This is a genomic window from Methanobacterium sp. SMA-27 (genome assembly GCF_000744455.1).
Classification (GTDB): domain Archaea; phylum Methanobacteriota; class Methanobacteria; order Methanobacteriales; family Methanobacteriaceae; genus Methanobacterium_B.
The window spans coordinates 461,119-518,789 of record NZ_JQLY01000001.1; the positions used below are offsets into that span (position 1 = coordinate 461,119).

The 57,671-nt window shown below is 31.8% G+C and carries 59 protein-coding genes, 2 tRNA genes and 1 pseudogene (1 of these 62 running past the window's edge); 39 read left to right on the forward strand and 23 right to left on the reverse strand.

Features of this window, described 5'->3' with window-relative positions:
* The first annotated feature begins 310 nt into the window (after positions 1-310).
* From DL91_RS13030 to DL91_RS02350, 3 genes are read left to right on the forward strand one after another with little or no spacing between them, the layout of a single operon-like run.
* The gene (locus tag DL91_RS13030) at positions 311-1,351 is read left to right on the forward strand and encodes a PAS domain S-box protein (protein WP_081882570.1); all 1,041 of its coding nucleotides are present in this window, start codon (positions 311-313) and stop codon (positions 1,349-1,351) included.
* A gap of 47 nt (positions 1,352-1,398) precedes the next feature.
* Positions 1,399-1,506 carry a hypothetical protein gene (locus tag DL91_RS14465; RefSeq protein ID WP_369792062.1) on the forward strand — a complete coding sequence of 36 codons (108 nt, stop codon included), beginning with the start codon at positions 1,399-1,401 and terminating at the stop codon, positions 1,504-1,506.
* Between the two features lie 3 nt (positions 1,507-1,509).
* Positions 1,510-2,499: a histidine kinase dimerization/phosphoacceptor domain -containing protein gene (locus DL91_RS02350; protein ID WP_255343954.1), complete on the forward strand. Its 990-nt coding sequence runs from the start codon at positions 1,510-1,512 to the stop codon at positions 2,497-2,499.
* 7 nt (positions 2,500-2,506) lie between these two features.
* Here DL91_RS02350 and DL91_RS02355 read toward each other — a convergent pair whose 3' ends face one another.
* Positions 2,507-3,142: a DUF998 domain-containing protein gene (locus DL91_RS02355; RefSeq protein WP_048190087.1), complete on the reverse strand. Its 636-nt coding sequence runs from the start codon at positions 3,140-3,142 to the stop codon at positions 2,507-2,509.
* Positions 3,143-3,231: 89 nt separating this feature from the next.
* Complete coding sequence (locus tag DL91_RS02360) at positions 3,232-5,217, reverse strand: FUSC family protein (RefSeq protein ID WP_048190088.1); 1,986 nt, start codon at positions 5,215-5,217, stop codon at positions 3,232-3,234.
* A 339-nt stretch (positions 5,218-5,556) separates the two neighbouring features.
* Between DL91_RS02360 and DL91_RS02365 the strand changes: the two genes are divergently transcribed.
* The gene (locus tag DL91_RS02365; protein WP_048190089.1) at positions 5,557-6,372 is read left to right on the forward strand and encodes an ATP-binding protein; all 816 of its coding nucleotides are present in this window, start codon (positions 5,557-5,559) and stop codon (positions 6,370-6,372) included.
* Between the two features lie 113 nt (positions 6,373-6,485).
* Here DL91_RS02365 and DL91_RS02370 read toward each other — a convergent pair whose 3' ends face one another.
* Both DL91_RS02370 and DL91_RS13280 read right to left on the reverse strand, forming a co-directional pair.
* Positions 6,486-8,180, reverse strand: coding sequence for an ABC transporter ATP-binding protein (locus tag DL91_RS02370; RefSeq protein ID WP_048190090.1), 1,695 nt, complete (start codon positions 8,178-8,180; stop codon positions 6,486-6,488).
* Positions 8,181-8,337: 157 nt separating this feature from the next.
* Positions 8,338-8,502 carry a hypothetical protein gene (locus DL91_RS13280; RefSeq protein WP_156095888.1) on the reverse strand — a complete coding sequence of 55 codons (165 nt, stop codon included), beginning with the start codon at positions 8,500-8,502 and terminating at the stop codon, positions 8,338-8,340.
* Positions 8,503-8,996: 494 nt separating this feature from the next.
* On the opposite strand from DL91_RS13280, the gene DL91_RS02375 reads away from it, so the two are divergent.
* From DL91_RS02375 to DL91_RS02385, 3 genes are all read left to right on the forward strand, one after another.
* The gene (locus DL91_RS02375) at positions 8,997-9,875 is read left to right on the forward strand and encodes a CBS domain-containing protein (RefSeq protein WP_048190091.1); all 879 of its coding nucleotides are present in this window, start codon (positions 8,997-8,999) and stop codon (positions 9,873-9,875) included.
* A 259-nt stretch (positions 9,876-10,134) separates the two neighbouring features.
* A complete protein-coding gene (locus DL91_RS02380; protein ID WP_048190092.1) occupies positions 10,135-11,040 on the forward strand; it encodes a deoxyhypusine synthase in 906 nt (301 codons plus the stop codon).
* A 99-nt stretch (positions 11,041-11,139) separates the two neighbouring features.
* On the forward strand, positions 11,140-11,745 hold the full coding sequence (locus tag DL91_RS02385; RefSeq protein ID WP_048190093.1) for a hypothetical protein: 606 nt from the start codon (positions 11,140-11,142) through the stop codon (positions 11,743-11,745).
* On the opposite strand, the gene pyrF is transcribed toward DL91_RS02385, so the two are convergent.
* On the reverse strand, positions 11,680-12,330 hold the full coding sequence (gene pyrF / locus DL91_RS02390; protein ID WP_048190094.1) for an orotidine-5'-phosphate decarboxylase: 651 nt from the start codon (positions 12,328-12,330) through the stop codon (positions 11,680-11,682). The genes DL91_RS02385 and pyrF overlap by 66 nt on opposite strands.
* Before the next feature lie 192 nt (positions 12,331-12,522).
* On the opposite strand from pyrF, the gene DL91_RS02395 reads away from it, so the two are divergent.
* Complete coding sequence (locus DL91_RS02395) at positions 12,523-12,771, forward strand: hypothetical protein (protein ID WP_048190095.1); 249 nt, start codon at positions 12,523-12,525, stop codon at positions 12,769-12,771.
* A gap of 54 nt (positions 12,772-12,825) precedes the next feature.
* On the opposite strand, the gene DL91_RS02400 is transcribed toward DL91_RS02395, so the two are convergent.
* Together DL91_RS02400 and DL91_RS02405 are read right to left on the reverse strand one after the other, a co-directional pair.
* Positions 12,826-13,104, reverse strand: coding sequence for an ATP cone domain-containing protein (locus tag DL91_RS02400; RefSeq protein WP_048190096.1), 279 nt, complete (start codon positions 13,102-13,104; stop codon positions 12,826-12,828).
* Positions 13,105-13,213: 109 nt separating this feature from the next.
* Positions 13,214-13,975, reverse strand: coding sequence for a nitroreductase family protein (locus tag DL91_RS02405; RefSeq protein ID WP_048190097.1), 762 nt, complete (start codon positions 13,973-13,975; stop codon positions 13,214-13,216).
* A gap of 332 nt (positions 13,976-14,307) precedes the next feature.
* Between DL91_RS02405 and cbiM the strand changes: the two genes are divergently transcribed.
* The 5 genes from cbiM to DL91_RS02430 all read left to right on the forward strand — a co-directional run bounded on the left by cbiM (position 14,308) and on the right by DL91_RS02430 (position 18,242).
* Positions 14,308-14,985, forward strand: a complete 678-nt coding sequence (gene cbiM / locus DL91_RS02410) for a cobalt ECF transporter S component CbiM (RefSeq protein ID WP_048190098.1) — start codon at positions 14,308-14,310, stop codon at positions 14,983-14,985.
* Positions 14,986-15,267, forward strand: coding sequence for an energy-coupling factor ABC transporter substrate-binding protein (locus DL91_RS02415; protein WP_048190099.1), 282 nt, complete (start codon positions 14,986-14,988; stop codon positions 15,265-15,267).
* Positions 15,268-15,322: 55 nt separating this feature from the next.
* Positions 15,323-16,099: a cobalt ECF transporter T component CbiQ gene (cbiQ, locus tag DL91_RS02420; RefSeq protein WP_048190100.1), complete on the forward strand. Its 777-nt coding sequence runs from the start codon at positions 15,323-15,325 to the stop codon at positions 16,097-16,099.
* A gap of 55 nt (positions 16,100-16,154) precedes the next feature.
* Entirely contained in the window at positions 16,155-16,994 is an 840-nt protein-coding gene (locus DL91_RS02425; protein WP_048190101.1) for an ATP-binding cassette domain-containing protein, read from the forward strand.
* A 102-nt stretch (positions 16,995-17,096) separates the two neighbouring features.
* A complete protein-coding gene (locus tag DL91_RS02430) occupies positions 17,097-18,242 on the forward strand; it encodes a DUF362 domain-containing protein (RefSeq protein WP_048190102.1) in 1,146 nt (381 codons plus the stop codon).
* Between the two features lie 62 nt (positions 18,243-18,304).
* Here the strand turns inward: DL91_RS02430 and DL91_RS02435 are convergent, their stop codons facing one another.
* Complete coding sequence (locus DL91_RS02435) at positions 18,305-18,691, reverse strand: 4Fe-4S binding protein (protein WP_048190103.1); 387 nt, start codon at positions 18,689-18,691, stop codon at positions 18,305-18,307.
* Position 18,692: 1 nt separating this feature from the next.
* Positions 18,693-20,237: a homocysteine biosynthesis protein gene (locus tag DL91_RS02440; RefSeq protein ID WP_048190104.1), complete on the reverse strand. Its 1,545-nt coding sequence runs from the start codon at positions 20,235-20,237 to the stop codon at positions 18,693-18,695.
* A gap of 476 nt (positions 20,238-20,713) precedes the next feature.
* Between DL91_RS02440 and DL91_RS02445 the strand changes: the two genes are divergently transcribed.
* From DL91_RS02445 to DL91_RS02460, 4 genes are all read left to right on the forward strand, one after another.
* Positions 20,714-22,099 carry a TldD/PmbA family protein gene (locus DL91_RS02445; protein ID WP_197050578.1) on the forward strand — a complete coding sequence of 462 codons (1,386 nt, stop codon included), beginning with the start codon at positions 20,714-20,716 and terminating at the stop codon, positions 22,097-22,099.
* 46 nt (positions 22,100-22,145) lie between these two features.
* Complete coding sequence (locus tag DL91_RS02450; protein WP_048190105.1) at positions 22,146-22,706, forward strand: TIGR00296 family protein; 561 nt, start codon at positions 22,146-22,148, stop codon at positions 22,704-22,706.
* A 229-nt stretch (positions 22,707-22,935) separates the two neighbouring features.
* On the forward strand, positions 22,936-23,934 hold the full coding sequence (locus DL91_RS02455; protein ID WP_048190106.1) for an NOG1 family protein: 999 nt from the start codon (positions 22,936-22,938) through the stop codon (positions 23,932-23,934).
* On the forward strand, positions 23,912-24,343 hold the full coding sequence (locus DL91_RS02460; RefSeq protein WP_048190107.1) for an Hsp20/alpha crystallin family protein: 432 nt from the start codon (positions 23,912-23,914) through the stop codon (positions 24,341-24,343). The genes DL91_RS02455 and DL91_RS02460 overlap by 23 nt, the downstream gene beginning before the upstream one ends.
* 97 nt (positions 24,344-24,440) lie before the next feature.
* Here DL91_RS02460 and DL91_RS02465 read toward each other — a convergent pair whose 3' ends face one another.
* The 3 genes from DL91_RS02465 to DL91_RS02475 all read right to left on the reverse strand — a co-directional run bounded on the left by DL91_RS02465 (position 24,441) and on the right by DL91_RS02475 (position 27,230).
* Entirely contained in the window at positions 24,441-25,445 is a 1,005-nt protein-coding gene (locus tag DL91_RS02465; RefSeq protein WP_048190108.1) for an SIS domain-containing protein, read from the reverse strand.
* A gap of 4 nt (positions 25,446-25,449) precedes the next feature.
* On the reverse strand, positions 25,450-26,547 hold the full coding sequence (locus DL91_RS02470) for a thiamine-phosphate synthase family protein (RefSeq protein WP_231551357.1): 1,098 nt from the start codon (positions 26,545-26,547) through the stop codon (positions 25,450-25,452).
* A gap of 239 nt (positions 26,548-26,786) precedes the next feature.
* On the reverse strand, positions 26,787-27,230 hold the full coding sequence (locus tag DL91_RS02475) for an adenylyltransferase/cytidyltransferase family protein (protein WP_048190109.1): 444 nt from the start codon (positions 27,228-27,230) through the stop codon (positions 26,787-26,789).
* 324 nt (positions 27,231-27,554) lie between these two features.
* Here DL91_RS02475 and DL91_RS02480 point away from each other — a divergent pair, with 324 nt between their 5' ends.
* Positions 27,555-29,114, forward strand: a complete 1,560-nt coding sequence (locus tag DL91_RS02480; RefSeq protein WP_048190110.1) for a flippase — start codon at positions 27,555-27,557, stop codon at positions 29,112-29,114.
* On the opposite strand, the gene DL91_RS02485 is transcribed toward DL91_RS02480, so the two are convergent.
* Positions 29,094-30,533, reverse strand: coding sequence for a Mur ligase family protein (locus tag DL91_RS02485; protein WP_048190111.1), 1,440 nt, complete (start codon positions 30,531-30,533; stop codon positions 29,094-29,096). The genes DL91_RS02480 and DL91_RS02485 overlap by 21 nt on opposite strands.
* 195 nt (positions 30,534-30,728) lie before the next feature.
* Here DL91_RS02485 and DL91_RS13040 point away from each other — a divergent pair, with 195 nt between their 5' ends.
* Entirely contained in the window at positions 30,729-30,971 is a 243-nt protein-coding gene (locus DL91_RS13040) for a PEP-utilizing enzyme (RefSeq protein ID WP_231551358.1), read from the forward strand.
* A 167-nt stretch (positions 30,972-31,138) separates the two neighbouring features.
* Here the strand turns inward: DL91_RS13040 and hisA are convergent, their stop codons facing one another.
* A complete protein-coding gene (gene hisA / locus DL91_RS02495) occupies positions 31,139-31,861 on the reverse strand; it encodes a 1-(5-phosphoribosyl)-5-[(5-phosphoribosylamino)methylideneamino]imidazole-4-carboxamide isomerase (protein ID WP_048190113.1) in 723 nt (240 codons plus the stop codon).
* 305 nt (positions 31,862-32,166) lie between these two features.
* Here hisA and DL91_RS02500 point away from each other — a divergent pair, with 305 nt between their 5' ends.
* The 7 genes from DL91_RS02500 to DL91_RS02530 all read left to right on the forward strand — a co-directional run bounded on the left by DL91_RS02500 (position 32,167) and on the right by DL91_RS02530 (position 40,198).
* Complete coding sequence (locus tag DL91_RS02500; RefSeq protein ID WP_048190114.1) at positions 32,167-33,357, forward strand: Xaa-Pro peptidase family protein; 1,191 nt, start codon at positions 32,167-32,169, stop codon at positions 33,355-33,357.
* Positions 33,358-33,507: 150 nt separating this feature from the next.
* Positions 33,508-34,326 (forward strand): tRNA pseudouridine(38-40) synthase TruA, encoded by an 819-nt coding sequence (truA, locus tag DL91_RS02505; RefSeq protein WP_048190115.1) that lies wholly within the window; start codon positions 33,508-33,510, stop codon positions 34,324-34,326.
* A gap of 98 nt (positions 34,327-34,424) precedes the next feature.
* Positions 34,425-35,867, forward strand: coding sequence for a DUF460 domain-containing protein (locus tag DL91_RS02510; RefSeq protein ID WP_052374032.1), 1,443 nt, complete (start codon positions 34,425-34,427; stop codon positions 35,865-35,867).
* A 108-nt stretch (positions 35,868-35,975) separates the two neighbouring features.
* Complete coding sequence (gene wecB, locus DL91_RS02515; RefSeq protein ID WP_048190116.1) at positions 35,976-37,292, forward strand: non-hydrolyzing UDP-N-acetylglucosamine 2-epimerase; 1,317 nt, start codon at positions 35,976-35,978, stop codon at positions 37,290-37,292.
* A 122-nt stretch (positions 37,293-37,414) separates the two neighbouring features.
* Positions 37,415-38,458 carry an ATP-grasp domain-containing protein gene (locus tag DL91_RS02520; RefSeq protein ID WP_048190117.1) on the forward strand — a complete coding sequence of 348 codons (1,044 nt, stop codon included), beginning with the start codon at positions 37,415-37,417 and terminating at the stop codon, positions 38,456-38,458.
* Complete coding sequence (locus tag DL91_RS02525; protein WP_048190118.1) at positions 38,455-39,474, forward strand: hydantoinase/oxoprolinase family protein; 1,020 nt, start codon at positions 38,455-38,457, stop codon at positions 39,472-39,474. Before DL91_RS02520 ends, DL91_RS02525 begins: the two co-directional genes overlap by 4 nt.
* A 37-nt stretch (positions 39,475-39,511) precedes the next feature.
* Positions 39,512-40,198, forward strand: a complete 687-nt coding sequence (locus DL91_RS02530; protein ID WP_048190119.1) for a hypothetical protein — start codon at positions 39,512-39,514, stop codon at positions 40,196-40,198.
* A gap of 227 nt (positions 40,199-40,425) precedes the next feature.
* Here DL91_RS02530 and DL91_RS02535 read toward each other — a convergent pair whose 3' ends face one another.
* On the reverse strand, positions 40,426-40,944 hold the full coding sequence (locus DL91_RS02535) for a CDP-2,3-bis-(O-geranylgeranyl)-sn-glycerol synthase (RefSeq protein ID WP_048190120.1): 519 nt from the start codon (positions 40,942-40,944) through the stop codon (positions 40,426-40,428).
* A gap of 67 nt (positions 40,945-41,011) precedes the next feature.
* On the opposite strand from DL91_RS02535, the gene tes reads away from it, so the two are divergent.
* The 6 genes from tes (at position 41,012) to DL91_RS02565 (ending at position 46,997) form a co-directional block, all read left to right on the forward strand.
* On the forward strand, positions 41,012-42,499 hold the full coding sequence (tes, locus tag DL91_RS02540) for a tetraether lipid synthase Tes (protein ID WP_048190121.1): 1,488 nt from the start codon (positions 41,012-41,014) through the stop codon (positions 42,497-42,499).
* Between the two features lie 28 nt (positions 42,500-42,527).
* Positions 42,528-43,520, forward strand: coding sequence for a beta-ribofuranosylaminobenzene 5'-phosphate synthase (locus DL91_RS02545; RefSeq protein ID WP_048190122.1), 993 nt, complete (start codon positions 42,528-42,530; stop codon positions 43,518-43,520).
* 20 nt (positions 43,521-43,540) lie between these two features.
* Positions 43,541-44,029 (forward strand): homoaconitase small subunit, encoded by a 489-nt coding sequence (gene hacB, locus DL91_RS02550; RefSeq protein WP_048190123.1) that lies wholly within the window; start codon positions 43,541-43,543, stop codon positions 44,027-44,029.
* A 226-nt stretch (positions 44,030-44,255) separates the two neighbouring features.
* Positions 44,256-44,888, forward strand: coding sequence for an HVO_0476 family zinc finger protein (locus DL91_RS02555; RefSeq protein WP_048190124.1), 633 nt, complete (start codon positions 44,256-44,258; stop codon positions 44,886-44,888).
* On the forward strand, positions 44,875-45,528 hold the full coding sequence (locus tag DL91_RS02560) for a protein-L-isoaspartate O-methyltransferase (protein ID WP_048190125.1): 654 nt from the start codon (positions 44,875-44,877) through the stop codon (positions 45,526-45,528). Before DL91_RS02555 ends, DL91_RS02560 begins: the two co-directional genes overlap by 14 nt.
* 191 nt (positions 45,529-45,719) lie before the next feature.
* Positions 45,720-46,997, forward strand: coding sequence for a tRNA (N(6)-L-threonylcarbamoyladenosine(37)-C(2))-methylthiotransferase (locus DL91_RS02565; RefSeq protein WP_048190126.1), 1,278 nt, complete (start codon positions 45,720-45,722; stop codon positions 46,995-46,997).
* Between the two features lie 132 nt (positions 46,998-47,129).
* Here the strand turns inward: DL91_RS02565 and DL91_RS02570 are convergent, their stop codons facing one another.
* Both DL91_RS02570 and DL91_RS02575 read right to left on the reverse strand, forming a co-directional pair.
* The gene (locus tag DL91_RS02570) at positions 47,130-49,076 is read right to left on the reverse strand and encodes a cation-translocating P-type ATPase (RefSeq protein ID WP_048190127.1); all 1,947 of its coding nucleotides are present in this window, start codon (positions 49,074-49,076) and stop codon (positions 47,130-47,132) included.
* Positions 49,063-49,440: a metalloregulator ArsR/SmtB family transcription factor gene (locus DL91_RS02575; protein ID WP_156095892.1), complete on the reverse strand. Its 378-nt coding sequence runs from the start codon at positions 49,438-49,440 to the stop codon at positions 49,063-49,065. Before DL91_RS02575 ends, DL91_RS02570 begins: the two co-directional genes overlap by 14 nt.
* Positions 49,441-49,823: 383 nt before the next feature.
* Here DL91_RS02575 and DL91_RS02580 point away from each other — a divergent pair, with 383 nt between their 5' ends.
* Entirely contained in the window at positions 49,824-50,453 is a 630-nt protein-coding gene (locus DL91_RS02580; protein ID WP_048190129.1) for a YrzE family protein, read from the forward strand.
* Between the two features lie 395 nt (positions 50,454-50,848).
* Here the strand turns inward: DL91_RS02580 and DL91_RS02585 are convergent, their stop codons facing one another.
* From DL91_RS02585 to DL91_RS02600, 4 genes are all read right to left on the reverse strand, one after another.
* On the reverse strand, positions 50,849-51,043 hold the full coding sequence (locus DL91_RS02585; RefSeq protein WP_048190130.1) for a hypothetical protein: 195 nt from the start codon (positions 51,041-51,043) through the stop codon (positions 50,849-50,851).
* A gap of 303 nt (positions 51,044-51,346) precedes the next feature.
* A tRNA-Phe gene (locus tag DL91_RS02590) sits at positions 51,347-51,419 on the reverse strand.
* Between the two features lie 3 nt (positions 51,420-51,422).
* Positions 51,423-51,494, reverse strand: a tRNA-Val gene (locus DL91_RS02595).
* Between the two features lie 107 nt (positions 51,495-51,601).
* A complete protein-coding gene (locus tag DL91_RS02600) occupies positions 51,602-51,940 on the reverse strand; it encodes a hypothetical protein (RefSeq protein ID WP_048190131.1) in 339 nt (112 codons plus the stop codon).
* Between the two features lie 356 nt (positions 51,941-52,296).
* Here DL91_RS02600 and DL91_RS12615 point away from each other — a divergent pair.
* Positions 52,297-52,521, forward strand: a pseudogene (locus tag DL91_RS12615) (response regulator); the annotation flags it as partial.
* Between the two features lie 29 nt (positions 52,522-52,550).
* On the opposite strand, the gene DL91_RS02610 reads toward DL91_RS12615, so the two are convergent.
* Positions 52,551-52,895: a hypothetical protein gene (locus tag DL91_RS02610; RefSeq protein ID WP_048190132.1), complete on the reverse strand. Its 345-nt coding sequence runs from the start codon at positions 52,893-52,895 to the stop codon at positions 52,551-52,553.
* A 278-nt stretch (positions 52,896-53,173) separates the two neighbouring features.
* Between DL91_RS02610 and DL91_RS02615 the strand changes: the two genes are divergently transcribed.
* On the forward strand, positions 53,174-53,578 hold the full coding sequence (locus DL91_RS02615) for a response regulator (protein WP_048190133.1): 405 nt from the start codon (positions 53,174-53,176) through the stop codon (positions 53,576-53,578).
* Between the two features lie 22 nt (positions 53,579-53,600).
* On the opposite strand, the gene DL91_RS02620 is transcribed toward DL91_RS02615, so the two are convergent.
* The gene (locus DL91_RS02620) at positions 53,601-53,846 is read right to left on the reverse strand and encodes a hypothetical protein (RefSeq protein WP_048190134.1); all 246 of its coding nucleotides are present in this window, start codon (positions 53,844-53,846) and stop codon (positions 53,601-53,603) included.
* A 1,026-nt stretch (positions 53,847-54,872) separates the two neighbouring features.
* On the opposite strand from DL91_RS02620, the gene DL91_RS12620 reads away from it, so the two are divergent.
* The 4 genes from DL91_RS12620 to DL91_RS02640 form a co-directional block, all read left to right on the forward strand.
* Complete coding sequence (locus DL91_RS12620) at positions 54,873-55,502, forward strand: peptidoglycan-binding protein (protein ID WP_052374034.1); 630 nt, start codon at positions 54,873-54,875, stop codon at positions 55,500-55,502.
* Positions 55,503-55,540: 38 nt separating this feature from the next.
* Entirely contained in the window at positions 55,541-56,011 is a 471-nt protein-coding gene (locus tag DL91_RS02630) for a hypothetical protein (protein WP_048190135.1), read from the forward strand.
* Between the two features lie 274 nt (positions 56,012-56,285).
* Positions 56,286-57,617 carry an ATP-binding protein gene (locus DL91_RS02635; RefSeq protein WP_048190136.1) on the forward strand — a complete coding sequence of 444 codons (1,332 nt, stop codon included), beginning with the start codon at positions 56,286-56,288 and terminating at the stop codon, positions 57,615-57,617.
* Positions 57,618-57,657: 40 nt separating this feature from the next.
* A protein-coding gene (locus DL91_RS02640; RefSeq protein WP_048190137.1) for a hypothetical protein crosses the window boundary here: on the forward strand, positions 57,658-57,671 show its 5' end (the start). The gene runs 199 nt beyond the window's last position; 14 of the gene's 213 nt are visible here — the first part of the coding sequence; the start codon lies at positions 57,658-57,660; the stop codon falls past the right edge of the window.

Consider the following 57,671-nt stretch of genomic DNA (forward strand, 5'->3'; position numbering starts at 1 on the left):
CTTGCAAAATTCGATTTACAACATTTCTGTTGCGGTCCTAAAGGGTGCGAACTAGAAATTGTTTACGGTGAAATGATAGATGCTGAAGAATAAGTTTACTTATTCTCCTTTTTATTTTTTTTTAGAGTTTTTTTATACATTAAATCAAATAACAATACCAATGAAATATTTATTATGAGCTAATTTAAGAATTGGATGCTTTTAAAGTTATATCTACATTGGGAAATATTATTTTTTTGGACACTGAATTATTGTTTTGTAAAAATAAAAATTAATAGATTAAATTACATAATAATTAATGTGAATAGTTATGTCCAAAGGAAAAATTCTAATTGTTGAAGATGAGAGCATAGAAGCATTAGATATTAAGCATGCTTTAGAATCATTTGGATACGAAGTTCCCAATATAGCAACCAGTGGCGAAGATGCTGTAGAACTAGCATTGGATATTAAGCCAGATCTGATTTTAATGGACATAATATTGAAAGGAAATACCGATGGCATAGCTGCTGCAGCCAAGATTAAAGAATTAAATATCCCTGTAATTTACTTGACAGCATATTCTGAAGAATCTAAAGTTAATAGGGCCCTCCTTACCGAGCCTTATGGATATATTATAAAACCCTTCGATCGAAACGAACTTAAATATACGATTGAACTGGCAATCTACAAGAATAAAATGGAAATGGAATTGAAGATCAGCGAAGAAAAATATAGAAGGCTAGCTGAAAATTCAAAGGATATGATTTACGTAATGTCGATACCCGATGGAAATTATCAGTATGTAAATCCAGCCGTTGAAAAAATAACAGAATTCTCTCCTGAAGAATTTTATAAATCAACTCGGCTATTAAAGAGTTATATTCATCCTGATCATAAAAATTACTACAAGAAAACATGGAAAAAACTCTTAAATGGCGAAACACAGTCTGCATATGAATATAAAATAGTTACCAAATCTGGCAAAGAAAAATGGTTAAACCAACGTAACACTATTATAACAGATAATGAAGGTAACCCTATAGCCATTGAGGGAACTGTAACAGACATTACTAAACGAAAAGAAATAGAGGAAGGTTTAAAAAAGAGAGAAATGGATTTTAACATCGAAAACAAGAAACTTCTCCGTGCTCAAAGAGTTGCTAAAATTGGTATTTGGGAAAATGATTTATCAACCAATGATCTTCTATGGTCTGAAGAAATGTATAGAATCATGGGTTTTGAACCGAATACACCTGTAAATTTAGTTGATGTTACTAAATTATTCCCTACAAAGGAATTTAAACGTTTCCAACAAGCTGTAGATGCTGCAATAAATAAAAACTCACCATACAGTATTGATTCAAAATAAACAAGAAAGATGGAACATTAATTTATATTCATGACGAAGGAGAAATTATCCGTAACCTTGAGGGCAAGCCTATATCAATGTTTGGAACAACTCAAGATATTACTGAACGCAAACTAGCTGAAAAATCTTTAAAGGAAAGTGAATCTAAATTCTGAAACCTGGTTGAGACAACTCCCGATATGATATGGGAAATTGATACACAAGGGATCTTCACATACATAAGTCCTCAATCTAATTCTATTTTAGGATGGTCACCACAGCAGGTTATTGGAAAAAGTATTTTTTCAATGATAAGACAGGAACATATACAAAAAATCAAAAAGTCATTCCAGACCCATATTGAAGGGACAAAGAAATTTAATGTACTTGAAGTTCCTGCAGAACATAGAAACGGTAGACATATTGTTATAGAAATCCATTCTGCAAAAGTTACAGATGATAATGGAAAGATTAAAGGATTTCAGGGAATCGCTAGGGATATAACAGAAAAAACAATTGCAACAAATAAATTGAAAACATCTATTAAAGAGAAAGACATTCTACTTCAAGAAATACATCATAGAGTAAAAAATAATATGCAGATCATATCTAGTCTTTTGAATCTTCAGATTAAATATATTAAAGATGATGAAGCTATAGATGTGCTTAAAGAAAGTCAGAATAGAGTTAAATCAATGGCCATGATACATGAAAAACTCTATCAGTCAAATGATTTTACAAGGATTAATCTAACAGAATATATTGAAAGTTTGGTTAAAGGATTGTTTTATTCATATTCTATTGACCAAGAAGAAATATCCTCAATTATTAATGTAGATAATGTAAGGTTAAATATTGAAACAGCAGTACCATGTGGTCTCATAATAAATGAACTTGTATCAAATAGTCTTAAACATGGATTTTCCAATGGGGAGAATGAAGAAGTCTACATTTCATTAAAGTTCATTGATGATAAATATGAGTTAATTATTGGAGATAATGGGATTGGGTTTCCTTCAAACATTGATTTTAAAAAAACAGATTCTTTAGGCTTGCAACTAGTGAATAATCTAGTAGGTCAAATTGATGGAGAAATTGAGTTAGATAACAGAAACGGAACAGAATTCAAAATAGTTTTCAACGAACTAAAATATAAATCAAGAATATAAAAAAAAATCATTGAATTTTAACACCATCTAATATGATTTTGTTATTATAAAGGATATATGATAGTGTTATAACCCATATCATGAATAAAAAGATGGTAATTCTCTCAAATAACCCTCCAAAGCCATTATTACTTGCAAGTGAAATAGCACCAGCTCCTCCTGAAAGTAAAATCAATATAGATGTTGCATAAGAATACCAGGTAAATATTTTCATTTTAGAATATTTTTTAAAACTTAATCCAATAAGTAATATTGATATTATTGTTAATGCAGCTGTTATTCCCGATAATAGTATGTGAAGAGTACCATATAATGTAGCGGGAGTACCTCTCGGATCTTGTGTAAAAACAAGTACCAATAACCCAAGAATTCCTATAATGACCAGCATGATTGTGGCACTATTATATTTTTTACTATTAATGTTGCTATCAAGATATGCTCCTGAACCAAAGATTAAGAGAGATATGTTATAAAAGCCAAAGAGAATGTCTAGTAAAATTTTATTTGGAGCATTGGCCATTGTAAGTTCGCTTATAGCATTATAAAGGGCACTATAATCATGTCTAATTGCCCCACCAATAAAAACTGCTATTATATACACTAACGGTCCAATAATTCCAAATAGTGGATAAATTTTTTTCATTGTATACTCCATTTGATGATGTTAAGAATTTGTTTATAGTTAAAGTATTAATTTAATATATTTTTAGTTAGATATAAAACATTTAAATATTAGGTTAATTTACGATATCTTTGGAGTGCTCCTGTTTCATTAGCTATTTCTAATCCCTTTTGTATTAACTGTAGATCAGATATTATCCAGTTAATAATTTGATCTAGGTCAGTAACTTCAATATTGCCATATCCCTTTGAAAAATTATTTAAAGATATCTTTAAAGGTTTTAAATCGCCATTTAAAAAATTTTCAATGTTATGGAGCATATTTTTTATTTCAACAAACTTAGATTCAAAATTTGCTGATACATCCTCATTTTTATTAAATATTGCAGATAAAGCAAGTAAATCTGCAGCCAATTTATTATTTGAAGCTATAATCTCCTGATATAACTCTAGATCGTCGTTTATATCTTTATAGGAATCTTCTAATTTTTTAACTGCTGCTTCTAAATTATTTTCCTCTTTCATATAATTATTAAAGCATTTAGAGACTTTCTTATTATTAATTTTCTTTTTAAATGCCATTAAAATTTGATTAGCAGTATTTATATTGAACTGAATTGTACGAAACAATTGATTTGGTAGATTTACATTAACTCTGCTGGGTAAAATAATGTATGCACATATAAATGCAATAATCCCGCCTAAAGCAATATCTACTAATCTTGATATTGCATTATCGAATACAGTTCCAGTTGGCCATATTAAAACTATGAACACAGTAATCGCCATCACAGAAAATCCCATATAATTAGGATAGAAAGCTCTAAATAAAAATAGCATAATAAAAGCTAGCCAAATTAATAAATTATGTGGAAATATGAATGAAAAAATTATAGCCAATATTATGGCAAATAAATTAAATCCAACCCTTGAAATTAAATTATCAACTGTACTCGAGATATCGGGTTTTAAAATGATCAAAACGCCCATTGTTATCCAAACTGCGCTTCTTTCTCGGGTTAAATATACAAAAATTAGTGAAATAGTAATTGCTATAGTAAACCGGATTGCATGGCGAATATATAGATTGTTTAAATGAAAATTAGCATCCAAAACTTCTCTAAGAGATTTTTTATATGCTTTTATTACTTTCTTCTCCCTTCCCCAGTCCCCAGATAGTATTGTATTGCTTTCAAAAAGGATATCCCGGATACCATGAGAAATATCCATTACAGTTTCACTATTGTCACTATTTTTTACAAATTGTGATTCAAGAGTTAAAAGTTCGGTATCTATAGCACTCAAATTGACTGGACCTTTATCATTATTGAAATGATCTCCAATTTTAAAAGCAAATTCATCTGAATGATTTAAAAAGTTATTGAAGTATTTATGTTGTTTAGGAGTTAATCTTGCAACAATAAGATTGCTGTATTTCCTTAAAATTTTAAAGTAACTTCCAAATTTAAAAATATTAATATAATCCATACGAAGCGGAATATCAGATAAAATATTTTTTACAGAAAAAATATTTTGAATATTTGTCTCAGGATTGAATCCTATTGTTACCATTTTACGAATTTTCTTCTTTTCAAACCATATCTTAGGAATAAAAAGCACAGATGCAACTAAATAGGATAATAATGCATATATTGTCCAATCGAAAGTATTAGATTGATTATTAACCAATAATACTGCTAAAAAATATATTAAAAAGAATGTAAAACCCAAAGAGCCTTCAACGCTTCCAAAAATGTAGAGTGAAATACCGAAAAAGGCCCAAATAACAGTAAAGAATATAAATATTCCAATATTTGAAAGAGATAACGATGCACTAACAAAAGCCAGCACAGTCATAAAAAACCCTAAAAATGTTAAAATAGCGACTTTTCTAAGTGGGAGTGAAGTTTCAATTATTATTGTAGCTATAAGAGTTACAAACATTATGGCCATTATTCCATTATCCAAACCCATAAATTTGGCAACTATGGCTGCAATGATCATTAAAAAAATAGCCCTGAAGGCTTGTCCCCATTGAGGTCTGCCTTTTGGTTTTGAAAGTCTTTTAAATCTATTCCAAAATCCTTTTTTCTTCAATTAAAATCTCCAATATCTTTTTCTGAATAGGATTTTCATTTTTATTATTATTATAACTTTCTAACAAAATTAGATGATTTTAAGGGCAGAATAATCATGATACAATTATATATCTTGTTATGAAATATATTTTATTAATTGTAAACTTTAAAATTAGCTTTGAGGGTAAATAAAATATTATATAATGATTTTTAAACTTTAAGTAAATTATATCAATTCCTTTCAATATAATATAAATTATTCATACTATCCATTATTCTAAATTGGATATGGTTAGATCTAAATTTCATAATTACCAGTTTGTTTATATTTTATCATCCATTTAGTGGAGGAAATTTTATGAAAAGAGATATTATAAAGATCAATGAAGAGAAGTGCATTGGTTGTGGGGACTGTATTCCTGGCTGTCCTGAGGGTGCTTTACAAATTATTGATGGAAAGGCAAAACTGGTTAGTGATTTATTCTGTGATGGTTTAGGAGCATGTATTGGAACATGTCCACAAGATGCCATAGAAATTGAGCAGAGAGAAGCTGAGCCATACGTTGAACGTAATGTAATGAATAATGTTATCAAAGAGGGGCCTAATGTAATAAAGGCTCATTTAAAGCACCTTAACGATCATAATCAAATTGATTATCTTAATCAGGCCATTAATTTTTTAAAAGATAAAAATATTGAAATTCCCGACTATGAAAGTGAAAAAACATTTACTTGTGGTTGTCCAGGTTCGATGGAAACAGATTTAACTAATAATCAAGCTCAAAATGATAAACGTGTTAACCTTAGAGGAGAACTTCGAAACTGGCCAGTACAACTGCAGCTTATAAATCCTAACGCTCCTTATTTAAAAAATTCTAATCTTTTAATTGCAGCAGACTGTGCACCCTTTGCTTATGCAAATTTCCATCAGAAATTTTTGAAAGATAAAATTTTGATCATACTATGCCCCAAACTGGATAAGACAATAGAACAGTATGTTGATAAGTTAGCAGAAATTTTTAGTAAACAAAATATAAAATCCATATCTATTGTACATATGGAAGTACCATGCTGTTCTGGTATTGAAGTAATTGTGCAAAGGGCACTTAAAAAAGCTCAGAAAAATATAATTATTAAGGATTACACAATTTCCATAAATGGAGAAATAATATAAAAAACAGGTTAATCATCAATAAATTGAGCGAATTAAAACTTTTGATAATGTAATACTAATTTTTAAAATAAATATTTTTTTTATTAAGAGCTTACTATAATGGAACGGGATTGTTAATTTTTTGGAGAAATATCTGCAGATGGTGAATTCAATGTATTCAATGGATCATCCAATTCCTCTTCGGGTTCTAAATAGATTATGTTACTTTCAAAATCTATTTCATTGCTGTTATGGGTAACTATTATAATGGTCTTGTCAGTTTTAAGTTCATCAATTACCTGGTTGATAGATTCCCTCGAATCTTTATCTATGGATTTTGTTACTTCATCTAAAAGTATAATTGGCGAATTTTTCAAGACGGCCCTTGCAAGTGCTATTTCCTGCTTTTCACCACTTGAAAGCATTAATCCATCTTCTCCCACTTCAGTATCATATTTATTTGGTGTACTTTCAATGAATTCATGTATTTTAACTAGTTTTGAAACCCTTATGATTTCTTCCTTTCCTGCATCTAAATTACCAATTTTAATGTTTTCATATATGGAACCATCAAACATGTATGGATCTGAAAAGATCATGGAGATATTTTTTATTAATCCATCTCTTTTAATTTCTACAATATCTTGTCCATCTACTTTAATGCTACCTTTTTCAATAGGATAAAGTAAGCAGATTAGTTTGAGTATTGTACTCTTTCCTGAGCCATTGTCTCCTACAATATAATTTAAACCATTTTTAAATGTTGCATTAAACCCTTTTAGAATGTATCTGTTATCATATGAAAACCAGACATCGTCAAATTTTATTTCTCCATTGGTAATAGTAATCTCTCTATCCAAACCTTTTTCAGGTTCCATATCCATAACTTCTTTAATCCTATCAAAGGCAGGTAATGAACTTTTATAGGAAGTCCATATACCAGATAACTGGGAAATTGGTGAGAAAAATATTGAAGTGTATGAAAGGAAAGCTGTGAATGTTCCAAGGCTAATAGACCCGTCTAGTACCATGTAACCACCAAAGGTAATTAGTAAAACTATTGGGACTCCCAGTATTAATGAACTTAATGAAGAATTTAACGAGGAAGTTTTGGTATAATTTATAGAAATTCCATAATAATTATCCATTTGATTAGTTAATCTATTTTGGGACCATTTTTCCAGATTAAATACTTTTACAAGAGGTATTATCGAAAGATTTTCCTTTAAAAAGGAATAGATTGAAGCATTAATTTCCAAAAAAGCTTTTTGTATAGCTTCCATTTTATTTCCAAATATAGTTGATGATAGTAAAAATAATGCAACCGGACTCATAACAATAAGGGCTAACTGATAGCTGAGTGTTAGCATTATCACAAAAGGAACAATTATACTAACTATGCTCATAAAAAACTGTGGTAGTATTCTAACAGGGATATTTATTGCAATCTGTGTGTTACCCATTATACGGGTTATCATATCTCCTACTTTGATGTTTTGGGTACTTTTTAGTGATGCGAATTGAACGACATTAAATGCATTTTCAGATACTTCCTTTAACAACACTAAACTTAATTTTCCAGATACATAACTGTTAAAATAACTTGAAATTGCTGATATAATATACATTCCAATGATTCCAATAATAATGTAGATGAATAGATCGAGCATTCGTGCAATAAATACTTGATCAACAAGGGCTCTTATCAGTAAAGGACTAATAAATGAGAATAATAATGTTGAAAAGCCTAGAGCAAATATGAGTACTAAAGTTAAAATATGTGGTTTCATAAATTTACTGAAGAAAAATTTGAAACTATCTTTGAACATAATTTTCACTTGTACAGACATCAATTATACTTTTTTTATTCATCTATGAAAATAAGAAAAAATTGAATGTTAATTTCAGTAATATGAAAATATAAAGAGATAGAATTAAATTCAATTTAAATTAATCATATTTGACAAAAATCTAATAAAATTAAATCTACCAACTAAATGGACACCACCATTTACCGTAGCTTGAGCAGTTAACTCTGTCGCATGCCCATCCATTTACAGTACCGGCAGATTGTGCAGACATTTTACATCCTAATGAGTTACTACCGCTTTTTAAATTTAGTGAATTACCCATTCCAATTGCATCTTCCATGTTATAATTCCCCCTTTAATAGTCTAATTATACAATGATTATAGATATATATAAATATATAAACTTTTACATATTAATTTATAAATTAATAATAATAATGTTCAAAATAATAACTACTAATCCTTTAAAACCATAAATGTAATTAAAAAAGCAAATAATTCCATTTACATATGTTTTTATATTTTAAACTTTAAATATGGATTAATATTTATTTTATGAATAGTATATTAACTAAAAGTAGTCAATTTACACTTTGAATTATTTTTGGAGGTATTGTAATTATTTAAATGTATAATAATAAAATTTATTGAGAATAATGCTTTGGATTAATGTTAATTTTTGCAAGTTGTATTTTTGAGGGTTGTTGGACCATGGTTATCAGTAATGCACAGTAATAATTGCAGATTAAAAAGTAAAACCTATATATCATGAATAAACATAACAAATAAATAATTATAATTATAAATAATAATAAATTATTAAAGGTGATTTGAATGCTCACATCCGTCCAGAAGGAAATATTACAGAGCTTGATAAATTTGTACAGGAATGCAGATGCCTCCATTAAGGGAGAAGAAATTGCAGAGATTATGAACCGTAATCCTGGCACAATAAGAAATCAGATGCAGTCTTTAAGAAGTTTAGGTCTTGTAAAAGGTGTTCCGGGCCCTAGGGGAGGTTATAAGCCTACTATTAAAGCATATCACACCTTGAATATCCAAGCATCTGATAATCAAACATTAGTTCCAATTTATAGAGATGGAAAAAAGGTTAAAGATATAACTGTCTCCCAAATTGAATTTACAAGTATAACTCACCCGGGAGAATGTGAAGCAGCAATAAAAGCTGTAGGAAACATTAAATACCTTGATCTTGGGGATGAAATCAGGATAGGTCCAACACCTGTCAACAAACTTGTTGTGGATGGTGTTGTTGTTGGAAGGGATGATATGGATAATATTCTTCTTTTAGATACTACTGCAATAAGAAGCATACCAAAAAAGACAGTTCTTGAAGTTGCTACCATAGATCTAATCAAACTTGATGGATCTGACAGTATAAAAAAGGCTGCAAAGATATTAACGGATAAAGATATTGAGGGTGCGCCTGTGATTGAAGATGGACATGTTATTGGAATTTTAACACTATCCGATATAACCAGAGGTATTGCAGAAAGTAAAGAAAATCGCACTGTTTCTAATGTAATGTCCAAACATATCATAACAGTTGAAAAGGATGTTATGATTGCAGATGCTATTGAAATGATGAATAAAAATAAAATAGGAAGACTAATTGTTGTAGACGAAGATGTGAATCCAATTGGTATAGTTACAAGAACAGATTTACTTGATCAAATAGCGGGACTCAGATAAGGATACTTAATAATTGTTATAGTACAATTTCTAAATTACTGATACATCTGAAAATATTAATTTTAAATACTCTATGTATCAAAATACTCTTATCAATCCATTTTAATAAAATTAATTTTAAATTATATTCTTATTTTATTATTCAATCAAGTTAGAATTTTTAAATTAACGATATTTAGATTAATAATATGGATGAAAAACGAAAATATTCCATATAATCACATAAAATTAAGGTTGTGAAAAACTGAAAATAGAGCAAATGGAAGTAAAGGAGAAAATGAGTGTATTAGAACTCATTGAACAGATGGGAGGATCTGGAGTTCTTGGTGCTGGAAGAATGTATCAAGCAACAAAACTCCTTTCAGAAGTTCTTGAGGATGAGGATACCGCTGTTTTCATGAGCGTTGCAGGACCCATGGTGCCTGGAGGACTTAGAAAAGTTATAAGAGACATGATTAATAATGGAATGATCGATGTTCTAATAACAAGTGGTGCAAACATAACCCACGATCTGCTTGAAGCTTTTGGAGGAAGACATTACAAGGGCATGAAAGAGGACGATGAAACACTATGTCAACAAGGGATCGGTCGGATCGGAGATATTTATACAAAATCTGAAGATTTCGAAGTGTTTGAACACGAAATCACCGAAATCTTGGCAAAAATAACAGAAAAAGATAAATATCTTAGCATAAGGGAATTCTTAACCAAAATTGGAAGTTCCATTACAGATGAAAATTCAATACTCAGGACAGCTTCAAAAAGAAATATTCCAATTTATGCTCCAGGATTAATTGATAGTATGCTTGGACTGCAGTTATGGATGTTTACACAAGATAATAAACTTCATCTGGATGCATCAGGAGATATGAGTGAATTATCTGACATAGTTTTTAGTACAAAAAAAGTTGCAACAATTATACTTGGTGGTGGACTTCCAAAACATTATGCGTTGGCATCAAATCTTTTAAAGGGTGGTGTTGATGCAGCCATACAAATCACAATGGACAGAGGAGAAACAGGAAGTTTAAGTGGAGCGCCACTTGAAGAAGCCAAGTCATGGTCCAAGGCTAAGGCCGGTTCAAATCTTGTAACTGTTATCGGCGATGCAACAATAATATTCCCATTGATGCTGGCGGGTGCACTGGAGATGAACAAAAAATAATTGGCTAAAAATTTTGACCCAAAAAAATCTTATGGGTCAACAATAAACCATTACAATACTAATTATCTTTTTTTAAGATATTATTATGGGATTTAAAAAATGAACATTGAACCAATACTTTATCCACTATCAGGATTTTTAATGAAACTTTCTGATGATGCTTATGATAAGAAAAAGAATATAACAATTGCAGTTTTTGCAGGGATATTCTGTGGTTTATTCATTGGCTATTTGGCAGTTACAAGTGCAGATGCAGCGTGTATATTCATAGCAATCCTTATTGGTACACTACTATCATTGAAGGTTGATAGTTTAAACCATATTGCAGCCTTGTTATTATTTGTTTTAATAATCGTTTACATTGGAATTCCAACTATAGGGATAGTAACACTTTTGTTTTGTTCTGTTGCAGCATTCCTAGATGAAATAGGAAACGATAATAAATGGATCAAAAATAAGAAGAAAATAAAGAAATTTTTTAAATATAGATTTAGCCTTAAGATCACAGTAATGATATTTGCTTTTTTAGGACTTCTTCAAAACATGTTTCCAGCACTAAGAATTCCAGGTGTTCAATATTTTTTATTTCAAACATTTATTTATTTCATATTATTTGATCTGTTTTATGAACTAGCAGGTTTAAAATTTGATATCATTTATAATGGACTTAATAGCTTTTTCAGGGTTATCCGAAGAGTAGATTGAACGTCCAACTATTATAGCATCTGCAAATTTTAATGTTTGATTTGGATCGCCACCTTGTACACCAACACCTGGAGATATTATGAAAGAATCTTCTCCAACAACAGATCTTATTTTCTTTAATCTATTGAGTTTGGTTGACGGTGCAACATAATTTTTCAAACCCATATCCACACCCATAGAAGCAATTTCCTCTGATGCAATCTGAAGGAACCTAGATGCTCCAGGATGGGACATTTCTGTTAATAGAAATATTTCTCTACTAAATTTTTGTGCAGAATCAACACAGGCCTTTACACTATCTTCGCCAACAAAGCCATGGACAATTATTGCATCTGCTCCAGCTTTAAACGTTAGATCTGCAATTTTAGTGTTAGTTTCAGGGATATCTGCAACTTTAAAATCTGCTATTACTTTGCAATCAAATTCTTCTTTGACAATAGATATTGATTCTAAGCCCTCTGCCAGTACAAGAGGATAACCGATCTTTATGGTGTCAATATGTTCTCTTACACATCCTGCAACTTTCATTGCTTCTTCAATTGTTTGAAGATCCAGTGCAAGTATTATCCGATTTTTTATTTCCATGAATAATAATAAGTTGAATTTGTTTAAATGGTTTTTGAATCAATCATAAATATTGATGTTAAATTGTCAGATTTGACATATATTAAATAAGTTAAATAATAAAAGACAAATACCAATAAAAAATTCAAATAAATAAAATAAACATATTCTAAATTTCAATTTAATAAAATCATAAAATTAAAGGACGATGAGATGAACCAGGAAAAATTAAAGGGCATAGTAGCAGCTATTCTAACATTTATAGTTGTAGGGCTTCTTGCTGTTCAAGCAATGTACTACCTCAAGGGATACCCACCAGGAACTGATATGTTAAAACACCAGTTTCTTGCAGCGATTGGATTTTTAATTGGTATAGTTGCTGCTTCATATGTTTACACATATGTTCAAGGGGATGATAAATCATCATGGCTATACGGTGAAGGGGAAGAAGAAAAAAAATAATTTTTTTATTTATTTTGAATTATCATTGAAAACAGTAAAATTTTTAATAACCAATTATCTTGACTTGTATTTACTATCAAATCTTCGAACTGACTTGGCTATGTAAGGCTCGCATTTGTCTAACTCTGTTAAAAGACACATTCTAATGGTTTCAGTATTGATCTCTTGTTTATCGTCTAATTTTTTATTGATATTGGAAAACACTTCATTGATAATTTCATTTTTTTCTTCTAAACTGTAACCTGCATTAATAGTTGCCTTTTGAAGAGAACCTTTAATTTTATCTGGATTAAATGGTTCTTTTGTACCTTTCCTTTTAATTACATCGGTCATTAACTCACCTTCCTTATTAATTGGGTTTTTATAACGATATATTATAAACAAAGTCCATAATACTATAAAATCCTTAATCTTATTAGAATTTGTATCTTGTTTGATTATTCTATTCCATAGAAAACTTTAATGTGGCATAGTAAGTATAACCCTTGGGAGAATCCTTTTTTTCATCTTTATCAAATATTATTTGGATTTTTTTCCCGAAATGTTCTGCAGCAACCTTCAGATGATAAATTGAAATCCCTACGTCAATGGGAATATATTTATTTACAACCATGGCCTTTAAAAAGTTTGGTTTTATAGAATAAACACTAATTGCAGTATCATTTCCTGTAAAAAACCATGGTTGACTATTTGTAGCTGAAGGCGCAAGTCTTGTTGCTTCCAACAAGTTATCCGCCCCATTTACTTTACTTATCTTTTCAATGGGCTTTCTCTTAAATTCATTCACACTGTCTCTGTATAATGGATCTAGAGGTTTTCCAAAGGCCATTAATATTATGAATTTAAGATTTGAACCGTTTAATATTTCTGCCTTGGGTATTGGAATTCCCTGCCAGCAAGATCCAATTCCATTTGACGAGAAAAAAAGATCCATCTGTTGAAGCATAAAACCAACATTAGTTAAGTATCCTTCGGAGGTGTCTGAAAATACAGCAAGATAATGTGGTGCTTTTTTCATAAATCTCTGTTTAACATCCTCTGTGGAAATGATCTTTATTTCAGTTTTTATGTTACTGAAAAGGGGAATTAAATTATCAACTTCTTCAGAAATCTCTTTTAAATTATTATTGTCAAGTGGATTGAGATCATAATTTCTAATGGACTTTCTTTTAAAAATAATTGGATAATAATCATCTTTTTTCATGTTAATTCACCATTTACCTTAAACAATATTATCTTTCAAACAAACTACTCCTCAAATTATATTATAATGATATGAAATTTATACCTCAATAAATTATTCTCTTATAAAAATAAGTTTTAAAATGATCTAACCACAAAATTAAATCAACTTTATTTTATTTTTTCTCAACCAAAATGGAAATATATATAAACTTGATTACAGTAACCTAATTTATAGACAATAATCCCCTATTAACAATCCTTTAATAAGATAATATTGATCACAGCATAGATATGTCAATAATACTTTAAAGGAGAATATTAGGGTATACATAATGATCAAGGAGACTTTAAATGCATATAATGGAAGGATTTTTACCCGGGCAATGGTGTCTTTTTTGGTATCTGCTGGCAGCTCCTGTAGTTGCCTACGGTATAAAACAGATCAAAGAAATCACAGATAAAAATCCCGAATCAAAACCACTACTGGCAGTATCAGGAGCATTCATATTTGTGCTCTCCTCTTTAAAACTACCTTCAGTAACAGGTAGTTCATCACACCCAACAGGTAATGGTTTAAGTGCAGTACTCTTTGGACCTGCAGTAACATGCGTATTAGCAGCTATTGTATTGGTTTTTCAGGCACTTCTTCTGGCCCATGGAGGTATCACAACATTGGGTGCAAATATTTTTTCAATGGGAATTATTGGGCCACTAGCAGCATGGTTAATGTATAAATCAATCATGAAAACAGGTTTGTCATCATCAATAGCAGTATTTTTTGCAGCTTTTGCAGGGGATATATTCACATATATTACAACAGCTTCACAGCTTTCCTTAGCATTTCCAATTCCAAGTTTTGGTGCTGCATTCTTCAAGTTTATGATTGTGTTTGCATATACCCAAATACCACTTTCAATTGCAGAGGCAATTCTTACAGTCGTAATATTTGAATATATTTTGAAACTCAGACCAGACATACTTAGATCACTGAAGATTATAGGGCCTAAAAAAGTTGAGGAGACAGTATAAATGGAAAAAAAGCACGTTATAATGTTATTGATTGCACTTTTAATAGTTGCAATTCCATTTTTCCTTTATAGTGGTAAAGGTGAGAGCTACTTCAGTGGATCAGATGATAAAGGAAGCTTAGCCATAGAAGAAACAGGTTATCATCCATGGTTTTCATCCATATGGGAACCGAGTAGTGAAATTGAAAGCCTACTTTTTGCACTGCAAGCTGCGATAGGTGCACTTATTATAGGTTACTTCCTGGGATACTACACGGGAAAGAGAAAAATTCAAGGAAAGTGAAGTGTGTTTGCATTTTATTAAAACACAATGATATTATGCATTTAGAGGATTGAAAATGGAAAGAACACTCGATGATTACGCCCATTCAAACGGTCTTAAAAATACTAATCCCTCATTTAAAGTATTATTTGCACTTTTGACCATGATAATATGTGTTATATCCACATCACCAGTCATTCCTCTCATTATTACATTTTTGATGATGTTCTTAATTATATTCTGGGCCAAAATACCATTTAAATTCTATTTGAAATTTATATCAATTCCATTATTTTTTGGTATTATGACCTTTTTATTCATGGCATTATTTTTTGGTATGGTAGATCCCTGGTTTAAAATAAATTTAATTAATGTAATTGTTTATAAAGACGGTTTCAATTTAGGAGCCCTGGTTTTTGCTAGGATACTGGGTGGATTTTCTTGTCTTGGTTTTCTAGCCCTTACAACTCCCATGACCGAGATATTTTCGTTACTTGAAGGATTTAAAATACCATTGGTGATACTAGAAATTGCAATGATGATGTACCGTTATATATTTGTATTCCTTGAAGAGGCAACCAACATGTATCAATCACAAAAAACACGTCTCGGATATTTAAGCTTCAAAGGAAGTTTCAAATCCCTTGGTATATTGGCTAGTAATTTATTTATAAGGACTTGGATGAGGGGAGAACAAGTTTATATATCCATGGAATCAAGATGTTATGATGGGTCCATTAAAACTTTTAAGACTCAAAATTCTATAAGCACCAAAAACATGGCATTGCTTGTTTCGTTTGAGTTTTTACTTATAATCGGGACATATTTGACAGCTGGCTTTAAAATATTATAAACAATTTATAATAATAGTTTTAATTTTAATTAATACACTTAAGAGATGTTTTTAAATGAAAGTCATTGAAACTAAGGACATTACATACGAATATCCTGATGGTACAAAAGCCCTTGAAAAGGTAAACTTCATGGCTGAAGAGGGTAAAATAGTTGCGCTTTTAGGACCTAACGGTGCAGGAAAATCAACGCTTTTCCTCCATTTCAATGGTATTCTTAGACCTTCCTCCGGAAATGTTGTTATAGATGGGGAAAATGTTAACTACAACAAAAAAGAATTGATGAAAATAAGACAGAAGGTTGGAATAGTTTTCCAAAACCCTGATGATCAATTATTTGCACCAACAGTTGTTGAAGATGTAGCATTTGGGCCAATGAACATGGGCCTTTCTAAAGATGACGTTGAATCACGAGTACAAGAAGCTTTATCCCGTGTTGGGATGGAGGGATTTGAGAAAAAACCTCCTCACCATCTAAGTGGTGGGCAGAAAAAACGTGTTGCAATTGCAGGAATTCTTGCAATGAAACCTAAAATCATGGTTCTGGATGAACCAACAAGTGGTTTAGATCCTAAAGGAGCATCACAGATACTCAGACTTTTATACCAACTTAACACAGAAGGAATGACTATTGTAATATCAACACACGATGTTGATCTTGTACCAATTTACGCTTCAAAGGTTTATATAATAAGCGAAGGTAAGATAATCAAACAGGGAACTGCATCTGAAGTGTTTGAAGATGTTAAAACAATCAGAGGAGCTAATTTAAGATTACCAAGAATAGCACATCTAATGGAAATACTTGAGAAGGAAGATAAACTCCCATTTGATAAACCATATCCTCTAACAATCGGTGGGGCAAGAAAACGAATATTAAAAGAATTTGATGAATAATCAAATATAATTTTTTTATTAATAATTTTTTTATTAATAATTTTTTTATTTAAATAAGACCCAATGAAAGTTTAACATAGTTAAATCATTGTAGTTGATAAAATGGTAAAGACTTGTGTTTCAATATCAAAATGTACATCATATCAGCTTGAAGAAGTTCAAAAAGCGGTAGCTAAATGTATGGATTCAATTGGTGGAATATCTTCCTTTATAAAGCCCGGTGATAAGGTACTTATCAAACCAAACATGCTCCAGGGAAAATCACCTGAAGAGGCCATAACAACTCATCCTGCTGTTGTGGAAGCTATTGTAAACATGGTCAAGGATGTAGGGGCATTTCCTTTTATCGGTGACAGTCCGGGTGGTCCTGCTAGGGGTATGGAAAGTTTTTGGGATATAACTGGATTTTCTGATGTAGCAGAGCGGACAGGTGCAAAGCTTGTGAATTTTGAAAAGACTGGTTCATATAAGGAAACCAGAAACAACATTGAATATCGTATAGCAAAAAAGGTTATAGACGCTGATATAATTATCAACGTGCCCAAAATAAAAACCCATGGACTCACAATATTTACCTGTGCCATAAAAAACATGTACGGAGTAGTACCGGGTTTAATTAAAACTGAATATCATAAAATGGCACCCAATCCATCTAAATTTGCAGAATTTGTTGTGGATATATATGCATTATCCAAACCACAATTGAACATAGTTGATGGGATAGTGGGAATGGATGGATCAGGTCCTTCTGCAGGGAATCCTAAAAAATTGAATATGATACTTTCATCCAGTGATGGTGTTGCAGTTGATATATTACTATGTGATATGCTTGGTAAAGACCCTTTAAAAGTACCTATCAACAGAATTGCAATTGAACAAGGTCTTGGAGAAGGTGACCTAAACAAAATTAAAGTTATTGGAGAGACTCCTATATTGGAGGATTTTAAATGGCCTCCTAATATTTCCGGGTCCCTAGATAGGGTACCTCCATCAATTGCCAGAGGATTGATGAAAATGTTTTGGTCAAGACCAGCAATAGACTCTCAATATTGCACTAACTGTAAAACCTGTGTGAAAAGTTGTCCAGTTGATGCACTAATAGAAAACACCCCAATTCCAGAGTTTGAATACGGTGAATGCATAAATTGTCTCTGTTGTATGGAAATGTGTCCAGAAAAAGCAGTTTATGAAGAAAAAAGTCCTTTGTCCCGTTTAATTTCATGGTTACCACGGAATAATGGTGAATAAACATGGAATATAATTGAAAAAGAATAATGAATGGCAGATTTTCATGCCATATTAATTTAATCTTACTCTACTACTTTTATGGCCTTTGTTGGACAAGAAAAGGTGCACAATTTACAACCAATACACTCTTTATCTTTAACATCAACTGTCCAGTCTTTTTCTATTTCTATGGCCTTAACAGGGCATAATGAAATGCAAGCTCCACAATCGATGCAAAGTTCTTCATCTTTTTTCACAACTCGCTTTACAGGGCTTACATCAATTCCTGCTTTTTTTATGTATTCAATACCCTCTTTAGCATCAGGACCAGATATCTCTATAAGCATCTTACCGCCCTTTGGATTGATATCTGCACGGAGAATATTGAAACTCACATCAAATTTTTTTATCATATGGGTGATTACAGCTTGGTTCACCATTTTAGGAGAAAATTTAAGCCAGGCTTTCATATTAAACACCTTCCTCTACATTCCTTACACACATAAGCCTTGAAATATCTTCTGCAGTTATCATACCCTTCACTCGATTATTTTTGTCTATTATTGGAAGGCCAGATATTTCATGCTTGTCAATACGTCTTGCAATAACATCAACAGGTTCATCTTCCCTTGCAATTACGACTTTTTTGGTCATAACATCCTTTAATCTATTTTCACCCTTTGCAACTGCATTGGCAATATCCCATGAGGTTACAATTCCCAATAACTTATTATCTGAATCAACTACAGGTAGATGGTTGACATTATTTTGAACCAGTCTTTTAGCAACATCAGTTATATCATCGTTAGGGCTTGCTATTATCAATGGTTTTCCTTTGATTTCATTTACCAGAACCGTTTGTCTTCTTATATTAAGAGGTCTAGGGCTTCGACCCTCAGAAGCTAACAATTTAACAGGATTTGTAAGCAAGAAATCTCCATTATCCATCCAAGATTTAAGCTCTTCAGCAATTTTCAAGGCCTTTTTATAGGAGGATAATGGTGAAGATTCAATATCAACTCCATTAATTTCAATACTACCACTTCTAAGCTCTTTATAATTGGTTTCTAATATAATTGGCTTGCTACGTTTAGCAACACCATAATCTAGAACATGACAAACGACATCTTCGTCACTAATGGCTGTTCTTTGAGCTATATCACTATTTAAAATAGGTATCGGTATACCTATACCAACATAGAGAGTTGAACCGTATTTAGGCATAGTTGCACCACGAACATATTCATGATCCATCTCTTTCATATCTCCCTTCAACATAAGCGTACCTGCTCCATCGGTTGGAACACCATTTTTTCTTTGAACTTCGGTGTTATGTTGGGTACCTTCTCCTATTACATATCCCTCTGCACCACAAAGGAATATCTTGGTACCCATACCTATTGTTTGGAAGTATGGGTCGTTTAAAAGGGGACTCAATCCACCCGCACTTGAAAAGCTTACGTTACCCATGTTGGGTAAGAGAGTGCCCATATAAGTGTAAATTGTTTCATCAGTGGAGTTCACAGCAGCAGCATAGTTCTGATAAGAATTACGTGGATTTACCATTATGGCATCGTTGAGATTTTCAATATTAACATGTGTTTTAATGTCTGTTAAAGGGTAACAATCTGTTCCATAGGAACTTGCAATCAATTCAACATCTTTGCCCATAATAAGATCCTCAATTACATGGGCCCCACCATAATCAATTCCAATCTCAGGATTTCTGCTTGGCTGGGTGGCACCAATATAAGTATCAACTGCGGCAAGTCCGGAATAAGCTTCAACTCCATTAAGATAAGTTTTGGTCATTTTTATTGGAGGATCGGTATGACCGAAGTTCAAAAAAGCTCCTGAAGAACACATGGCACCAAAAGTACCAGTTGTAACAACATCAATATCCTCTGCTGCTTTTTCAGCCCCATTTTCCCTAACAATTTGGGTCATTTCAACAGCAGTAACAACAACTGCATCTCCGTTTTTGATTCGTTCATTTATTTCTTCAATGGTCTTCATTATGAGTCACGTCCGTACCATTATAATAATTATTCAATTAACAAAAAAATATAGAAAAAGAAAATAAAAGTTGAAATTTGAACAGGAATTAAATTAACCCTCTGCATTTACCATTTAACTGTAAATAATTTCTAATTCACAACCTTTGGGGTCAACAAAAGAAGTGTTGCAGATCGAATTTAGATTGGACTTTTTCAACTAGGTTGATTTTCTTGAACTATATAACTATACCTTTATTGATTAACTAGTTTTTCTATGTAATATTATGTTTTATTATGTAAATTTGTATTTACTGAAATATGATTATCATAAAAACTTAGTATTTTAAGATAGAAATTATTTTTGGAAAAAATAATTAACAGCTTATTATAACAAAATATTTCTTTTCGTACGCAAAAATAATATAAATAATAGAAAAGATTACTCTTCATAAAAATATTACATTAATTTGGTATTTAGTTAAAGGAGTGCTAAACATGTCATCTTCAATTAAAAATAAGTTAGATCCCGATGTATTTAAAAAAACTATTGATTCCATCGATAAGATGGCAGATTATGTAGATTTAAGAGTTAATGAAAGTAAAAATACTGTTATTGTTATGAAAGATGGTAAAATACAGGAAATACGTTCTGGATCAGATTTCGGTGGATCAGTAAGGGTTCTCAAGAATGGTTCTTGGGGGTTTGCATATACCACTCAGCTATCCAAACTAAATGAAATAGCTGAATCTGCATTGAAACTTGCAAAATCAACAAAAAGTGATGTAGAATTAAACGAAGTAAATTCCTACAAAGATAATGTTAAATTCAAGGCCAAACTTTTACCTTCTAAAGTATCTTTAGAAGAAAAGAAGGAAATTGTACACGATGCAGATGCAGCAGCCAAGATCGAACAAATTGTTAGCACAACTGTAAATTATGTTGATGGGGAAGGTACTACTCTGTACTTAAACTCTGAAGGTACTTCACTCACAATGGAAGAATCAAGGGTGGCAATGTTTATAAATGCAGTTGCAGCATCTGAAGAAGGTATACAGTTTGGACATAAAAGTATTGGCGGTTCAAGAGGTTTTGAGGTTATTAAAGATCATGATATCGAGAATTTTGGTAGAACTGCTGCATTAAAAGCAGTAAGGCTCCTTAATGCAAAATCACCACCATCTGGAAGTTTTCCAGTAGTCCTTGATCCAGAATTAACAGGTGTTTTTATTCATGAAGCACTTGGACATGCCTCTGAAGCAGATCTAATACTTCAGAACGATTCGATATTAAAAAATAAGCTCGGAACCCAGATAGGTTCAAATCTAGTAACTATAATTGATGATGCAAGCATGAATGCATTCGGATATTATCCATATGATGCGGAGGGTGTTAAAACATCAGAAAACATTCTGGTAAAGAATGGTGTTCTTACATCACTTCTAAGCTCAAGGGAAACAGCATCAAAACTTGGAATTAATTCCTCTGGAAATGCTAGATCTTCGGTTGGTGAACAACCAATTGTCAGAATGAGTAATACATATTTAAAACCGGGTGATCAATCGTTTGAAGAATTATTGGAAGGTATGAAGGACGGAATATATCTCAAAGGATCAAGAGGAGGACAAGTAGATACTGGAAAGGGTGTATTCCAATTCAATGCAGCTGAATCTTTTATAATAAAGGATGGGGAGATAAAAGATCCTCTCAGGGATGTTTCACTTTCAGGCAGCATTATGGAAATTCTTAATAATGTGGATGCACTCGGATCAGACTTTAAAATGGGTGTTGGGTTCTGTGGAAAATCCGGACAAACAGTCCCTGTTGGAGACGGAGGACCTCACGTGAGAGTTTCCAAGGCTACTGTGGGTGGAGCAACATAATAATTCTTATACAAAGAATCATGAAATAAAATTTAGGAGGAAACCTATGTTAACTTCAGAAGATGGAAAATTTCTTGTTCAACTTGCAAGAAAGGCAATTGTTACATATTTGGTTGATAAAGAAATAATAAAAATTCCTGAAGATGCCGATCCCAAATTAAGGGACAATATGGGGGTTTTTGTAACATTAAACCGTGAAAATCAACTCAGAGGATGTATTGGTTACCCCGAACCAGTAATGCCTCTTATAAATGCTGTAGTTGATGCTGCAATATCTGCTGCAACAAGGGATCCAAGATTTAATCCAGTAACTCCTGGTGAACTTGATCAGATAAATGTAGAAGTAAGTGTTCTAACTAAACCTGTCCTTATTGATGTGAAAAATCCCACAGAATATATTGAAAAGATAAATATTGGTCAGGACGGGCTTATTGTTGAAAGAGGACCATACAGAGGATTATTATTGCCTCAAGTTGCTACAGACTGGGGATGGAATGTGGAAGAACTACTTTCAAATACTTGTATGAAAGCTGGACTTTCATCGGATTGCTGGCAACTCAATGATGTAAAAATTTATAAATTTTCATCCCAAATATTTGAGGAATAAAGAATTTAAATACAATAATTAATTTTTTTTATTACAATATGATTTAAACGAAGGTTAAATATCATAGAACATACTTACCTTAATACACTATCTGAGTTTCTAATTGTGCAATTAAATTTCACTAAAGTTTCAATCATTAAAACTCGTTATATCAGTTCATATCGTCATATTATCTGATATATATTAAAAAAAATAGGATAACAAATTAAATTTATAAAAAAGTGATCAAATGTTTATACCAACTATTCCAACACCAGAAGAGGTTCTGGACAAAAGTTTTAGCAGGGCTAAAAAGGCGGCTAATAAAGTCAGAAGTTCAAAAATTCCTCGTCATCAAAAATCAAAGAAGACAGAAGAGGCAAGGATCAAAACTGCTTGTCAAGTAACTGAAGAAACATTCAATAGCATACTTGAAAAGATTCCAAAGATCTCAACCTTGAATATGTTTTACCAGGACTACATAGATGTTGTGGTAGGGGTTGATCAATTTAAAAAATCCCTTGGGGCTCTTAAATGGGCAGTAGATTTAATATCAAAATTTGAAAATCAATATGTTTTCAAAATACGCAGATCAAGCTCGGAAGATGCTTCTAAGGTTAGGAAGGAAGCATTTGGAAGATTAGCATCGGTTGTATATCGTATTGAGGATGAACTAAATTTTCTGGATTTTGCAAAGCAGAAGTTAAGGAACATGCCAACTATTGATTTCAAGGCAACAACCGCGGTTATTGCAGGATTCCCCAATGTGGGAAAATCAACTCTACTTCGCCAGTTAACAACAGCAGAGCCAAAAGTAGCTGATTATCCATTCACAACTACAGGGATTCAAATTGGTCATCTTGAACATAAATGGACACATTTCCAGTTTATAGACACACCAGGACTTCTTGATAGGCCAGTACAGGATATGAACGAAATAGAATTAAATGCAATGGTTGCACTTGAACATCTTGCAGATATTGTTTTTTACATATTCGATGCATCTGAAACATCAGGATATCCATTAGAAAGTCAATTAAACCTTTACAATGAAATAAAACATGTTTTCAAAACTCCAATTCAATGTATTTTTAACAAAATGGACCTTGTAGAAAATATTGAATATGTAAATGGTTATATTAATCAATTGCAAAGTCCTCTTATGCTCTCAGCATCCGAGGGGATTGGTGTTACTGAAATAATAGCTAAAATGGAGGAATTTGACAATGAAAAGAAGAAACTCAGCTGAAGAAATGTTTAAAGATGTTATTTATACAATTAAAGAAAAACAAAACGATTTAGGGAGAACACTCAATGAATATACATCAAATTCGCCTCTAAAGCCCAATATGGACATTGTTGAAGATGAAGAACAGTTAACTGTCATGACAGATTTACCTGGTTTTAAAAGACAAGACATTACAATAGACATAACAGAGGATACAATTGAAATTACAGCTCAGTTCGATGAAGATACTGAAGCTGAAGGAAAAAATTTCCTGAAAAAGGAAAGAAATCATGTGAAAGTAAATAGAATTATAAATCTTCCCTTAAAAGTAAGAAGCACAGAATCATCAGCTAAATTAGAAAATGGCGTTCTAACGGTTATTTTACCTAAATTAGAAAAGAAAGAAACATTTGAAGTTAAAGTTGATTGAGCTTCAAGGAATTAAGATTTTTAATATCAAGAAATATTATACCCAATTCAATTTTAGTATTTCATTCTTTTTAATATTTAATTAAACAATATGAAAATTAGTATCTTACTTTCCCTATGTGCCTTGTACTTCCTGGATCTTCTCCATTGTAGAGGGACAAATAGTAAATAAACCATTCAATCGGAATTATCAGTATGAATGGTGCTAGGAGGGGATGTATGTTGGAATAATCGTTCATATTGAATGTGATAGTTTTTGCACCTATTTCATTTGAAAATTCTATTGATTTACTGGTTAGCTCATCACCAGGGAAACCTGCATCTAAAAATATTATTGGAACATTTTTCTCTGCCCTTTCTATTAAACCATGTCTAAACTCTCCTGAGTAAAGTGGACAGGCATGTTTTAGTGCTCCCTCCATTAACATGGTCATAGCAACCTTGTAGGCCAAACCAAAGTTTGGACCACTACCCATACAATAAAAGATATCTTCATCTTTATATTCTTTGGCTAAAATTCTATTTTCTTCTTCTGTACTCTTGAGCAATTCTTCTATAATGGATGGAATTTGTTTTAGATCGTTTAAAATCTTTTCAGCTTCTACTGATCCTTCAATTGAAAACAGAATTTCATATAGGCATAGAAGTTGTGTCATATAGGTTTTTGTACCTAATATTGCGGTTTCTCTCCCACAACGAGTCAGGACTGAATCATCAGATTCTTTAATCATACTGCTTTCAGGTTCGTTTGTAATTGAAATAGTATAAATACCATTTTCTTGTGCTTTCCTGAGTGCTGCTAAAGTATCTGCAGTTTCACCTGATTGTGATGTTAATATTAATACTGAATTTGATTTTTGAAGGTTTTTATGATGCACAAATTCATAGCCAGTATGAACTTCAACATTCATGTCTGATAAAAAACCAATTGCATCCCTAGCAGAGTAACAAGTGGAAAGTGAACTCCCGCAACCAACCAAATAAATTCTATCCATGCCATTTATTTTCTCTGCAATCTCTTTCATATGAGATTCTTCTTCATTTAAAGTCTTTTTCAGTGATTTAGGCTGTTCCAAAACTTCATTGTACATATCATACTTCATAGATTCATCCCTCAAAAATATCAAGCTTTTCAGCGAATTTCTTATAGGTAACATTAATATCTTCATCAATTACCCTAGTATCTGCAGTTGTCTCCATGAAACCAGATTCAACTTTAAATCTTGGCACTATGTGAATGTGGAGATGTTCTATACTTGCTCCTGCAGTTTTTCCAAGGTTTAATCCAACATTGATTCCGTCAGGTTTAATAACTTTCCTGATAAGTGATATTGATCTTTGAACAAGACAGAACAATTTTTCCAATTCTTCTGAATTCAGCTCATTTAAGTCTGTAAAGTGCTTAACAGGTACAACCTCTAGATGGCCTCTACTGTATGGAAATATATTCATTAGAACCATATTTTCTTTATCATTGTATAAGACCATTTCTTTTATATCTGGATTGCCCTCTGCTATTGCACAAAATACACAAGGTACATCATGTTTTTTATTCTTCCAGGATCTTCTTGATGGGGCAAAAATAACATCATGACAGTTATTAAGTGATTCTTCAATCTTTTCAGTTGATTTAACAACTTCATTTTTACGGATTTCAAATAATTTTGCAATACAAACAGCCATCTCAGCAACTTCGCAAGCATCTAAACCTATTAGACATATCATTGGTTCCTTTCCCCAAGCACCCTTATGATATATCACATCTGGAACTGTTCCTGATTTTTCGATTGCAGTTTCAACTCCCCATGGAATTGTACTGCCTTCAATTTCTTTAACTTTATCAGGTTCTTGAGTCCGGTTATAGGATGATACTTCCAATCCAAGTTTTCTGCATATATCAAGTATCATTGGGTTGTACTTCAAGTTTATTGCACTTCTCTTGGAAGGGTCGTGTTTAATGATAGTAAGTACTAATCTAGCCATATGGGACGAACTCATAAAATCAGGAGGCATTACGGCTTTAGGCATACCATTAACAATTGTAATCCTTCCGGGAATGCCTACGATTTGGTCAATTGTTTTAGCATCCTCAATTGCCATTACTATATTGCTGCGAACCTCAGGAATTAGTTCAGCAAATTCTGAAGAGTTTTCCAGTATTTTAACGGCCTTTTGAACCTTTTCTTTCTCCATGATATCTTCCATAGCACAATATCTTCACATGATCAGATATAAGATATTGGTTTTTTAGTGTTTATATTAAAATAAATTATTTTTTTTTGATTCTCTTAGAATAAATGACATATTATATTCTTGCCCCTAAGGACATGTAACAGGATTGGAAACATACATTTTATAATTTGAAAATTCCAGAAACAGCACATTAACTGTATAACAATATGATATTTATCTTAAATAGATTTTAATATTGCTGCTGGTTTAAATTAACATTTTTTAAAAATGTTTTCATTAAATTCCATTCCTTTAATTTTCTTTATTATTTTACAAGTACTATCGAGCTGTCCTTTTTTATATCCTTCAATCCTTACAACTTCAGAATTTATCCCTCTATCTGTTAGTTCTTTTTTTAGATTGGTTATATCATAGTTCTGATCTGAACCTATAGTAATTATATCAGGTTTAATTTCTTTCACAATCTTGAACATATCATTTTCATTTCCAAGATAGGCTTCATTAACAAATTTTATCATTTTAACAACTTCTAATCTCTGTTTTTCATCAACTACTGGTACCCTTTTCTTTGATCTTACAGTTGAATCCCTTGCAACTACTACCACAAGTTTGGAATCTTTCCCTCCAACTTTTTTTGATTCTTCAAGGTAATATCCATGACCTGGATGTATTATGTCAAATGTTCCTGTTGCCATAACTATTTTAATGTTTACACCCCTATTAAATACTATTTTAGTGAATAAATGAAAAATTAATCTTTCAATACATTTAAGTTAATTTTTTATATTGTTCATGTATTTATACTTGTCAAGACAATAAAAACTATCTCGTGCATATGCACATTAATGGTATTATTATTTTAATAAGATTCTATAAAATCTTAATTCTCCAAAATAATATTAATCTCCTATCAGTATTCCATTATCTAAAACAAGGAATAAAGAAATAAATTATTAACAGAATTACATCAAATAAATAATTAGAATATTTTTCATTTATACTCTAATGTGGTAACAGTTATGAGTTCAAAAATAGCCCAAGGAAGTATTGTAATACTAATGGGATCATTCCTATTCCGTATAGGGGGTTACATTTACAGATTTCTTATGGCTAATTTATTAGGGCCTGCAGGATATGGTATTCTTGGCCTTACACTCCCATTTCAGGGTTTTTTAATAATAATTGCAGGAGCAGGACTTCCCCCTGCCATTGCCAAGCATGTGTCTGAATATTACGCAAAAAATGATACTGAAATGGTTAAAGCGGTTATAAACATATCCACTAAGTTGATGATTGCACTTGGACTCATCTTCAGTGTTATTATATTCTTTTTAGCTGAACCTCTTGCAATGGGATTATTCGGCAAACCCGAAGCAATATTACCATTTCAGTTAATCGCTTTAATAACACCATTCAGTGTAATTGTAGGGGCGATAAGAGGAACATTCCAAGGATTCTATCAGATGACAAATATACTGATAACAAGAGCATTTGAACTTATTTTCATGGTTATATTTGCAGTGGGATTGGTTTTTGCAGGGTTTTATGTTGCAGGTGCAGTTATAGGTACTGCGGTGGGATTTATGGCAGCATTAGCAGTTGCAGTTTATCTCTTCCAGAGAGATGTGAAAGGAAAAATATCCCAACCAAAAAAATTACTTTCAAGAGCATCAAAAACTTTGACTTTTAATGATGAGCTAAAAATAGCGAAAATGTTACTTTTCTTTTCAATACCTGTAGTTATAACGGGTTTAGCAGAACTGGCACTATATGATATGGGGACATTAGTTATTGGTCATTACATGGCCAGTGAATTTGTTGGATATTACAATGCAGCAAGTCCTGTTGCAAGATTGCCGCTCATAATATCTATGGCAGTTGCTACTTCCGTGCTTCCAGCAACAGCAGAAGCTATGAGTCTTAATAATAAGGAACTTCTTAAAACATATGTTTTACAATCTTACCGTTATGTATCACTATTTGTTGTACCACTCTGTATTGGAACAATTGTATTTGCTACACCTATCATATCAATACTATTTGGACAGGCATACATACCGGGATCTGCTGCTCTCCAGATATTAGCAGCAGGAATGCTTTTTTTCACAATCTATACTGTTTCATCAAGCATAGCACAAGGATTAGGACATCCAAGATTACCTATGTACGTACTGATAATTGGAACAACTATAGATATAATATTAAGCATAGTTCTCGTACCGCCATATGGAATTAATGGTGCTGCAATAGCCACAACCATCACATCTCTATTTATTATGTCGACACTAGTATGGAAAACACTTCAACTAGCAAGAATCAGTTTACCTATAATGGATTTTGCTAAAATTACTATAGCTTCCATAATCATGGGTATTGTTTTCATTCCATTTCCACAAACTAAATCATTCTTTTTCCTGGCTTTAATAATATCTCCATTCATATATTTCGGAGTTCTAGCAGTGATTGGGGGATTAAAATTAGAAGATGTAAGAATAATGCACAAACTCGGTAATAAATTAGGGCCATTTTCGGGTATATATAAAAAATTAATAGGTATTTTAGAAAGATTCGCTGTTTGATTTAAGTTCAGATTTAAGTTCAGCCCACATATAATGCTCGGGACCACAACCTGTTACAATCATATACTTGTATTGAGATTTGTAGATTATTTCAATTATTTTCTCTCTTCTTTTGGGCATATCTTCATATGCTAAAGGATAAAACTCAGCATCAAGTACTTTGCTGATTTTGTCATAATATTCCCTAGCTGCTTCAATAGAACTTCTACCTGGAACAACATAAACCATTTTAGGTTTTGCTGAGATCAATGTATTCAAATGATCTTCAAAGATATCATCTTCTCCAGTATCAGGAGTGGTATAAATAAATCCAAGATCACCTTTAACATAATCTTCCATAAATTGGACATTTGCCTTCAGTGCATCTCCATTATCTCCTTGACCCATTCCGACAAGTTTATCCTCTATTTTCATTATTTCAAACCTTCCAGGAGGTAAAATGGATAAATCAAAAGATTTTGATACTTTTTTAACTGTATTTTCAACATTTTCAGGTGTTGGTGTAAACGATGCGTAGGTAGTAACTGCACATAATAAATTGTAGAGATTGTAAAGCCCAAAAGCAGGAGTTTTTATAGTTAAGTTGAGAGGAACAGTTTCATCGGTTGGGTAATTGAATAAATTACCTTCAATTTTTACAGTCCATTGATCAAAATCTTTTGAAAGTTCAGTTAGCATCATATCTGGTTTGGGTCTCTCAAAACCACAACTACAACTGAATACTCCTCTGTGATTTGAATATTTAATGGTATAATTAAGGACTTCTCCACATAATGGGCAATAAATATCAGTATTTGAAGATTCATCATTCATGGTAATTTCCAGACCATAATATGTCACATGAGTATCTGCTTCTTTTCTTTTCCCAATATAAGCAGTTCTTGGATCATCAGAGTTACATATAACAATTCCCCTTTTCATAGGTGCACTTAAAAGTTCTTTAGCTTTTAAATAACTATTGAATGGATTTGAAACTCCAGCTACGAGGGAATGTTCCCTTGAAACATTGGTGTAAACAACCCCTATAGGTTGCACTAGCTTACATACTTCATCTGGAATAGCATGCATAATATCGCGTATACCATACTCAAAAACACCTAAATCAATATTATCGCTAAGTAATCCTGTTGCAATAGCATTTAATGTGTTACTATCATAATTATAGGATATTGATGTGTCGTTTGCTAAAAATAAACTAATTAACTTGGTAGTGGTAGTTTTTCCATTAGTGCCAGTTATTATGATATTTCCAATACGTGGCTGCTTGGCTAACTCCATTAAACAATCATCTGATCCTATGTTTAAGAATAGATAACCTGGAAAGCTTTTTCCCATACCTTTACCTAATTTAACTACGTTTTTTGCAAATTTTCCCGATATTCTGGCGGTTTTGCATCTAATTTTTCCATATAGTCCCATGATCTGTAACGTGTGATTAAGAGGTATTTAAACTCTTCTAAAGACTACTTAAAAAACCCAAAATATTTCTAGTACAAAAAATAAAGTAATAAATGCATGATAATTCTTAAAGGGATAAGTTCGAGTATTATATGGGGGTAGGCCAAGTTAAAACTCTTGATAATTACGATTTAAGTGATTTGAAAAGAAAAATTGTTGTTGTTTCTAGAGGCATCATATGATATGCTTTCACATTTACATAATGTGGCGGGTGTTGTAACAGATTATGGTGGAATAAGCAGTTATGTGGCTATAATTTTACGAGAGATGCGCATCCCATGTGTCGTTGGCACAGAAAATGCAACACATATCCTTGAAGAGGGAATGGTGGTAACTGTTGATGGAAATACAGGTAATATTTATATGGGATTTATTGAAATTGAGGATAAACATATATGAAAGCATGCTAAATCGGATACACGGATTGTTGATAAATTGGTTGACTATGGAATATGTTCTATATCAACCAATCCCCATCAAATACTTAAGATGAGGAAGTTTGTTGATAGAAAAGAAAATGAAATTATTTTAAGAAATTCCAGTAAAATTCTCAACTAATAATCCTGTTACAATATTTTTTGATATTTGAGGGCGTCTATAAAATCTATTTTTCCTTTGTAAAGAGCAGAACCAATTACAACACCAAATGTTTTTGTTTTACTCAGATTTTCAATATCCATAATAGATGTCACCCCTCCAGAGTAAATAACTGGAATATCAACAGCATTTAAAAGTTCTAAAAGAGGATCCATGTCAAATCCACTCATCATTCCTTCAACATCAACATTAGTGAAAAGTATACCTCCAGCACCTTTTTTTTGGAGGGAAACACCGAGTTCAGATGCATTTTTTTCAGTTTTTTCCATCCATCCTTTGATTACAACCTTTGAATCCTTACTATCCAGTGCCACAAGGATTCTATTGCTTCCATATTTATTTGATAGCTCCTTTACTGTTTCGGGATTTTCGACTGCCATGGTGCCTAAAATAACCTTTTCAACACCAATATCTAATAGATCCATAGCATCTTGAACTGTACGGATTCCTCCTCCTAGTTGAACAGGTATTGACACAGTATCAAGAATCTTTTCCACAACTTCCAAGTTTTTTGATTTGTTTCCAAAGGCACCATCAAGATTAATAACGTGTAAGATCGATGCACCTTTATTTTCCCAGTCTTTTGCAACAATTTCTGGATTTTCAATGACCACTTGTTCGGTGCCAGGTATTCCCTGGACTAACTGCACACATTTACCGTTTTTTATATCCACAGCAGGTATTATAAACATTGAGTATTCCTCCTAATGAATTTTTTATAATTTTAAACCATATAAACAAGTTTTCTATTAACTCCTGGACTTTACAACATTCTTATAAAAGGTATATTCCCCATATTAAAAATCTATTCAAAGAAAATTATCTTAAATAGGTAATATTACTTGACCCACGTTTATAAAAGAAGTTTATTAGCATTATTATAAAAATTAATTAAATATTAGTATTATATTATCTCAATAAAATTTAATACCTCATTGAATAAATTCTTTTATTAAACCTCTATAAAAATGAATTAAAATCCTAAAGTGGTCAAATTATGATAAAAACTCCTGTAAAAGAATTAGAAAATCGTATGGAACGTTTTAGAACTCTTATGGATGAATTTAATCCTGAATGGGAAATAGCAGTTATATTTAGCAAGATAAACCTCTATTACTTTACAGGAACAATGCAGGATGGCATGCTAATCATACCAAGGAATAAAGAGGCTACTTTTTGGGTTAGACGGAGCTATGAAAGAGCACTTAATGAATCATTATTTCAAAAAATAGAGTCAATGAATAGTTTCCGAGATGCTGTTAAAAGTTTTCAAAGTCTTCCAGATACTGTTCATCTGGAAACTGAAGTTGTTCCACTTGCATTTTACAAACGATTTCAGAAACATTTCCCATTCAACAATTTTAAACCCCTTGATAATGTTATTTCCACAGTTAGGGCAATTAAAAGTGAATATGAATTAGCTTTCATGAGGAAAGCAGGCCAAATTCATCAACATGTATTGGAAGACATGGTGCCAGAGATGTTAAAAGAGAAAATGAGTGAAACAGATCTTGCTGCAGAACTTTTTAGGGTAATGATTAACGAAGGACATCATGGTGTTACCCGTTTTGGTATGTTTGACACCGAAATAGTTTTAGGTCAGATAGGTTTTGGTGAGAGTTCAATATATCCAAATTATTTTAATGGACCTGGTGGAAATTATGGGATGAGTCCAGCAGTTCCTGTCATTGGATGTCGTGATAGGAAATTGAAAAGTGGAGATCTTGTATTTATTGACGTTGGATGTGGTGTAGAAGGCTACAATACAGATAAAACAATGACATACATGTATGGCAAACCTTTACCAAAATATGTTTTAGAGATCCATAGTAAATGCGTTTCTATTCAAAATGAAATTGCAGAAATGTTAAAACCAGGTGCTATACCTTCAGAAATTTACAATACAATAATAAATTCTCTTGAAAAGGACTTTCTCCAAAACTTCATGGGGTTTAGAAATCGTAGAGTAAATTTCCTAGGTCATGGAATTGGATTATTAATAGATGAAACCCCTGTAATTGCAAGTGGTTTCAACGAACCTTTACAAAAAGGAATGGTATTGGCATTGGAACCTAAAAAGGGAATTAAAGATGTTGGAATGGTTGGAATTGAAAACACATTCATAGTCACTTCTAATGGTGGAGAATGTATTACAGGAAACAATCCGGGTTTAATTTCAGTTTTTTAGATTAATTAATAATTCACAAAATCTGTATTAAATATTCCAATTAATTAGATTTCCCTCTAATTTTTTAATATCTTTAAATAGGGACTTAATATCAACAACATAAATAATCAAAAACAATAAAAATATTTGTTAGAAATTTGAGGTTATTCAATGGTTAAAACTGCATTTAAAATAGCTTACATTGGGACCGATTTCTATGGGTTCCAGAGGCAGCCTGATCTACCCACAGTAGAAGGTGAACTTCTAAGGGGATTTAAAAAGGCCGGTGTTATGGATGATCCCCATAAATCAAATTATTCAATAGCAGGAAGGACAGATAGAGGAGTACATTCACTTGGCAATGTTATATCTCTCCATGCAGATTCAAATGCAACTATAAATCAAATCAACTATTATCTGCCAGCCAATATTCAAATTATTGGTAAAGCAGAAGTTCCACATGGATTTAAACCGAGGTTTGCAGAATACCGACATTACAAATATATATTCTTCACGGATCCATATAGTGAAAAAATTTTGAATTTAGAACTGATGAAAAATGCTGCAAAGATATTGGAGGGCACACACAATTTTCATAATTTTTCCAAGAGAAGTGAAAGATCCCCAATAAGAAATGTTAAAGAGTTAAATGTTAACCAAATTGGGCAATTAATAGTTATAGATGTAATTGGAGAAAGTTTCCTCTGGAATATGGTCCGTAAAATGGTACAAGTAATAACCATGGTAGGAAATGGAAAAATGGAAGACAATGAAATAAATCTCTTGTTAAATCCAGATAATCATGCCCCAATTACCCCAGTACCTCCTGAAGGTCTGATACTGATGGATATTAAGTACAAGGACATAGACTTTACATACGATAAATATGCAAGAAATAACTTCTTTAAAACACTTAAGGAAGAATATATTCATAGAAGGACAATTGCTGCAGCTGAAGAAGAGATGATGAAGGTTTTAAAAGCCCCGTAGAAATCCCAGATAACCATAAATATTATGTGCACAATAGATCCCCATAGTCATCCAATGGAGGAAATCACCTGGTATATAGGAATGATAGTTCATATGGTATGAAAGATTCAGATTTATTTTTGAAAATCGAAGGATCCCATAGGGCAGTTATAGTAGGATATGATCCTGGACTGACAGTTGGGATAGCCATACTAGACCTTAAAGGAAATTTAATTTCACTTGCTAGTTTTAAAGAGATCAGAAGGTCAGAAATAGTTAGTCACATTATAAACTATGGAAGGGCTGTTTTAATAGCTACTGATGTTTTTCCAGCACCAAAAAATGTCAAAAAAATTGCATCTACGTTAAATTCTAAAATATGGTCTCCTTATAGAAGTATGTCTGTAGAATCGAAAATCTACATTGTTGATTCTTATTTACAAAGTATTTTCACCGATAAAAACTCATTTAACTTACCTCAAAATGCACATGAGAGGGATGCACTTGCGGCAGCAGTAAAAACCTACAGAGATTATCTTAAAAAATTTCAACAGATAGAGAAACGTGCGGAAAAGACGGATTTATCTTATAATGAAATTGATAGTGTCAAAACAATGGTAATAAATGGTACCTCAATTAGCACGGCTATAGATCAGATAGTTATTGATGGAGAAATTAAAAAAAATGATTCAAATAAATTAAATAAAGAATCAAAAGATATAATAACTTATGGAAACTCTGAATCTGAGAGGGATATCCAGTTAGATGAAGGAAAATTAGATGGAAAGCTTTCAAATGATCCAAACAGGATAATTAATTCGAATCTAAATGATAATGCTTCGATTTCTAAATTGAATAATAAATTAAAATCTCAACAGAAATATATCAAAAATTTAAAGTTGAAAAATACCCTACTTGAAGATGAAATTATTGAGAATCAATCTGAAATCTCAAAACTCCGATCAAAAATCAACAAACTCCACAGGGAATATACAAAAAAAATTCTACAGAAGAAAGAACTATCATCAAAAATAGCTATGATAAAAAGACTCCAAGAACAGAATTCTAATGAAAAAGCCAAAAGAATCGAACTTGAGAAAAAATTGGAATCAAGAAAAGATATTAGTGCACTGGAACTATCTGAAAATGTAGTACCTGTGAAGATCATAGAATCTTTTACTAAGGAGGGGATAAGAGAAGCTTTTGATCGTTGGAAAATTAAAAGGGATGATGTTGTCCTGCTTAAAAATTCGGAAGGCGGCGGATCACAAACTGCTTTGATGATTGTGCAGCTTGATGTTAAAGCAGTTATAACAATGGATAAAATTTCTGATCCTGCAGAAAATATATTCAAAAAAAATTTGATTCCATTGATTCCAGCTAGTGATCTTAAAATCAATTCCATGAATGGATTTGCTACAATAAATTCTAAATCCCTAAAAAGGGAGATAGATAAATGGAACGAAAATGTAAGGGACCAGAGGAAAACTGAGGATGAAAAAAAATTAATGAATCTTGTTGAGGAGTATCGGGCCCAGAGAAGGAGATCATCTGATCAATAATTTGAATTTAAAATAAATTTAAAAGATAGAATACTAATATTATTAATATTAAAAAAATCAACATCCAAATAGAATTAACTAGATTTAAAATAATAAGGATTATCAAATATGAAAATTGTTACTATAGTAGGCACCAGACCTGAAATAATTAAAATGGCTCCAGTATTGGCTCAAATGGAAAAGAATAATATTGATAATATTTTAATCAATACAGGGCAACACTACGATTATGAGATGTCGCAACAATTTTTTTTAGATTTAGAACTCAAGAAACCAGAATACAATATTGAAGTTGGTTCAAATTCTCATGGTAAACAAACTGCTGCAATGATTGAAAAAATTGAAGATATTTTAGAGATTGAAAAACCAGATATAGTACTTGTTCAAGGAGATACCAATGCAGTGCTTGCAGGTGCCATTACAGCATCCAAGATGCATATACCAGTAGGCCATGTGGAAGCAGGGTTAAGATCATATGATAAAACCATGCCTGAAGAGATAAACAGACAGATAGCAGATGTTTGTTCAGCAATGTTCTTTGTACCAACAGAAGAATCAGCTATCAACTTGCTATTTGAAAATATTGATCCACATAAAATTTTCATTACAGGAAATACAATAGTTGATGCTTGTATTAGACATCTGAAAATTGCTGAAAGAAAATCTAACATACTATCCAAACTGGGAATAACAGGAGATTTATTAACTCTTACAATGCACAGAGCAGAGAATGTGGATGATCCAGAAAGACTCAAAAATATTGTAGATGCACTTTTGCATTTAAAAAACATTACAGTGATTTTCCCTGTACATCCAAGAACTTTAAAGAATCTAAAAAAATTTAGATTATACAACAAACTCGAAAGTGTTTCCCATATCAAACTCATTAAACCCATCGGATACTTGGACTTTCTGTTACTTCTCTCAAAGTCCAAAATAGTAATAACAGACTCTGGAGGATTACAGGAAGAGGCTATAACACTCAATGTGCCATGTATAACCTTAAGATACAATACTGAGCGTCCAGAAACAGTAACGGCTGGCGGGAACATATTAGTTGGTGCAGAAAAAGAAAAAATATTGGATGCATTCAATAAAATATGTAATGACCTTGGAATCTACAATAAAATGAAGAATGCTAAAAACCCATTTGGTGACGGTAACTCTTCGGATAATATTTTAAAATCAATATTAGTTGCTAAAAAATCAGATAAATTAAAAATTAGTATTCCAGAAAAAATAGTAGATTATGATGGTAGGGAACTTTTAAAGATTGATAACGACATATCTGTATCTCAATATGAAGAAAATAATCCTGGTTCAAAAATTTGTATGGTATTTGCAGATAATAATCCAGGATTTCCTCATTCTGAACTCAATTTGAAAAATAAAGTAATAATTGTAAACAAATTCAGGATTGAATGATAATTAATTGTTTATTTGCAATTAACCAAAATATTTATATACAAAAGTTTATCTTATTCCTATCCCAATGAAGAACAAAAGAATAAATGGAAATTTAATTATCTTTATTGGAGAATGAATCAATGAAAATACTTGTTTTTGAATTTGCCACATTAAACAAACTAGAAGATTCATCCATTACAGCTGAAGGCAGTGCAATGCTTCAAGCGCTTCTCGAAGATCTTGATGAATTTAAAACATATAACCTGATTCCAAATGGATCTGAAGCCATTAAATCCTTCAAATCCAAGTCAATCTCTATTACTGGAGATTTAAAGGACTGGATTCGTAGTAATATTAAACAATTCGATGCATGTATACCAATAGCACCTGAAGAAAATAATTTACTTTACGATCTCACACGAATCATTGAAGAACAGGATGTTGAAGTTATTGGTTCCAAGTCAGATGCTGTTAAGAAAACAACGAATAAATGTGATACGTACAATGCATTGAAGAATAAAGTTTCCATCATAAAAACTGAAAAGGTTTACTTCGAGGACAGCATTAAAAAATTCAAAGAACAAATAGATAAATTCAATACAGGTTCAGATAAACAATCTAAAGTATTAAAACCAGCTGATGGTGTTTCATGTTCTGGTGTAAATGTTATAAATTCCTTCAATGAATTTATAGCAGCAAAAGATCAAATAAAGATGCACACTCAACTTCCCTATTTTATTTTGCAGGATTATATCTCCGGAGTTAATGTAAGCGTCAGTTTGTTAAGTAATGGTGAAACTGCTATTCCGTTGAGCTTAAATCTTCAGGATGTAAGTTTGGAATCTGGTGAAATTAAATACCATGGTGGAAAGGTACCTTTTGAACATAGGCTATCAGATATTGTCATGGAAACTGCAAAAAATGCAGTTGAATCGATTGATGGTCTTAGAGGTTATGTTGGTGTCGACATGATACTTGATGATGAAAAGAATAATGTATATGTTGTTGAGATTAACTCTAGAGTTACAACTCCATATGTTGCACTTAGAAAGTTATTAAACTTCAACTTAGGTGAGGCTATAATAAATTCTGTTCATGGAGAACTTCCTACTGAAATTGAGTTAAATGGACAAGTACACTTTTATAAGGAGGGTAAAACCCTCAGGGTTAGTGTTTTAAAATGAAAATTGCAGGATTTGATATTGGAGGGGCAAATACCGATATTGCCATTGTTGATTTTGATGAATCTGGTAATATTATCTCCATAGAAACAGATTTTATGTATTTACCAATGTGGATGAAGAAGGACGAGCTAAAAGAAGCTTTGGATGATCTCATAGGGGACAATGAAATTAATGCAGTTGGAGTATCCATGACAGCTGAACTAGTTGATGCATACAAAACAAAAAAAGAAGGAGTTCTGGATATTGCACAGAAATCAGTTGATACATTCAATGTTCCAGTTGGTTTTGTAGGACTCAACGGAATAATAGAAATGTCAAATGTTATTAAAGATCCAATGAAAGTTGCAGCAGCCAACTGGATTGCAACAGCAACTCTTGCAGCTAAAATTGATCCAGACTGTATATTAATAGATACTGGAAGTACCACAACAGATATAATACCAATTAAACACGGTCAAGAACATGCAACGGGAAGATCGGATCTGGAAAGACTGAAAACTGGGGAACTGGTTTATAGCGGAACTTTACGAACAAATGTAGCTGCTCTGGTTGAAAAAGTCCCCCTTGATGGAACAATGATAAGGGTGGCATCTGAACTATTTGCAATAACTGCAGATGTCCAAATGGTACTTGGAAATATTACTGAATATGAATATTCGTGCAGTACCATGGATGGAGCCGGAAAATCCATTAAAGAGTCTATGCGAAGAATTTCAAGAGTTGTGTGTGGTGATTTAGATATCCTGAAATTCGATGAAATAATGGCTATTGCTGAATATATATACTCTGTACAGATTAATAGGATTTCTGAAGCATTATTGGAAGTATCAAAACAAAATAACCTTTCAAATGTTGTAACAACAGGTCTTGGAATGGATATTATCGGGGCGAAGGCATGTGAAAAAGCAGGGCTCAAACACACTGGAATGGATAAAATACTAAAAAAGGAAGATTGTGTAGTTGCCCCGGCAGTGGGAACCGCAATATTAATGGAACAGTATATAAACAAAGCATAATCCAATTACAATTCAAATTTTACATGAAACGATTAAAATGAATCTTAAAAAAAGATATTTTCTGGTAATAATACTCTTATTAATTGTTGGAGTTATTATATTTGTTAATTTAAGTTCACATTCCTCGATTGGTTCAGATAGTAAAGGTTATGTAACTAAGGATGTTTACTCGCATTATGGTCAATCTAATACTAAAATTGCAGTGATAACAGGTATGCATCCACGAGAGACATTATCATCCACTGTAGTTCCATATGTTATTAAGTTCTATGCATTAACCCACAATGTGGAGATCACCAACTACCAAGTTGCTGTACAGGATAATCCTACAGATTTTGATATTGGACGTGCAAATGGCCAAGCTTTAGTTGCAAAGTACATTACACCGGACATTAAGCAATCCAATGAAAGTCTAGTAATCATATGTCATGACCATGAACAGGGATATGGTGATGGATTTTACATTGCAACTCCTAGTATGGATTCTAAATCTGTTACCTTTGGAACTGCAGTTCACTCATTGCTGACAAATTTCAACTACTACCAAAGATCAACAGATGAAAAGGCTCAAAGTTCATCAATAAATCAGGTTGATATACCGATAGCATCTACAGGAGCGGGAGTTTTTGTATATGAAATTCCTGAATGGTATGGTTATTGGGACGCATTTTGGAATACATACTCCCTTTTAGACACATCTGTAAAGGTAATTCAGAGCAAATAATATTTGCAATTGATTTGCTTTTATTATTTTGAATCAAAAAAAGGAAAAAAATAAAGTTAATAAAAATATATTACCCGACAATTCTTTTTAAAATAATAAATATTATAATAATATTCATTTATTCAATTGAAAATTGAAAGTATGTGGTTATTTGAGAACAACTCGTTATAATTTTTATTATAATTAAAATCATTATAAGAATTTAATAATTTTTATCAATATTTTTATCAGTACCATACATTTTTCAAGCCCAAAAGATAGGCAATTATGTTAGCTCCAAGATGTAAAAATACACTGATCACCAATATAATAACAATCATTTCAAATGGTATAGGTATTATTAAGGATGCAAATACTAATGCTCCTACAACAAAGTCGAGTTGGTCTAAAATTGGGGCCGGTTTCCCTCTTTGAAGTTTTAAACGTCGTTTAATGAAACTTCCACAAGCATCACCTATTAACGCTCCTCCACCAAGACAAAGTCCTAATAAAATTCCTTGTATTACATTTCCAGTTATTATCCCTTGAATAAGTCCTACAGTGGTTCCAATTAATGTTCCAATTAATGTTCCTCTCCATGTTACTCCATCACCAAGTATTCTTCGACCGTCACGAAATTCATGATTAAAATCCAGCGGTTTTCCACCGCCAAATGCTAAAGCTGTAACGTTGGCAAGGTACGCTGGTAACATAAAGTATATAGCATATGCTGATAAATTTATTACACTGACTACACTTGAGTCCATAGTTTACCTCCAATTTAAAACAAGATAATAATTATGTTAGCTACTAAATAACGTTATGGGTGAGATAATGGTTATAAAAAATACCAAGAGTCTGTGTCCAGAATGTCTTACAGTATTAGATGCTGAAGTATATGAGGACAACGACAAAATAATGATAAAGAAAACGTGCAAAGAGCACGGTGAATTTAATAATACATACTGGAGCAGTTCAGATATTTATAAAAAAGCAAAAAAATATGGAAAAGTCGGTATGGGGATTGAAAATCCTCAGACAATTGCTGATTCTGAATGCCCTCAAAACTGTGGGTTATGTGACGAACACGAGAGTCACACTGTTCTAGGATTGATTGATGTTACCAATCGATGTAACTTGAAGTGCCCAGTTTGTTTTGCAAATGCAGCTGTTTCAAAAACATTATATGAGCCGTCTTATGAAGAAATAAGAACAATGCTTCAAAATTTAAGGAATAACAAACCAGTTCAAACTCCTGCAATTCAATATGCTGGTGGTGAGCCGACAGTTCGTAAAGACATTGTAGAATTAATAAAACTTGCTAAGGAAGAAGGATTTAGGCACACACAAATAGCCACAAATGGTATGAGACTTGCCAGACTTCCTTCACTTGCAGTAGATCTTAAGGAAGCAGGATTAAATACGGTTTACCTTCAATTTGATGGAATAACAGAGGAACCCTACCTCAAATTAAGAAATAGAAATATGTTAGATATCAAGCTTACAGCAATTGAAAACTGTCGTAAAGCCAATCTGGGAATCGTATTAGTGCCAACAATTTTGAAAGGCGTTAATCACGACCAAATTGGGGATATACTTCGTTTTGCAGCTAAGAATATCGATATTGTTAGGGGTGTAAACTTCCAGCCAGTATCATTTGCAGGTAGAACCCCAGCAGAAGAGGTTGAAGCTCAACGTGTAACAGTACCTGACTTTGAGAGAATGGTGGAAGAACAAACAGATGCTCAGATAAAAGTAGAAGACTTTTATCCTGCAAGCTGTGTTACACCGGTTTCAGAGTTTATTGAGGCTATAGATGGGAAGGATGCTCAGGTTACATTTACTTGCCATCCACACTGTGGTACTGCTACCTATGTTTTTGTTGATGATAGTGGAATGATTCCAATTACTCAGTTTATTGATGTTGATAGGTTTTTTAATCTTTTAAGTAACAGTACCGAAAATATGGAAGAAGGTGGATTGGTTGCAAAGGCTAAGATTGTTGCTAGGGCTACTGTTGCGCTTCCAAAAACAGTTGACATGTCAAAATCACCAGATTCCATTGATCTAAGAAGTATACTCACAGCAGTTTTCAGAGATAGATCATACAAATCTCTTGGAGATTTCCATCATAAAACTCTCCTTGTATCGTGCATGCACTTCATGGATCCATTTAATTTCGACCAAGATAGGGTTAGAAGATGTGTTATTCATTATGCTGTACCTGATGGTAGGATAATTCCTTTCTGTTCAATGAATGCAATATACAGAAAAGATATCGAGAAGAAATTTTCTAAACCTTTTAAACCAGTATCTAAATAATTTAATTACAAAATTTTTGGTTGTTTAATTGATAATTGAAACTCCATCCCGGCTCCACTTAACCCTAATAGATCTTAACGGTATCTATGGTAGGATAGACGGTGGAGTAGGAATCACTATAGAAAAACCATGCCTCAATCTTGAAGCTGAACCAACAGATGATGGAATTGAAGTGTTATTTTCTAAATCTAGTAATAAGACCTCAGATATAATTGAGGATTATACACTAAAAATTCAACAATCAACACTTAAGATTATGAATGCACTTGAAATTGAAGGTGGATACAAATTTACAATAGATGAAGCATATCCTCCCCATTCAGGTTTGGGTTCAGGTACTCAATTATCCCTTGCTGCTGCTAAACTTGTTTCCAAGATGAATAATAAGGATATAAAGGCTTTCGATCTGGCTAAAATTGTAGGAAGAGGGGGCACATCAGGGATAGGTGTGGAATCATTTGAAAATGGTGGTTTCATAGTAGATGGCGGTCATGAAAGTGTTGAAAAACCTAGTTTCCTTCCATCATCTGCTTCTAATGCTTCGCCGCCTCCAATAATAGCAAGGTATGATTTTCCAATGGATTGGAAAATAATTCTTGTGATACCCGATGTGGAGAGAGGTGTTTCAGGTGCAAAGGAAATAGATGCATTTAAAAACCATTGTCCAATACAATTGCATGAAGTTGAAAAATTATCCCATCTACTTTTAATGAAACTTATGCCTTCAGTTTTAGAATCTGACTTGGATTCATTTGGAAAATCTATAAATAATATACAGGATATAGGCTTTAAGAAAATCGAAAATAAACTCCAAAATCCATGTATTGGTCAAATAATGAAGAATTTAAGGGATGCCGGTGCTGCAGGAGCAGGTATGAGTAGTTTTGGTCCAACTGTTTATGCAGTTACAGATACAAATGAACAAGATATAGTAAGTGCAGCAAATGATGCAATTGAAAATGTTGGTGGAGAAATTATCAATACTCGTGCAAGGAATAAGGGTGCAAAACTAATTGAATAAATTTTATGAAGGGATATGTCATGGAAAAGATAGAAGGGAAGGTTTGGAAATTTAGGGATAGTATTGATACAGATGTTATAATTGCTGGCAGATATCTTAGAACATTCAGTCTTGATGATCTTGCATCGCATGTAATGGAAGCAGAAGATCCTGAATTTGCAGAAAAGGTTCAAAGAGGAGATATAATTGTTGCTGGTTGGAATTTTGGATGTGGATCGTCAAGGGAACAGGCTCCTGTTGCCCTTAAACATGCAGGTATATCCGCAATAATTGCAAAATCTTTTGCAAGGATATTTTATCGAAATGCAATAAATATAGGGCTTCCTGTAATAACAGCCGATGTTGAAGCAGAAAGTGAAGATATTATGTGTATAGACCTTGAAAATGGGATAATATTGAATAAGACCTCTGGTAAAGAATTTATAATAAAACCTTTTGATCAATTTATGCTGGACATCTTGAACAACGGAGGACTTGTAAAACATTACCTTAAAGCTAACGAAGAATAATTAATTAATATTCATATTTATAATTAGTTTATTTACAAATATTTTCTGAGTTTGGAAATAAGATAAATCAAAAAAATTAGACTATTTTTATGGAAATTTTTATTTTTTTTGTAAAGTTTTTAGTTTAATGAAATTAATATGGGAGTTATTACATATCATATTCATATGTAAAATTTAATTAATAATAATATATTTTAAATTTATTCAAATTTTGAGGAAGTAGAAAATGAAATGTACTGTTTGCGGATCTGAATCCTGCGAAATATTAAAATCCAAGGGTAAAACCTCCAAAGAACTTTTATTGAAATGTAATAAATGTGGAAACATTTTCAGAGAAACTGTAGAAGTTGAAAAACCCGTTGATGTTCGTGTTGTTGTAAGTGAATATGAATCATCCCATAAAACATTGGTGAAGTTGTATCCCGATGAATTTTTGGAGTTTGAAGGTGTTCTAGATCTTGATGGACGTCCGGCTCAGATAACCTCCATTGAAAATAAGAGAGGTGGTAGGGTAATGGTGAGTCCTGTTTCAGAGATTGACACTATATGGGCCACATATATAGATACTCCCGCTCGTGTCGGAATCTCAGTCGATTATGGTGGAAGAATACTATCTAGAAAGGTTCAAGTTGATAGGGAATTTGAATTCACAATTGGGGATGTTGTTAAATTAGGAGATGTACTTTTTAAGATAAGAGCCATGAAAACCCAGGATAGAAAGATGAGAAAGGGTTTTGCTAAGGCATTTGTGATTAAAAGAGTATATGGTCGGCCAGGAGATGATTTAAAGCGTTACCAATATGATTTAACTTCTAAAATATTTAAGTTGGATGGTGTTGAAACAGATGAGGAAAAATAGAGAACAATTAGTTTCCAACCTTTCAGATAGGGGATATATAAATTCCGAAATAGTCAAAGATGCCATGATAAAGGTTCCACGTGAAGAATTCATGACTCCTGAAACAAAGAGTTATGCATATCTTGATAGGCCAATACCTTTAAAAAATGGTCAAACAATATCTGCACCTCATATGGTTGCTATTATATGCGAAAAACTTGGCCTTCAAAAAGGTATGAAGGTTTTAGAGATAGGGACCGGTTTTGGGTATAATGCTGCTGTGGTGGCAGAGATAATTGGCCCCGAAGGACATGTTTATACTATTGAACGAATTGAAACTTTAAAAAATACTGCTGAACAGAATTTAAATCGTACAGGTTATTCTAAAAATGTTACTGTAATATTGGGTGATGGTACCAACGGATACAACGAACAGGCCCCTTACGATCGAATATACGCCACTGCAAGTGCACCAAAGATACCAGAGCCTTTAAAAAAACAGTTAAAAATTGGGGGACGATTGATAACTCCAATTGGTCGGGATACATCAGTTCAAGAGTTACTTTGTTTAACAAGGATCAATGAGAATGAATACAAGTCCCATAATCTTGGTGGTGTTGTTTTTGTTCCAATGATAGGGGAACATGGTTGGCCAGAGTAAATTAAACCTAAATTATTGCTTGGTAGTATTCCTATTTTTTATATAAAAGTTTAGGTTAATTTATTTCATTATTCAATTAAATCAAACCAAATAAAATTTCTAATTTAAATTTAACTCAAAATATTTAGATAATTCATTGATCGATTAAATAACATATGTTAAATTGACCTATAGTTAAAAGGAAGAAGAAAATGAAGATATACATTGATACATTTGGATGTACATTTAATCAAGCAGATTCTCAAATAATGGCGGGATTATTGAATGAGAATAATGGAAGTTTAACAAGTTCTATTGACGATGCTGATGTAATCATTATAAACACATGTTATGTAAAGCATCCTACTGAACAGAAGGTTATAACCAAGATTCAAAGGTTAAAGAATAGGTTTCCAGATAAAAAATTGATAATTTCAGGGTGTATGGTTGAAATAGATCCTGAAAAACTTGAAAAAGCCGCTCCAGAAGCTAGCTGGATTGGGCCTCATAAAATCCAAAATGCACCAGAAATAGTTAAATCAGTTATGGATGGAAATATTGTTAGAGCTACAGGTTATTCTAATAAATCAAAGGTTTGTCTTCCAAAAATACGTTCAAACCCTTTAATACATATTATCCAGATATGTGAGGGCTGTGATGGTGTGTGTAGTTACTGTTGCACAAGATTTGCCAGAGGAAGTCTTCAGAGTTACTCCATTGAAATGATTAAAAGAGAAGCTGAACAGGCAGTATCTGAAGGATGTAAAGAAATACAACTAACTGCACAGGACTCAGCAGCATTCGGTAAAGATAGTGGAGAATCACTTTCTAATTTGATGAAACATATTGCAGATATTGAAGGTGATTTTAAGATTAGAGTGGGTATGATGCATCCAAAAAGTATGATGGGTGATGTTGAAGGGATAATTGATGCATTTAAACGAGATAAATTCTATAAGTTTCTGCATATTCCTATTCAAAGTGGAAATAATAAAATACTTAGTGATATGAATCGTTGCCATAGTGTAGAAGAATTCAAAGCTATAGTAACAAAGTTTAAAGAAGAAATACCAGATATTTCAATTTCAACTGATATCATAGTGGGATATCCAACAGAAGATGATGATGCATTTTTAGATACTATGGAATTAATTCAAGAAATAAAACCTGATTTTCTACATATTTCTAAATATATGCACAGGCCAGGTACAACCTCTTCTGATCTTAAAGAAATAGGATATAATGCCATGAAGAAACGTTCCAAGGCACTTAAATACTTGAAAGAAAAAATTGCAATTGAAAATAATATGGAATTGATTGGAACAACACAGAAGGTTTTAGTAACAAATAAAGGTAGTAAAGGTGGATATGTTGCACGTACAAACTCATATAAAACAGTTATTATTGAAAATGCTATTATTGGAACATTTTTAGATGTTGTTATAACTGATGCAAAGCCCACGTATTTAATTGGATCAAAATTAGATTAAATGCAATATTTTTAACTGAGAATAACGCAATAAAAAAAAATAAAATTTCTACTTTGTTTATTCCTGTGTATTCGTTCTAATTTTATTGAAGTTATTCAAAAAAAATATTAGTAGATTATATAATTTTTTGTTTTAGTTTGTTCCGATTCTTATTGCATTTAAAATAACAGCCAGGGTTAGTCCCATGTCTCCAAATGCTACTGCCATCCACAATGATACGAATCCAAGTACAGCAAAAATAGCGAATGACCCCTTAACAATAATTGATAAAGAAACGTTTTGTTTAACAATGGACATTGTTCTTCTACTTAAGTCTATTAAATAATTAATTTTTGAGAAGTCATCGTGCATTAAAGCAATATCTGCAGTTTCTATAGCTACATCTGAACCCGCAGTCCCCATTGCAATACCTACATTTGATATGGCTAGTGCAGGTGCATCATTTACACCATCACCAACCATTGCAACGTGTTTATCTTTATCAATTAGTTTGTTGATAATTTCAACTTTATCTTTGGGTAATAATCCAGAATAATAATCATTTATACCTATTTCAGAAGATACTGCTCTAGCTGTTCCTTTATTATCTCCAGTAAGCATTATGGTTCTTATATTCTTTTCTTTAAGTATGGTAATGGTTTTTTTAGAAAGGGGTCTAATTTTGTCCATTAATCCTATTAACCCAATAATATGTTTGTCATCACCAATCATAACAGTTGTTTTGCCTTCGTTCTCAATTTTATTTATTATTTTATCAGGAAATTCTGGATTATTTTTAAATAAACCTTTTTTTCCTATATAAAACACTTTATTATCGATATTACCTTTAATGCCCATTCCTGTAACAGATTCAAAGTCGTAAACTTTCTTAAATTTCAAATCAATTTCTTTTTCACTGTAACTAATTATAGCTTCCGCCAGTGGATGTTTAGATTTGGCTTCCAATGAACTTGCAATTTGAAGTAATTCATTTTTTGAGTAGTTATTTAATTCTATTATGTCTGTTAACTCTAACTTACCTTCTGTAAGTGTTCCTGTTTTGTCGAACACCATAGTTTTGATATTCTGCATTTCTTCAATATATTCTCCTCCTTTTATCAACACCCCATTTTTTGTACCTGCAGTTATCCCAGAAACCATTGAAACTGGGGTTGATATTGCCAATGCACATGGGCAGGATACTACAAGTAATACTAAGGCTCTGTAAAACCAGGTGTCAAAATTTAATCCAAAAATAAATGGAGGTATGGTTGTAACCAATACTGCAAGTCCCAATACTCCTGGTGTGTAGTAATTGGAAAATTTGTCTATAAATGCTTCTGTTTTTGATTTTTTTTGTTGTGAAGCTTTAACCAGTTCTATAATTTTTGATATTACTGTTTCATCAGAGGTTTTTGTTACTTTTACTTCTAAATATCCCTCTTCATTTATTGTACCTGCAAAAACATTATTCCCCTCTTTTTTAATTACAGGTAAACTTTCACCAGTTATTGCTGATTGATTAACTGTGGAAATACCATTAATAACAATACCATCTAAGGGAATCTTATCTCCAGGTTTAACAACTACCACTTCGTTTATTTCTACTGCATGGGCGTGTAATTTAAAATTTTTTTCTCCTCTTTTGACAATGGCTGTTTGTGGAGCAAGTTTTATAAGGGATCCAATGGATTTTCTAGCTCTTTCTCCAGCGTAGTCTTCTAGGTATTCTGCTATATAGAATAAGAATATTACAGATGCTCCTTCGGCTCCTTCCCCAATTAAAAATGCCCCTATAGCAGCTATTGTAATTAACAAACTAATACTGAATTTCCCTTTAATAAGTGCTTTAATTCCATTGGGAATTATTTCATATCCTGAAATTATTGCAACCGTTAAAAATAGGATTAATGCAAAAGTTTTTTGATCAGTAAAGAAGTTTAAATATAAACCTAATATCAAGATTATAGCGGATATTCCAATGATATATATGGCTTTAAATTTGTTTTCGGGTTCTTTTTCTTCGAATATGTTTGCTGAACAATATTTACAGGATTCAACTGATTCTACTTTGCTTTTGTCCATATCACTCAGTGGCATGTTCTACTCCCATTTCTATTATTTTTACAACATGTTCGTCTGCTAGTGAATAATAGGCCATTTTGCCATCTTTTCTAAAATTAACTAGATTTTTTCCCCTTAAAATTCGTAACTGATGGGATATAGTTGATTGGTTTGCACCAAGAACAGCAGATATATCACAGACACAAAGTTCTTTTTGATACAATGCATGTAGTATCTTGATTCTTGTTAGATCACCAAATATCTTAAAGTTCTCTGATACATCTAATAGGATAGAATCATCGAGCATATTTGATTTGACTTCTTTAACTGCTTCATTGTTACTAGATTGAATTTCACAGAGATCATTATTCTTCATATGGTTAAATGTACATATGACCATATATAAACTTTATGATGATATTTATAAACTTGTTCCAAAAAAAATTTTAATCTATATTTACTCACTAAACCAATAGAATATTAAGAAAAAAAGAGATTAATGATAAAATAGAAAAATATAATCCCAATTAAAAAAAAAGGAAGCTAGATTTTTAGATACTTAATTAATTGAAGGTATAATATCTACATTTATTGTAAATGATTTATTTATCCTTTTTTTTAGATAATCCTAACTTTTAATATAATTGCAGACAACATATACTAAAAAAATTACAGAAATTTTATTTATCCAAATAATAAATCTTAATGAAATAATTCATCTATGTCTAAAAAATTGGTTATTACTCTTAAATTTATGAATTTAACCAAATAAGTGGTGATTTTATGTCTTATTTAATCTGTGAAGAATGTGGGAAATACTATGAACTAAATGAGGGTAAATCTTCCTTCAGTTATGCCAAATGCGAGTGTGGTGGAAAATTAAATTATTCATCTACATTAAATGGATCTAAAAAAAATTACATACCTTCTAATGATCAAAAAATCACCTGTTCAACCTGTGGAGTTGTAAATTCCGAAAATTCGGTTATATGTTCGGGTTGTGGCAGAGAATTAATAAATGTATCAAAAAAATCTCCAAATGTAAGTATAAGTATACTTGGTGTTGCAGTAGGATTTGGATTTTTAATCATTGCAATTGTATTATCTGTACTAGCAATATTCGGAACTAATATTCCTCAGAAAACTGAAGATATTCCCCAAAATTTTTTAATCGCCTTTGGAATATTGGCTATGTGTGTGGCAATAATTTCAGGGTTGATTTCTTCGTACATAGGTGGAAGTATCAACTTCAAAAATGGAATTATAAATGGGGGTCTTGTTGGAGTTATTTTAGGGATTATGGTTGGAATTACAAGTGGAAGTCTGGCTTTCTTTGGAGTTATAGCAATATTTGGTTCATTATCTGTTGTTGGGGGAATATTTGGAACACTTTTAAAGAGAAAAAAATTATAATAAAAATATGAATTATTTCCCTTTCATAATCTTTTTACTTAATTTTTCCATTTTTTTAGCTTGTTTGATCGGTTTTTCCAAGTTATCGTCTTCAATCGCTATATACCCAGTATATCCGCATTTTTGAACATTCCCATAATTTTGCCTGAGGATTGTATATTTTCATTTGGTTTGAACCACATTTGGGGCATGAATCGCCATTTTGACCATATCTCCATAAAATATGTTTAAAAATTCGAATTTATTTTTTTGGGATTATTTTAGGTGTTTTAATTGGAATTACAATGGAATTAGTGCTTTCAATATTTTTTACAAAAATCAGTTAATATCATGTATAAAGAATATTCTACGAATGTTTTTAAAGAAGGCTCAAAAACATCCCAAATTTTAAGCTATTATCTACCTCTGATAAGTTTTTTACTCAATTTATCCATTTTTTTGAGGCTTTTAATCTGTTTTTCAAGATTACCATCTTCCACAACAACCGAACCACTATATCCACATTTTGAACATTCCCATACGGGTGCCTGTGGATTGTGTATTTTCATTTTTTTTGAACCACATCTGGGGCATGAACTAGTTTTTGTCATTTTAATTATTCTCCTTTAAATATTATAATATTACAAATTTAATATGTAATATTAATTTAGTAAATTTGATATTTATGGTTATGTCTTTAACATCTATTTTTAAAAAAAATGTTTTCAAATTTTGTATTGTATTTAGATAACTTCTGAAAACTTAATGAATTTATTATACTCTATTTTTTTAGTTTATTTTATGGACTTATAACTTTTAAATTACTTGTATAATCTTAAATTACCCAGATAATACTTAAAAGAACTTCAAAAAAAAATTATAATACATTAATAAATGAAAATATTAAAATTAAGTGCCGTGGGCCGGACTTGAACCAGCGACATCCAGATCTTCAGTCTGGCGTTCTCCCAACTGAACTACCACGGCAAATGGGCCGGACGAGATTCGAACTCGTGATCACCTCCGTGTCAGGGAGGTATCATACCCCTAGACCACCGGCCCAAAATGAGTCCATCTTGAATATAACTCTATTCATATATAACACTTTGCATGGGTGAACTTATCATCTGCTCTCACATTAGTCCTATATTTCCCAAAAGAAATGTAGATCAACATGGAGATGTAAAATAGTATGCAATCAGATGAGGATATACTTGACTATTGGTTTGAAAAGAAAAATTTAAGTAAAAATTCAAGAGAACTATATACTCTTGCAATGAAACAATACTCAGAATTAATGGATTAAAAAACTTTAAACTCCCATTAACTTTTCTATATTCGGGTTTATTGTCTATTGTGCCATAACCATTTAGTTCTAGTTTAACCCATTCTTCAAAGTCTTTAATTTTCAATTTTTTAGCTACTAAATATGCTTTTCTAAGTAAGTTTGAAATATCGATATCTGAATCAATAGCTTCTTTTTGAAGTTCTAAAATAATAGAACTCATATTACTCCTCCTTATTTAAAACAAATTGAGAATTGCTATTACATTGAAATATAGTAAACTCCCCTAAACTTAATCAATTGAAACTAGAATTTATTATTTGCTATTTAGATTTTCATGGAAAAAATATTTGGAACATTATAAATAGATTGGGATATGTAAGAATGATCATAACGAAATGGATATAATTATTAATGGGGGTCTTTTAGAACGGAAAATTCGAAGATCTTAATCGTAGAAGATGAAAGTATAGTAGCAACAGATTTAAAACAACAAATAGAACAAATAGGCCACAAAGTAGGTGGGATAGCAAACAACGGAAAAGATGCCATAAAAAAATGTAAAGAAAAACAAATCCCGACTTAATATTCATGGATATAATGCTAAAAGGAGATCTAGATGGAATAGAAACAGCAAAAATAATAACCAAACTCTACAAAATTCCCCATATATACCTAACAGGCCACCAGGACAATACAACATGGGAAAGATCAAAAACAAGCCTACCATCAGACTACATCAACAAACCATTTGACGAAACAGAAATAACCAAAGCCATACAACAAGCACTATATCCCAAATAAATTATATCTGTATAAGAGTTTATTAATTTTTATAAAAATTGTAGATAATTAATTATATAAAATGATATTGCAACATAAACTGCCACACCAATGACTATAGCAACTAATAATCCTTGCTTTGGCAGTAGATATGCAATACAAAGTAGAAAGATTATCCATACTGGAGTTAATATCATGAGTCCTTTGACATAATCTAATACAGGTAAACTACCAGCTTCGCTGTAGATGGTTAAAATGCTCATAATGCTTACCATTGGAAATAATGCTATGAAAGCTGCTAATATCCCTTTATCCTTACTGCCAAAGTAAGTGATTAGGGTTAGGATCGAACCCCCTATGATAAAATATAGTATGAATTTTAAACCTTCACCCATTTCAACTCACCAAACAATAAAAAATAAATTTATATGATTTTTTTATTATGAAAAGTTTTTATATTATTAATATGTTATTTGATACTTTTAATAATTTTCAATAAAATAACTATTTAACCTGTAGAACATTATAACAAACCTCTTGCTAGTAATAGAATTAATTCTCTTTTTTTTGGATCCTATAAGTTTAAATTATAAGTTCTTAATATACTGTATTAAGACTTGTTAATGGATATTATGCAGTAAAATTTTACCATACAATTTTGGGGGCTGTAATAATGCTAAACATAAAAATTTTAATTGTAGAAGATGAAATCATCATGGCTAACGATTTAAAACAACAATTAGAAGAAATAGGCTATGAAGTAGTAGGTATAACCGGGAACGGGGAAGATGCAATAAAAAAAACAGGAGAAACCAAACCAGATATAATTTTAATGGACATAGTACTAAAAGGAGAAATAGATGGAATAGAAACAACACAACAAATACGAAACCTCTACAACATCCCCGTTATATATTTAACCTCCAACTATGACGATAAAATCTTAGAAAGAGCAGCAAAAACCTACCCCGCAGGTTACATAACAAAACCATATGACCATATAGGAATACACACAGCCATACAAATGGCAGCATTACAAACACCAAAATCCAGGAAAAACAAAAAAATAAATGTTTGATCAATTTTAATTCAACACTTCTTTACATATATGGGATTGGATGATCAGTTGATGGAGGTTGTATCCCCTTATTAGCAATTTCTTGTCCAAGAACACTAATTCTTCTTTGTTTAAGGCTAGTATCATTGTTTACAAGATTAATTATTTGATTTTGATCTGAATCCATCTGTGCCCACATATTATTTAGTTGAGCTTCATTAGACAGCATTACGGATCCTCCACCAAAAACACCACTTACTTTCATTTCTTGATAAGCAGCAAGCCCCATTTGTTCCCAGTACAACAAAAGAAATTAAAAAACATGTAAATGATAAGAAAAAAAAGAAACTTAAAAATTTACATACTGAATTGCCAAAAATAGATATCCAATACACAAATTATGATGATCTAAAATATATAATAAAAAATAATTGGAAATATTTCGAAAAAGTTTTTATTAAACAGGATACAATAATTCCCTCTTTAGAATTCCTTGAAACACCACGTAATAATATTGCTCATTCTAATGTACTAAGTAGAAAGATGTTTGATGATTTATATTATCATTCAAAAAAAATAATTGAGTTAATAGATAGGTTTGAATCTAAATAAATACCTTTTATAACCATCAAAATCCCTATTGTTAATTATTTTTATAAAAATAAAGGCAGAAGCAGGGAGGTATTTTCCACATGTTTTGGGGGTCCAATTCCGTGGGGGGAATTGGTAAAAAATTAGAGAAGAAAACACCATCCCATACTCCTATTTATTAGATAGAGTGGATGTTCTATTTGATAATTTGGTTTATTTTATTTATAAATTTTTTATAATTAGAAGGCAGGGACGGATTAACCAAATTTCCATGGCACCCAAAAATAAAGAGATAATTTTTTTTGGTAAAAAACTGAGGTAGACAATCCCCACCCTATTTATTATATTGGGTGAATGTTGTACTTGAAATTTTGTTTATTATTTTAATTAAAATAAGGGATAGGGGATGTAATTCTTATTTTTGAACAATTACTTTGGGGGAGGCAATATGTTAAAAAAAATGAAGTGTACATTCCCCCACCGCTATTTATTATATTTATTGGATGTTCATATGAACCCCTATCAATTCTCTTTTTAGGAGGTGTTTTTATTTAGAAGTTATACGGCTGATTTATTTATTAACTTCTTAATAATGGGAGGTTTTAATATTACGTGAAAATTCGCTTTTTAAATATGGGTTTTATTGTATTTCAGTTGCTTATATTTAGGGCTTATTTTTTTTTATTTAAATTTTTGTCTTAGTTTATTACAAGGAGGAAAAAACATGTCAATAACAGATAAAACAGTCTTAAAAATAGGAAGTACAGAAACCGAGAACATAAAAACATTACAAAAGAAATTAGGAATAAAAACAGATGGATTTTACGGTCCTGTAACACGAGACACTGTAAAAGCAAAACAAAAAGCTTTAGGGTTATATGTTGATGGAATTGCAGGTCTAGTTACATTAAGAGCTTTGGGATTGTTAAAAGCACCAACAATCACTGCCGGTCCATTACAAACTAAACTTATGGCTGTTGTGGGAGTATTTACCACATTTACAGGGTTCTATAATAAAATCTATAACTATTATAGATATGGTTACTATTTCAATGGTCAATTAACTTTACAACAGGAAATAGACCCTAAAACACCTAAAAATTGTGTAGACCTGGCACAATTACTACATGCACTAGGGCATGAGATGAAAGGGTATCTTGTCCGTTTTATAGGAATATTTTGTCCTGTTGATAAAATAAACCATGCCTATATTGAATTAATAGGGAATGAATTTAATGATTGGACTTCTGCCGATGTTGCTGCAGCTGCAAAAAATAACTATAAATTAAATAGCCATTGGTGTAGTGGTGCTAAAACTGTGAATCCTGCATGGATTCTTTCAGAGGATCTGTAAATATAAATATTCTTATTTCTTTTTTGAGGTGTACAAATATGCCAAGAACAGTATATATGAACAGTGATTTGATAAAAGACAAAGTAACTGATTTAAATTTCTTACAATCAATTGGAAAAACCTTAGACTTTTATGGAGTACCATATAAAGCATTTCCTTATGAAACAAGCCCTCACTATGTTATACTAAAAAAAGCTCCAGCTGATGCGGTTATTCTACATAATAGTCTTATGTGTGCAGGTACGATTGTCGATGTGTGTACTAAGTCCTATAAAATATTAAGGGCAAATCAGAAATTCTTATGGAACTTTAAAACAGGAACTGAGGATTATGCCTTTAATGTTGACTATTTACCAAGAGCAAAAGATGATAATTTCAGCCCAGCATCCTTCAAAGGATTAAATCAGCCTATACGATACATGGTACAAAATGGAGGATTCAATGTTTCAAGTACAACAGACCCTAGAAAAATTGGAAGACAACTTGCAATGATGGCATATATGCCATAAAGGAGGATGTTAAAACGTGCACTCCCCAATCTATAGTAACCTGTAGCAAATGTGGTGAAATCTACAATACAGAAATATTTGAATTCTGTCCAACCTGTAGCTCAACAGAAGACAGTAAACCTTCTCATTAATTAGGAGGGTACTTTTTTCATGAAAATATAAATCGAACGATTATTTTGTAAATACCTAAATATTTATATCTTTATACTAAAACCTAGAGTATACAAAAAAAAGTTTCAGATTATTTTTTTTTTCAGTTTGGAGTAGGGAACTGATGGATTCTGAAAAAATAAAAGATAATAAATATAAAAAAGCTGAAGAATCACTTCAAAATGATATTGATCCTATAGAAGATAAATCTAAAGATGAATTGATTCAAGAGTTGAGAACTCATCAGATTGAATTAGAGATGCAGAATGATGAACTCAGGGAAGCTCATACAAGATTATTAGAATCTCAGCATAAATATTTTGAACTTTACAACTTTGCACCAGTAGGATACATTACCTTAGATACAAATGGACTTATTTTAAATATTAATCTTGCAGGAGCAACACTTTTAGATATTGGTAGACTAAATCTCATTAATACTGCTTTTATTCAATATATTGATCCAGATTATCGAAACCTGTTTCATAATCATATTAAAAAAGTCCCGGAAACAGAAACTAAAGAATCAGTTGAATTAAAACTCCTAAAAAAGGATGCTGAATATTCTTATGTACATTTTGATTCTATTAATGTCAAGGATAAATATGGGAATTTAAAAGAATTTAGAATCGCTATAACAGATATTACTGTTCAAAAAGAAGTCGAAATCAAATTACAGAAATATAATTTAAATATTAACAAACTGTTAAATGTTGAAATTAATGATCTGGAAAAGGCAGAAATCAAATTAGAGAAATTAATTGAGCAATATAAAAGTTCTAATATAGAACTTGAACAATTTGCTTATATATCCTCTCATGATCTTAAGGAACCATTACGAATGATCACAAGTTTTCTTCAACTTTTACAGAAGAGGTACTCGGCTGATCTTGATGAAGATGCAAATGAGTTCATAAACTTTGCTGTAGACGGAGCAAAACGTATGAATGATATGATAAATGACCTTCTAGAATATTCAAGAATAGGGAGTACTGAAAGGAAATTTGAGTACTTAGAGAGTGAAGGAATTGTAGAAATTGTACAAAGTAATTTAAAACAATTAATAGAGGATCATGAAGCCATTATAACAAATGACCCTCTTCCATTAATCTATGCTAATAAACAAATGATGATTCAATTATTCCAGAATCTGATTGGCAATGCTATCAAATACCATAGTAAAGAAACCCCTGAGATCCACATCTCAATAAATATTGTTGATGATGAATATGTTTTTTCAGTTAGAGATAATGGAATTGGAATTGATCGAAAGCATTTGGATAGAATATTCACTATTTTCCAGAGACTACACTCACGTGAGGAATATGATGGAACAGGTATCGGTTTAGCTATTTCAAAAAGAATATTACAAAAACACCATGGAAAAATTTGGGTAGAATCTGAACTTGGAAAAGGAACCACATTTTACTTCAGCCTACCAAATCGAAATTATTAAAATCTTAGACTCATTGATTAAACTTGGGGAGTTGATATAAATGCTGGTAGATTG

What these genes read in the sequence shown, in the direction of transcription:
- DL91_RS13030 (WP_081882570.1), top strand. Translation starts at nt 311, where the DNA reads ATGTCCAAAGGAAAAATTCTAATTGTTGAAGATGAGAGCATAGAAGCA.
- DL91_RS02355 (WP_048190087.1), bottom strand. Translation starts at nt 3,142, where the DNA reads ATGAAAAAAATTTATCCACTATTTGGAATTATTGGACCGTTAGTGTAT.
- DL91_RS02365 (WP_048190089.1), top strand. Translation starts at nt 5,557, where the DNA reads ATGAAAAGAGATATTATAAAGATCAATGAAGAGAAGTGCATTGGTTGT.
- DL91_RS02370 (WP_048190090.1), bottom strand. Translation starts at nt 8,180, where the DNA reads ATGTTCAAAGATAGTTTCAAATTTTTCTTCAGTAAATTTATGAAACCA.
- DL91_RS13280 (WP_156095888.1), bottom strand. Translation starts at nt 8,502, where the DNA reads ATGGAAGATGCAATTGGAATGGGTAATTCACTAAATTTAAAAAGCGGT.
- DL91_RS02375 (WP_048190091.1), top strand. Translation starts at nt 8,997, where the DNA reads ATGCTCACATCCGTCCAGAAGGAAATATTACAGAGCTTGATAAATTTG.
- DL91_RS02380 (WP_048190092.1), top strand. Translation starts at nt 10,135, where the DNA reads ATGGAAGTAAAGGAGAAAATGAGTGTATTAGAACTCATTGAACAGATG.
- DL91_RS02385 (WP_048190093.1), top strand. Translation starts at nt 11,140, where the DNA reads ATGAACATTGAACCAATACTTTATCCACTATCAGGATTTTTAATGAAA.
- pyrF (WP_048190094.1), bottom strand. Translation starts at nt 12,330, where the DNA reads ATGGAAATAAAAAATCGGATAATACTTGCACTGGATCTTCAAACAATT.
- DL91_RS02395 (WP_048190095.1), top strand. Translation starts at nt 12,523, where the DNA reads ATGAACCAGGAAAAATTAAAGGGCATAGTAGCAGCTATTCTAACATTT.
- DL91_RS02400 (WP_048190096.1), bottom strand. Translation starts at nt 13,104, where the DNA reads ATGACCGATGTAATTAAAAGGAAAGGTACAAAAGAACCATTTAATCCA.
- DL91_RS02405 (WP_048190097.1), bottom strand. Translation starts at nt 13,975, where the DNA reads ATGAAAAAAGATGATTATTATCCAATTATTTTTAAAAGAAAGTCCATT.
- cbiM (WP_048190098.1), top strand. Translation starts at nt 14,308, where the DNA reads ATGCATATAATGGAAGGATTTTTACCCGGGCAATGGTGTCTTTTTTGG.
- DL91_RS02415 (WP_048190099.1), top strand. Translation starts at nt 14,986, where the DNA reads ATGGAAAAAAAGCACGTTATAATGTTATTGATTGCACTTTTAATAGTT.
- cbiQ (WP_048190100.1), top strand. Translation starts at nt 15,323, where the DNA reads ATGGAAAGAACACTCGATGATTACGCCCATTCAAACGGTCTTAAAAAT.
- DL91_RS02425 (WP_048190101.1), top strand. Translation starts at nt 16,155, where the DNA reads ATGAAAGTCATTGAAACTAAGGACATTACATACGAATATCCTGATGGT.
- DL91_RS02430 (WP_048190102.1), top strand. Translation starts at nt 17,097, where the DNA reads ATGGTAAAGACTTGTGTTTCAATATCAAAATGTACATCATATCAGCTT.
- DL91_RS02435 (WP_048190103.1), bottom strand. Translation starts at nt 18,691, where the DNA reads ATGAAAGCCTGGCTTAAATTTTCTCCTAAAATGGTGAACCAAGCTGTA.
- DL91_RS02440 (WP_048190104.1), bottom strand. Translation starts at nt 20,237, where the DNA reads ATGAAGACCATTGAAGAAATAAATGAACGAATCAAAAACGGAGATGCA.
- DL91_RS02445 (WP_197050578.1), top strand. Translation starts at nt 20,714, where the DNA reads ATGTCATCTTCAATTAAAAATAAGTTAGATCCCGATGTATTTAAAAAA.
- DL91_RS02450 (WP_048190105.1), top strand. Translation starts at nt 22,146, where the DNA reads ATGTTAACTTCAGAAGATGGAAAATTTCTTGTTCAACTTGCAAGAAAG.
- DL91_RS02455 (WP_048190106.1), top strand. Translation starts at nt 22,936, where the DNA reads ATGTTTATACCAACTATTCCAACACCAGAAGAGGTTCTGGACAAAAGT.
- DL91_RS02460 (WP_048190107.1), top strand. Translation starts at nt 23,912, where the DNA reads ATGAAAAGAAGAAACTCAGCTGAAGAAATGTTTAAAGATGTTATTTAT.
- DL91_RS02465 (WP_048190108.1), bottom strand. Translation starts at nt 25,445, where the DNA reads ATGAAGTATGATATGTACAATGAAGTTTTGGAACAGCCTAAATCACTG.
- DL91_RS02470 (WP_231551357.1), bottom strand. Translation starts at nt 26,547, where the DNA reads ATGGAAGATATCATGGAGAAAGAAAAGGTTCAAAAGGCCGTTAAAATA.
- DL91_RS02475 (WP_048190109.1), bottom strand. Translation starts at nt 27,230, where the DNA reads ATGGCAACAGGAACATTTGACATAATACATCCAGGTCATGGATATTAC.
- DL91_RS02480 (WP_048190110.1), top strand. Translation starts at nt 27,555, where the DNA reads ATGAGTTCAAAAATAGCCCAAGGAAGTATTGTAATACTAATGGGATCA.
- DL91_RS02485 (WP_048190111.1), bottom strand. Translation starts at nt 30,533, where the DNA reads ATGGGACTATATGGAAAAATTAGATGCAAAACCGCCAGAATATCGGGA.
- hisA (WP_048190113.1), bottom strand. Translation starts at nt 31,861, where the DNA reads ATGTTTATAATACCTGCTGTGGATATAAAAAACGGTAAATGTGTGCAG.
- DL91_RS02500 (WP_048190114.1), top strand. Translation starts at nt 32,167, where the DNA reads ATGATAAAAACTCCTGTAAAAGAATTAGAAAATCGTATGGAACGTTTT.
- truA (WP_048190115.1), top strand. Translation starts at nt 33,508, where the DNA reads ATGGTTAAAACTGCATTTAAAATAGCTTACATTGGGACCGATTTCTAT.
- DL91_RS02510 (WP_052374032.1), top strand. Translation starts at nt 34,425, where the DNA reads ATGAAAGATTCAGATTTATTTTTGAAAATCGAAGGATCCCATAGGGCA.
- wecB (WP_048190116.1), top strand. Translation starts at nt 35,976, where the DNA reads ATGAAAATTGTTACTATAGTAGGCACCAGACCTGAAATAATTAAAATG.
- DL91_RS02520 (WP_048190117.1), top strand. Translation starts at nt 37,415, where the DNA reads ATGAAAATACTTGTTTTTGAATTTGCCACATTAAACAAACTAGAAGAT.
- DL91_RS02525 (WP_048190118.1), top strand. Translation starts at nt 38,455, where the DNA reads ATGAAAATTGCAGGATTTGATATTGGAGGGGCAAATACCGATATTGCC.
- DL91_RS02530 (WP_048190119.1), top strand. Translation starts at nt 39,512, where the DNA reads ATGAATCTTAAAAAAAGATATTTTCTGGTAATAATACTCTTATTAATT.
- DL91_RS02535 (WP_048190120.1), bottom strand. Translation starts at nt 40,944, where the DNA reads ATGGACTCAAGTGTAGTCAGTGTAATAAATTTATCAGCATATGCTATA.
- tes (WP_048190121.1), top strand. Translation starts at nt 41,012, where the DNA reads ATGGTTATAAAAAATACCAAGAGTCTGTGTCCAGAATGTCTTACAGTA.
- hacB (WP_048190123.1), top strand. Translation starts at nt 43,541, where the DNA reads ATGGAAAAGATAGAAGGGAAGGTTTGGAAATTTAGGGATAGTATTGAT.
- DL91_RS02555 (WP_048190124.1), top strand. Translation starts at nt 44,256, where the DNA reads ATGAAATGTACTGTTTGCGGATCTGAATCCTGCGAAATATTAAAATCC.
- DL91_RS02560 (WP_048190125.1), top strand. Translation starts at nt 44,875, where the DNA reads ATGAGGAAAAATAGAGAACAATTAGTTTCCAACCTTTCAGATAGGGGA.
- DL91_RS02565 (WP_048190126.1), top strand. Translation starts at nt 45,720, where the DNA reads ATGAAGATATACATTGATACATTTGGATGTACATTTAATCAAGCAGAT.
- DL91_RS02570 (WP_048190127.1), bottom strand. Translation starts at nt 49,076, where the DNA reads ATGCCACTGAGTGATATGGACAAAAGCAAAGTAGAATCAGTTGAATCC.
- DL91_RS02575 (WP_156095892.1), bottom strand. Translation starts at nt 49,440, where the DNA reads ATGGTCATATGTACATTTAACCATATGAAGAATAATGATCTCTGTGAA.
- DL91_RS02580 (WP_048190129.1), top strand. Translation starts at nt 49,824, where the DNA reads ATGTCTTATTTAATCTGTGAAGAATGTGGGAAATACTATGAACTAAAT.
- DL91_RS02585 (WP_048190130.1), bottom strand. Translation starts at nt 51,043, where the DNA reads ATGACAAAAACTAGTTCATGCCCCAGATGTGGTTCAAAAAAAATGAAA.
- DL91_RS02600 (WP_048190131.1), bottom strand. Translation starts at nt 51,940, where the DNA reads ATGAGTTCTATTATTTTAGAACTTCAAAAAGAAGCTATTGATTCAGAT.
- DL91_RS02610 (WP_048190132.1), bottom strand. Translation starts at nt 52,895, where the DNA reads ATGGGTGAAGGTTTAAAATTCATACTATATTTTATCATAGGGGGTTCG.
- DL91_RS02615 (WP_048190133.1), top strand. Translation starts at nt 53,174, where the DNA reads ATGCTAAACATAAAAATTTTAATTGTAGAAGATGAAATCATCATGGCT.
- DL91_RS02620 (WP_048190134.1), bottom strand. Translation starts at nt 53,846, where the DNA reads ATGGGGCTTGCTGCTTATCAAGAAATGAAAGTAAGTGGTGTTTTTGGT.
- DL91_RS12620 (WP_052374034.1), top strand. Translation starts at nt 54,873, where the DNA reads ATGTCAATAACAGATAAAACAGTCTTAAAAATAGGAAGTACAGAAACC.
- DL91_RS02630 (WP_048190135.1), top strand. Translation starts at nt 55,541, where the DNA reads ATGCCAAGAACAGTATATATGAACAGTGATTTGATAAAAGACAAAGTA.
- DL91_RS02635 (WP_048190136.1), top strand. Translation starts at nt 56,286, where the DNA reads ATGGATTCTGAAAAAATAAAAGATAATAAATATAAAAAAGCTGAAGAA.